Below are 57,390 nucleotides of genomic sequence, written 5' to 3'. Positions count from 1 at the left end.
GACATCATTCAAATTGCCGATCTGCTTCCAGTGCATCGGTTTTGCCGATGTTCTCGCTCGTCAGGGCGGTGGCGGCGAGCCGGACGGCGTCCGCGACGGCGCGTACCCGGGCGGTCGCCCGCACCGACCGGAGGGTGGCCACCACCAGGGGCAGACCGGGCACCTCGTCGGCGATCGGCCGGGTCACCACGGTCCGCCCGTCGTAGGTGGCGTCGTGCCGGGGGCGCTGGTTGAGGATGGAGTAGCCGTACCCCTTGGCGACCAGGGAGCGGACCGTCTCGTACCCGCGGGACCGGTGCCGCACCACCGGTTCGACGCCGGCGCCGCGCATCACGTTCAGGAAGTACTCCCGGCTGTACGGCAGGTCGAGCAGGATCAGTCGTTCCCCGGCGAGTTCGCGCAGCGGCACCCGGCTCCGGCCGGCCAGGGCGTGCCCGGCCGGGAGCACGACGTGCGGGGTGACCGTGGTGACGACTTCCCGCCGCATGTCGTCGCCGTACGCGAAGTCGTAGCTGACCGCCATCTCGGCCCGCCCGGAGCGCAGCGCCTCGCGGGCCTCGGCGGCGTCGACCTCGACCACGTCGACCTCCAGGTGTGGGTGACGTTCGGCCAGCAGGGCCATCATCTCGGCCAGCAGGAACGGGGCGAGGGTGACGAAGAAGGCGATCCGGATCGTCCCGCGGACCTGCTCGTCCATGCCCCGGGCGGCGTCCAGCGCCTCGTCGAGGGTGCCGAGGACCGACCGGGCGTCACCCAGCAGCTGCTGACCGGCCGGGGTCATCGCCAGGCCCTTGGAACGCATCCGGATGAACAGCTGGGCGCCGACCTGACCTTCCAGTTGCGCCACCGCGGTGGAGACCGCGGATTGGGCGACGAGCAGGTTGGCCGCCGCCTGGGTCATGCTCAGACAGGTGGCCGCCTCCACGAAGTAGCGCAGTTGTGTAAGCGTGATGTCAGCCTTGCGTGCCATCTGTCTCCCCAGGAATCCGCCGGCGTCGGCATCTCATTCTCCGATGCCATTCCCCCGGTGGAAGGGCGTCGTGTAACACGTGTGTGAACCGTTCCACCTGCGAGGAAGCGCTAGTGTATCGATGTTGTTACGCGCAGGTTTTCGGGTTTTGTTCATCAGAATTTCTGATGTGCTTCCCTGCGCGATCCATTTTTTACTCCACAAGAATCCGCTCCTAGGCTGACCTGGCCGGACCAAGGGCCCGCCCGGAACGGGACTTCCGGACCCCCATTCACGCCATTTCTCGTGCGGAGGACCCTTATGCGTTTCCCCCGACGTCGTACCGCCATCGCGGCGGGTGCCGCCTTCACCGCTCTCACACTGACCCTCGCCGGATGCGCCGACGCCGGCACCGAGGGCACCGGCTCCGGCTCGGCCGCCGCCGCTCCCACGCTGCCGGCCGCGTACCTCGAGGCCGCCAAGACCTTCGCGACCGGCCTCACCACCGGCGGCGCTGAGATCGGTGGCACGGTCACCGTCATCGGCACGCTGGCCGGCACCGAGAAGGAGCGGCTGCTCTCCACGTTCGCCCCCTTCGAGGAGGCGACCGGCGTAAAGATCAACTACACCGGCACCGAGGACTACACCACCGTGATCCAGGCGGGCGTCGACTCCGGCAACCCGCCGGACGTCATGACCGTCTCCAGCCTCGCCATGGTGCGGCACTACGCCGAGCAGGGCGCCCTCAAGGACCTGGACACCCTGGTCGGCACCAGCACACTGACCAAGAACTTCAACCAGGGCCTGGTCGACGCGACCACCGTCGGCGGCAAGCCGTACGCGCTCTACATGTCCCTGGACAACTTCATGGTCTGGTACAACCCGCAGAAGTACGACGGGCCCACCGACGGCACCTGGTCGGACCTGAGCGCCTGGACCGAGAAGAAGGCCGCCTCCGGCAGTTCGCCCTGGTGCCTGGGCCTGAGTGCGGGCGCCAGCACCGGCTGGCCGGGCGCGTTCATGGTGCTCAACCAGATCGTCAAGTCGGCCGGCCCGGATGTCGCCAACGGTCTCGCCACCGGCGCCACCAAGTGGAGCGACCCGCAGGTCAAGGCCGCCTTCCAGACCGTCGGCGACCTGATCCAGAAGGACGGGATGGTCTACGGCGGCGCATCCGGCGCGCTCTCCACCGAGCAGGGCTCGGCCGGCAACGGCATGTACACCGACCCGCAGCAGTGCTCGCTCTTCGAGTGGGGCACCTACGGCGCGGCCACGCTGATCTCCGGCAACGCCACGGTCAAGGCCGGGGAGAACCTCGACTTCATGCCGATCCCGGCGAGCAACCCGCAGTTCGCGAACACCGAGGCCTACACGGGTACGGTCGTCGCCGCGTTCAGCGACCGCCCCGAGGTCAAGGCGTTCCTGCAGTACATGGCCTCCACCGAGGAGCAGACCCTGATCGCCGCCACCGGCAACTACGTGGCCCCGGCGACCGGCGTGCCGGCCGACGCGTACCCCAACGACGTGCTGCGCAAGGTCTCCACCGAGATGCTCAGCAAGGACCTGACGCCGCTGCCCAGCGCGACGATCGACACCAGTGTCCGGTCGACCCTGTACACCGCGTTCGCGAACTTCGTCCAGGACCCGTCGACGCTCGACGCCGGCCTGAAGACGATCGACGACGCCCAGGCCGCTCTCGGCTGACGATCCGCCGGGCCGGTGCGGGTCACCGCACCGGCCCGCAGGACATCCCGTTCGCACCTCGATGCTGGAGCAGGTCCCTTGAACTCCTCACCGTTGCTCGCCCTCGTCGGGGGCGTGCTCGTCATCCCGGCTCTCGTGCTGCTCTGGCTGACCCTGGGCGAGCGGCTCCTGCGCCTGCTGCCGCCCCGCGCCCAGGAGCGGACCCGGCCGTGGATCTGGCTCGCGATCCCGCTGGTCCTCGGCGGCACCATCCTGGTGTACCCCCTGGTCCAGACGGTCCTGATGTCGTTCCAGGACCGTTCCGGCACCGGTTTCGTCGGACTGGCCAACTACGACTGGGTGCTCAGCGAGCAGGTACGCCCGGTCCTGGTCAACAACCTGATCTGGCTGATCGTCCTGCCGCTGGTCACCCTGGGGCTGGGCCTGGTGATCGCGGCGCTGGCCGACCGGGTCCGCTACGAGTGGCTGATCCGCACCGTGATGATCCTGCCGATCGCCATCTCGTTCTCGGCCGCCGCGATCATCTGGCGGCTGATGTACGCGTACCAGCCGGCCGGCGCGTCGCAGACCGGCACGCTCAACGGCATCCTCAACCAGCTCGGCCTGGAACCGGTGGCGTTCCTGTCCGACCCGGCGATCACCACCTGGGCCCTGATCGTCGTCGGCATCTGGATGTCCACCGGCACCGCCATGCTGATGCTGTCCGCCGCGATCAAGAACGTCGACGCCTCCACCCTGGAGGCCGCGCGCCTGGACGGGGCCGGCGAGCTGCGGGCGTTCTGGCACGTCGCCGTCCCGCAGATCACCCCGACGATCATCGTCGTCTACACCACCCAGGTGATCTTCTCGCTGAAGATCTTCGACATCGTCTACACGATGACCAACGGCGCCTTCGGCACCAACGTCATCGCCAACCGGATGTACGCCGAACTGTTCCAGGCCCGCAACTACGGCCACGCCTCGGCCATCGCCGTGGTGCTGCTGATCGTGGCCATCCCGATCATCGTCGTCAACGTCCGCCAGTTCCGTGAGGAGAACGCCCGATGACCGCCCCCACGGCCCGGCGGCCGCGCCTGTCGCCCTGGCGCGGTCTGATCCACCTGACCCTGCTCCTGGTCGGCGTCGCCTGGCTGGTGCCGCTGGTCGGGCTGGTGCTCTACTCGTTCCGCACCATCGCCGACTCGGCCGGCAGCGGCTGGTGGAACGCGGTGGTCAAGCCGTGGTTCACGGTCACCAACTACCGGGACGCCTGGGTCACCGGCGGCATCGGCAAGGCCGTCCTGAACAGCGTCCTGATCACCCTGCCGGCCACCGCGATCACCGTCGTGATCTGCGCGGTGTGCGCGTACGCCCTGGCCCGCATGACGTTCCGCGGCCGGATGACCCTGCTGGCGATCACCGTGAGCCTGCTGGTGGTCCCGCCGCAGCTGACCCTGGTGCCGCTGCTGCGCCTGTTCAACACCCTGGGCCTGACCGGTGAACTGCCCAGCGTCTGGCTGTTCCAGGCCGGGTTCGTCATCCCGTTCGGCACCTACCTGCTGTACGGCTTCTTCCGCGCCTTCCCGGAGGAGCTGCTGGAGGCGGCCTCGCTGGACGGGGCGAGCGTGCCCCGGACCTTCCTCAGCATCGTCCTGCCGACCAGTGTGCCGATCATCGTCGCGCTCTCGATCATCCAGTTCATGTGGTCGTGGAACGACCTGCTGGTGCCGCTGCTCTTCCTGGGCGGCGGGGCGGACGTCGCGCCGGCCACCGTGCAGATCGCCGGCCTGGTGCAGTCCACCGGCGGCGGCCTCAACGCGCTGTCCGCCGCCGCCCTGATCTCGATGATCCCGCCGGTCGTGGTGACGCTCGCCCTGCAGCGGTACTTCGTCCGCGGCATCCTCGGCGGCGCGGTCAAGGGCTAGACCCCCGTGCGGGGTTCACCGGGCCGCGTGCGGCCTCCTGCATCAGGAAAACAGATGCGCATCGTACGAAACATGAGGAGTGGAGATAAGCATGTCGGCCGAAGAGGTTGAGGTTCTCGTCGTCGGGGGTGGCCAGGCCGGCCTGGCGATGAGCGAGCACCTGGGCGCCGCCGGGGTGCGTCACCTGGTCCTGGAACGCCACCGGATCGCCGAACGCTGGCGCTCGGAACGCTGGGACTCACTCGTCGCCAACGGCCCCGCCTGGCACGACCGCTTCCCCGGCATGGAGTTCCCGGACGTCGCCCCGGACGCCTTCCCCGGCAAGGAACAGGTCGCCGCCTACTTCGAGGCGTACGCCGAGAAGATCGACGCCCCGATCCGGACCGGCGTCGAGGTCACCTCGGTGACCCGGCACACCGGCCGGCCCGGCTTCCGGGCGCAGACCTCGGCCGGCACCGTCGACGCCCGTTTCGTCGTCGCCGCCACCGGCCCGTTCCAGACCCCGGTCATCCCGCCGATCGTCCCGGACGGCGCGGTCGACCTGCAGCTGCACTCCAGCGGATACCGCAACCCCGCCCAGCTGCCCGACGGCGCGGTCGTCGTGGTCGGCGCCGGCTCGTCCGGCACGCAGATCGCCGACGAACTGCGGCGCGCCGGCCGCGAGGTCCACCTCTCGGTCGGCCCGCACGACCGGCCCCCGCGCCAGTACCGCGGCCGTGACTTCGTCTGGTGGCTCGGCGTCCTCGGCCTGTGGGACGCGGCCGCCCCGCCGCAGGGCGCCGAACACGTCACCATCGCGGTCAGCGGCGCCCGCGGCGGGCACACCGTCGACTTCCGCAACCTCGCCGCCGACGGCATCCACCTGGTCGGCCGCACCAGCGGCTTCGCTGACGGCGTCCTGAGCTTCGACGGCGACCTCGAGCGCAACATCGCCGGCGGCGACGCCAACTACCTCGCGCTGCTCGACGCGGCCGACGACTACGTCACGCGCAACGGCCTCGACCTGCCCGAGGAACCCGCGGCCCGCGACCTCGGCCCGGTGCCGCCGGCTGCCACCGCCGCCCTCGACCTGGCCACGGCCGGTGTCCGCACCATCATCTGGGCGACCGGCTTCGCCGCCGACTACCGCTGGCTGCAGGTGGGCGGGTTCGACGACAACGGCAGACCCCGGCAACGCCGTGGCGTCTCCACCGAGCCCGGCGTCTACTTCCTCGGCCTGCCCTGGCTGTCCCGCCGCGGCTCCAGCTTCATCTGGGGCGTCTGGCACGACGCCAAACACGTCGCCGACCAGATCCTCATCCAGCGCGGATATCACGCCTACTCGAAGGAAGACGCCTGATGAACCCACCCATCGTCGCCGGCGGCCACACCCGGATCCGGCCGTTCAACACCCGCGACACCTACCCCGAGCAGAACCTCGACAACGACCTCTGCCAGGCCGTCGTCGCCGGCAACACGGTCTACGTCCGCGGCCAGATCGGCCAGGACCTGGACACCAGCGAGTCCGTCGGGATCGGCGACGTCGAGGCGCAGACCGAACGCGCCATGGCCAACATCGCCATGCTCCTCGAGGAGGCCGGCGCGCAGATGCAACACCTGGTCAAGCTCACGATCTACATCGTCGACCCGCGGTACCGGGAGACCGTCTACCGCACCATCGGCCGCTGGACCCGCGGTGTGCACCCGATCTCCACCGGCCTGGTCGTCTCCGCTCTCGCCCGCCCGGAATGGCTCGTCGAGATCGACGCCATCGCGGTCCTGCCGTCATGACGTTCAGCATCGCCGCCACCGACGGCACCGGCGCGTTCGGCATCGCCATCGCCTCGTCCAGCCCCGCCGTCGCCGCCCGCTGCCTGCACCTGCGGGCCGGCGTCGGCGCCGCCTGCTCCCAGAACGTCACCGACCCCCGGCTGGGCCCGCTGCTGCTCGACGCCGCCGCCACGGGGCAGACAGCGGACGCGGCCCTGGCGTCGGTCATCGCCGGGCACCGCGACGTCGCCTTCCGTCAGCTCACCCTCGTCACGGGGTACGCGCAGAGCAGCGTCCACACCGGCACCGAGGCGCTCGGCGTCACCGGTTCGGCGCAGTCCCCGGCAGCGGTGGCGGCCGGCAACCTGCTCGCGTCACTCGACGTGCCGGAGGCGATGGTGACCGCGTTCGAGGAGTCCAGCGGCGACCTGGAGACCCGGCTGTTCGCCGCCCTGACCGCGGGACTCGCCGCCGGAGGCGAAGCCGGTCCGGTCCATTCGGCCGGGCTCGCCGTGGTCCGCGAGGTGCCGTGGCCGGAGACCGACCTGCGGGTGGACTGGGCCGACGACGATCCGATCGGGCGACTCGGCGCGCTCCTGCAACGATGGCTGCCCCAGCGCGACGACTACGTGACCCGCGCGCTGCGGCCTGCCACGGCACCTGCTTACGGCGTACCCGGCGATGAATGACGGCGGCAGGAAAGCCGCGGCCCGGACCGTCGCGGGTCGCGCACCGGAGCTGATCGGCCTCTCCGAACGGCTGCACGCGCACCCGGAGATCGCCTGGGAGGAGCACCGGGCGGCCGGCTGGGTCGGCACGGTGCTGGCCGAGCACGGGTTCCGTGTGACGCCGCGCTACCTCGGGCTGGACACCGCGCTGCTGGCCACCTACGGCTCGGGGCCGTTCCGGGTCGGGCTGTGCGCCGAGTACGACGCGCTGCCCGGCCTCGGCCACGCCTGCGGGCACAACCTGATCGCGGCGATCGCGGTCGGGGCGGCGCTGGCCCTGGCGCCGCTCGCCGACGAGGCCGGCCTGACGATCGAGGTGTACGGCACGCCCGCCGAGGAGGGCGGCGGCGGCAAGATCGAGATGCTGGAACGGGGCGCGTTCGCCGGGCTGGACCTGGCGATGATGGCCCACCCGGCACCGGTCGACGTGGCGGAGGCGGAACCGTTCGCGGTGTCGCACTCGCACGTGACCTACACCGGGACGGGGGCGCATGCGGCGGCGTACCCGGAACAGGGCGTCAACGCGGCGGACGCGTTCACGATCGCGCAGGTGGCGGTGGGGTTGTTGCGCCAGCAGCTGCCGCACACGGTCCGCGTGCACGGGATCATGACGAATGGGGGAGAGGCGCCGAACGCGATTCCGGCCCGCACCGAGGGCCGGTGGTACGTCCGGGCCGGCAGCCTCGCGCAGCTCGCCGAGACCGAGGAGAAGGTGTGGCGGTGTTTCGAGGCGGGGGCGGTGGCCACCGGGGCCGCGCTCGAGATCGTTCCGGAGAGCAAGCCGTACGCTGAGTTCCGGACGTTCGAGCCGGCCCTGGCGGCATATGTCCGGAACTCTCGTGATCTGGGGCGGACGTTCGACACGGGGTCCCCGGCCCGGCGGATGAACCGGGCCTCCACCGACATGGGCAACGTGTCCCAGGTCGTGCCGGCCATCCACCCCTACATCGGGATCGGCTCGCTGCCCGCCCTCAACCACCAGCCCGGGTTCGCCGCCCACTGCGTCGGCGGCGACGCGGAGAAGGCCCTGCTCGACGCGGCCACCGCCCTCGCCTGGACCGCCCTCGACGTGGCCGCGATGTAGCGGTCCGGGTTCCTCAAGAAAGCCGTCCGGGTGCCGACTACACCTGCTGGAGAACCGTGCGCACCGGGTGTCCTCCGGTGCCCGAACGAGCAGGACGGGAACCGGACGATGACACAGGATCCGGCGACACAGCACGCGCCCGCGCCGAGCACCACCGTGCCGGCGGGCTGGTACGCCGACCCGCACGGCCTGCCCGCCCAGCGCTGGTGGGACGGACAGGCCTGGACCGACCACCTGCACCCGGACGAGCCGCAGCCACCCGTCGCCCAGCCGCCCTTCCTGGCCGTCCCGTCCTCCGGCTCGTCCGCCATGATGTCCCCCGGTCAGGACGGCGCCGGTGGGCATCCGGCGTCCTACGGGAACGCGGAGGCGTATCACCAGGCGGGCTCCTACACGCCGGTGGCGTCGCACGGACAGGCCGGATCGTCGACGGTGTTCCACGGGCAGCCCGGCGCGGAGACGACGGTGATGCCGTCGGTGAAGTCCGCACCCCACAGCCGGCCGCAGTCGGGTCTTCCGCAGCCGGGACTTCCCGGTTCGGGGCTGTCCGCCGCCGGGCAGGCGTCCTACGCGCAGCCCGGGGCCGGTGCGCCCGCCTCCGCGGCTCCGGCAGCGGGGGCGCCCGCTTACGGGGCGCCCGGTAACGTGCCGGGACATCCCGCTTTCGGGACCGCGCAGGCGCAGCAGCCCGCGACGTTCGCGGGCCCGATCGAGAACAAGGAGGCCGGCAAGGCCCGCTTCTACGGCATCCTCTCCCTGTTCATCAACATCGCCTTCCTGCCCGGCATCGCGGCGCTGTGGTTCGGGTTCCAGGGCCTCAGCCAGGCCGCGAAGCTGGAGGCCGCGGGGCACGGACCGGTGGGTAAGGGCAAGGCGATCGCCGGTCTGGTCTGCGGAGGCCTGGGCACACTGTTCGCCGCCGTCATCCTCCTGATCCGGTTGCTCCTGCTGAGATGACAGGTGTGACCAGCGATACCCTGAGGAAGAATCCGGCACCGGGACGACTTGTCGCCTGTCGTGGCTGACACTTCTCCCGTAACCCCGCCCGACCAGCTCTCCCCCGGGGAGAGGCTTGCGCCGGGGCGCCGTTTCCGGATCGTTCTGGTGCTCGGCTTCCTCACCGCTCTCGGTCCGCTGACCATCGACATGTACCTTCCGGCGCTGCCCACCATCAGCGACGACTTCGGGGCGACGGCCGCCGCCGTGCAACTGACCCTGACCGGCACGCTCGTCGGCCTCGGCCTCGGTCAGCTGCTGGTCGGCCCGCTCTCCGACGCGATCGGCCGGCGGGTGCCGCTGCTCGCCGGAGTCGGCGTCCACCTGATCGCCTCCCTGCTGTGCGTGGTCGCCCCCGACCTGGCCGTCCTCGGCGCGCTGCGGGTGCTGCAGGGCCTCGGCGCCGCCGCCGCGTCGGTGGTGGCGATGGCGATCGTGCGGGACCTGTTCAGCGGACTCGCCGCCGCGAACCTGTTCTCCCGGCTGATGCTGGTCGTCGGCGTGGCGCCGATCCTCGCCCCGACCATCGGCGGCCAGACGCTGCGGTTCACCGACTGGCGTGGCGTGTTCGTGCTGCTCGCGATCGCCGCACTGGTGCTGATGGTGGTCACCGCGATCACCCTGCCGGAGACGCTGCCCCGGGAACGCCGGCGTGAGGGCGGCGTGATGGGGACGCTGCGTGACGGCGGCCGGCTGCTGACCGACCGGGTGTACGTGGGCCTGATCCTGGTGGCGGGGCTGGCGATGGCGGCGCTGTTCGCGTACGTGAGTGGTTCGTCGTACGTCTTCCAGGACGGGTACGGCATGAGCGAGCAGCAGTTCGCCCTGGTGTTCGCGGGTGGCGCGGTCGGCCTGATCGGTGCGACCCAGTGCAACGTGCGGTTGCTGCGCCGCTGGAGCCCGCAGCAGATCATGAGTGGTGCGCTGGTCGCCGGACTGGTGTTCGGTCTGACGCTGCTGGTGCTGGCGGCGACCGGGATCGGTGGACTGGTCGGGGTGCTGATCCCGCTGTGGCTGGTGCTGGCGATGGTCGGCCTGGTGATGCCGAACGCCCCGGCGCTGGCGCTGTCCCGGCACGGGGAGGCGGCCGGAACCGCGGCGGCGCTGCTGGGTGCGGTGCAGTCGGGTGTGGGGGCGGCCGCCGCGCCACTGGTCGGGGTGCTGGGTGTCGGCCCGGAGGCGATGGCCGTCGTGGTGTTCGGCAGCATGGTCGCGGCGACCGCGGTGTACTTCCTGGTGGTCCGGCCCAGCCGCCTGCCGGTGATGGCACACGGCGAGCCGGTCGTGGCGGTGGCGCACTGATCCGCACGTGATGTCCGTCGGGGGCCGGTCCGGCTGGACACCTTTCGCAGTCAGGGTCTGCCTCTGTGGTGATTTCGGGCGCTCAGCGCGCCCGTATTCACCACACCGCCACGGGTGTGGTGATTTGGGGCGTCCAGCGCGCCCGTATTCACCACACCACCAGGGGTGTGGTGAATTGGGGCGTCCAGGGCGCCTGAAATCACCACGCGGACGGGCTTCGCACCCTGACCACGAAACGTGTCTAGCGCCCACCGCTGTGTGGCCGGTGTCGAGACCGCCGTGGGTGCTGGCTGGACTCGCCGGGCCGAGCGTCGCATCCAGGGTCCGCACCCTGCTCCGGCCCTGACCCGATGCGTGCCGGCGACGCCGCTGGAGTAACGCCCAGCGGCGTCGCCCCCGGCTATCGGAAGGCCCACACGTTGGTCGGCCACTGCGGAGCGTTCGGGTAATCCAACGTCACGCCGGACCCGTTGGCGGTGGACGGCGCGTTCAAGGAGCCCAGGAAGGCTTGCCATTCGGCGTTCCGGAGGAACTGCCATCCGTCACCCTCAGGCCGGCCGTCGTTCCTCCACAGGGTGTACTTGCTGCCGTCACAGGCCCCGGTCACCACGGGACCCGGGAAGGTGCCGGCCGCACGCAGGCATCGGTCCGTCTTCGCGTTGCGAATGGCGAAGAAGCCGGAGGCGGTCCAGTCGAGATGCCAGTACTGGTTGGCGACCGACTGGCAGTCCCAGATGTAGGCGCCGTTCGGATTGTTGCCGTCCACGCAGTTGTTCTCGGTGTTGTAGATCTGGAAACTCGGCTCCGGGGGCTCTGCCGCCGACGCCTGCGGTGACGCGAGAAGGGCCGTCAGCGTGACGGCCGCCATCGCGGCAGGAAGATGCCACCGAACTCTCATGATTCTCCCCCATGGTCGTGTGGCCCCGGCGGTGTCGCCGGCCGCCTCGCCACACAGTGTGGAATCGGCGAACGCCGTCTCGGGGGAAGTTCGGACGACTTCGGACGGTGTCCGATCGACGACGGCCGGCGCCGGTGGCGGGCGGTAGCGTCACGGCACGCATCTCGATGTCGAGCTCTCTGTGGAGTGACGATGCCGGACAGGTCCGCGAGCGCGCCGGGAACACCGTTCACCGCGCTGCCCGACCCGGCGCGGGCCGGGTCGATCGACGGCATCGTCGAGCGGCTGCGGATGCTGAAACTCTGGGCCGGTGACCCGTCGTACGAGGCGATCAAGATCCGGGTGAACGCCGGCCGGCCCGCCGGCGAGCTGGTGTGCAAGTCGACCGTGGCCTATTGTTTCCGGCCCGGGCGGCGGCGGTTGGATACCGATCTGGTGCTCGCGGTGGTCGCGGCGCTGCACGGCGACGCCGGATATGTGACCCAGTGGCGTCAGGCGCTGCGGGTGGTCGGCGGTGAGGCCGAGGCGACGACGCAAGTCCGGGTGGTGGGCGGCCTGCCGCCGGAGCATGAGGGCTTCATCGCCCGCGACGACGAGGTGCGGCGCATCCGCGATGCGGCACGGCGACCCGGCGGGACAGCGGCGGTGTGCGCGATCGAGGGCATGGCGGGAGTGGGCAAGACCCACCTCGCCCTCCACACCGGACGTCTCCTGGCACGCGAGGGCATCGTCGAGCAGGTGTTGTACGTGGACCTGCGCGGATTCGACCCCGATCCGGGCCGGCCGCCGGTCGACCCCGCCGCGGTCCTCGACGGGTTTCTGCGCCGGCTCGGGATGTCCGGCCGGGGGATCCCGCACAGTCTGAAGGCCCGCGCCGGCGCCTACCGGAACCTTCTCGCCCGTACCCGGACACTGGTGATCCTGGACAACGCCGCCGGACCGGACCAGGTTCGACCGCTGCTGCCGCGCACGCCCGGCAGTCTCACCCTGGTGACCAGCCGTCGCCACCTGGGCCTTCGGCCGGCGCTGCTGCTTCCCCTCGCGGTCTTCACCCCGCAGGAGGCCGTCGCGTTCGTGAGACGGGCGACCGGTGGGGTCCCGGCGGGCGCCGACCCCGGGGCCACGAGCCGGATCGCTCACCGATGCGGCTGTCTGCCCCTGGCGTTGAGCCTGCTCGTCGGGCATATCCGAAACACACCGGACTGGACGCTGACCGACCATGCCGACCGGCTCGACGACCGTCATCGTGACCGCCGCCTGGACAGCGGAGTCGAGCTCGCCCTGTCCCTCTCGTACCGGCATCTGGCTCCGGACCACCGGCGGCTGCTGCGCCTGCTGGCACTCTCTCCGGGCCGGGACATCGATGCGTACGCCGCCGCGGCCCTGACCGGTTCCGGCCGGGACACGGCCGCGGCGATGCTGGCGGACCTGTGCCGTCATCACCTGCTCCAGGAGGAGCCGGCGGGACGCTTCACCTTCCATGACCTCGTCCGCACGTACGCCGTCACCAAGGCGCTCGACGAGGACCGCCCGGCGGACCGTCACGCCGCCCTGACCCGGCTGTTCGACCACTGCCTCGCCGTCGCCGGCACCGCGGTGAGCGTGCTGTACCCGGCCGACATCCACCCGATACCACCCGCGCCCCCGACCGGATTCCCGGCTCCCGACACGGGCAGCCCGGAGCTGGCGCGGGGATGGCTGGACGCCGAACGGCCCAATCTGCTGGCCATGGTCCGGTTCACCGCCCGTGACGGCTGGCCTGCTTACACTGTCCGGCTGGCCGGCGCCCTGCACCGCTATCTGCACAACCGTTGTGGCACGGAGGTGGTGACCATGCACCGCCAGGCGGTGCGTGCCGCCCGGCAGACCGGCGATGTGAGCGGGCATGCCCAGGCTCTGGCCGACCTGGGCGGTGCGTGTCACAAGCTGGGCAGGTACGGGACGGCCGTGAAGCATCTGCGGCAGGCGCTGGCACTGTTCCGCCAGACGGGTGACGTCTCGGGAGAGGCCCGCGTGCTGATCGGTCTCGGTGTGGTCGAGCACCGGTTGTGCCGTTACGACAAGGCAGCCGGCCGCTTCGCGCGCGCTCTGGACCTGCACCGGCAGCAGGGCAACCGCATCGGGGAGGCGCAGGCGCTGGCGAACCTGGCCGATGTCGACAACCGGCTGGGGCGGTGCGGATCCGCCGCCGATCGTTTCGCGCAGGCCCTGGTGCTGTGCCGGCAGGGCGGCAACCTGGACGGCGAGGCGGGCACCCTGGGCGGGCTCGGACTGGCCGAGCTGCGCCTGGGCCTGGTCGAGCAGGCCGGTGAGCACCTGAAGCAGTCGCTGTCGCTGTACCGGCGGCTCGGCCATCGCACCGGCGAGGTCATCGCGTGGGACAACCTCGGCGCGTACCACCGGCGTCTGGGCCGGTTCCCGCAGGCGGGCGAGCACCACCAGCGGTCCCTGAGCATCTGCCGCGACATCGGTTACCGGGAGGGCGAGCCGCGGGCCTTGAACGGCCTCGGTGAGACAGCCTCGGCGGCGAACCGGCCCGGCGAAGCCCTGCTGCATCACTCTTCGGCCGCCGTGCTCGCCGTCGAACTCGGCACGGCCGACCAGCAGGCCCGCGCCGAGGCCGGCCTCGGCCGCGCCCGTCTCGCCCTCGGTGAGGCGGGCCTCGCCGCCGGTCATTTCCGGGCTGCCGTTGCCCTCTACCGCCGTCTCGACATGCCCGAGGCCGACGAGGTCGGCTGCATGTTGTCGTCTTCCGCTCCGGCATCCACCTGATCGGATACGAGTTGCCTCACCGCCGCCACGTGGCGCACCCACTGCCAGGTGCGGGCGAGCACGGCGCGCAGGTCCAGGTCGTACCAGCGGTCTTCGGTGTACGCCGCGGAGCGCAACGACATCGAGCGGGCCGGGTCCGGGTCGTGCCCCGATCCGATGTCCTTCACGTCCTGTCTGCCGACCGTCGTCATCGCCGCTCGCCGACTCGCATGATCATCGTCAGCTCTTCACCGAACCCGCCATCAGCCCGCCGATGAACCAGCGGCCGAGCAGGACATAGACGAGCAGTGTCGGCAGCGAGGTGATCAGGGCACCGGCCATCGACGCCGCGTAGTCCGGGGACTGGGCGCCGGCCAGCGCGTTGAGGGCGATGGTGATCGGGCCGTTGCGGGTGTTGGACAGGAAGATCGCGAAGAGGTAGTCGTTCCAGGCCGAGGTGAACTGCCAGATGACGGTCACCACGAAGCCCGGTCCGGAGATCGGCAGGATGATCCGGGTGAAGGTCCGCAGCAGGCCCGCACCGTCCACCCGGGCCGCCTCGACCAGGTCCTCCGGCACGGTGGTCGCGTAGTAGTTGCGGAAGATCAGCGTGCAGATCGGGATGCCGTAGACGCAGTGCGCCAGCACCAGGGTGGGGATGCCGGGCGGCACGCCCAGGGTCAGCACGATGTCGCGCAGCGGGATCATCACCGCCTGGTACGGGATGAACATGCCGAACAGGATCAGCGTGAACACCACGTCCGCGCCGGGGAACCGCCAGCGTGACAGCACGAACCCGTTGGCCGCGCCGATCAGCGACGAGATGACCGCCACCGGGATGGCCAGTTGGAAGGTGCGCAGGAACGACGGGCGCAACGCGGTCCACGCCTTCTCCCAGGAGGCGGTGGTCCACGTGGACGGCAGGTTCCACTGGCTGGTGACACCGATGTCCGAGCCGGCCTTGAAACTGGTGACCACCAGGACGTACGCCGGCATCAGCACGACGATCAGGAAGAGGAGCAGGACCGTGTAGCGGGGGATGCGGGTCATCGGGTCTTCTCCGTGCGCTGGGTCCAGACCAGGTAGGGGACGATGACCACGGCGACGAGCAGCAGCAGGACCACCGAGATCGCGGCGGCCTTGGCGTAGTCGCTGGTGAGCAGGGCCTGCCAGACGTAGACGGCGGGCACCTCGGTGAGCCACTGCGGACCGGACACGCTCATGATCAGGTCGAACATCTTCATCGACATGTGCCCGAGAATGATCAGCGCGGACAGGGCGACCGGGGTGAGCTGCGGGAAGATGACGTTGCGGTACAGCCGGTAGGTGCTCGCCCCGTCCATCGCGGCGGCCTCCCGCAGCTCGGCGGAGATGCCCCGGAAGCCGGCGAGGAACAGCGCCATCACGTACCCGGACAGCTGCCAGACGGCCGGGACCGCCATCGCGGCCATGCCCCAGTCGGGGTCGGTCCACCAGGGGTTCTGCAGGAAGTCCAGGTGCAGGCCGCCGAACACGGCGTTCAGCCCGCCCGCGTTCTCGCCCTGGTTGGGGTTCATCAGCCAGCGCCAGACGACGCCGGAGGCGATGAAGGAGACCGCCATCGGGAACAGGTAGACGGTCCGGAACAGGCCCTCCCCGCGGACACCACGTTCCAGCAGGTACGCCCAGAGCAGGCCGAGCAGCATCGCCCCGGCGATGAACACCACCGTGAAGATCAGCAGGTTCTTCAGCGAGTGCAGGAAGCGGTCGTTGATGTCCTCGGTGAACAGGTACGTGTAGTTGTCCAGGCCGACGAACCCCTTCGAGCCCAGCGCGGTGTGCTCGTCGGAGACGGAGACCTTGATCGTCCAGGCGATCAGGCCGTAGACGAAGATCGCGAGCAGGATCAGTGAGGGGCCGAGCAGGATCAGGCCCGGCCCCCAGTGACGGAATCGTCTCACTTGCCGGCGAACTGCTTCGCCGCGGCGGCCAGGGCCTTCTGCAGTCCGGCCACGTCCTGGCCGGTGGAGAAGGCGCCGAGTGCCGAGTTCGCGGCGCCCTGCCAGCCCTGCGAGCAGGCCGAGCCGTGCGCGCACGACGGGACCTGGGTGGCGGACTTCCAGTCGGCCATCGCGGCCTGCTGGTATTCGGGGTAGTCGCCGGGGACGGCGTCGGTGCGGGCCGGGATCGAGCCCTTCGTGGTGTTGAACGCCTTCTGCCCCTCGGCCGAGCCGACCGTCTTGAGCCAGCACTTGGTGCCGTCCGGGTTCTTCGCGCCCTGGGGCAGCACGAACGAGTCGGCCAGCCACTGGAAGGTGGTGCCGTTGCCGGGGAAGGTGAACCAGCCGTAGTCCTTGAAGCCCTTGGCGTCCAGGTCGGCGGCCTCCCAGTCGCCCATCAGCTGGTACGCCGCCTTGCCGTCCATCACCAGCTTCTCGGCGTCGGTCCAGTCCAGGGCGTCACGGTCGGTGTTGGTGTACGTGAGCAGCCGCTTGAAGTCGTTGATCGCGGTGGTGACGCCCGGGTCGTTCCAGTCGGTGGCGCCGTTCCACAGTCCGGTGAACTTCTCCGGCCCGAGGTCGGTGATCAGCACCGACTCGAAGAGCATCAGCTGGGTCCAGTCCTTGCCGATCGCCAGGGGCGCGGCGATGCCCTCGGCCTTGACCTTGTCCAGGTCGGCGAAGAAGCCGGCCAGGTCGGCCGGGGTCGCGGTGATGCCCGCGTCGGCGAGGACCTTCTTGTTGGTCCAGACCACGTTGGCCCGGTGGATGTTGGCCGGGACCGAGTAGATCTTGCCGTCCACGGTCAGGTTGTCGATCAGGCCCGGCGGGAAGGCCTGCTTGAGGCCCCAGGAGTCGTAGTCGGCGCTGAGGTCCTCGACCTGGCCGGCGTTGATGTAGTCGATCAGTTCGGCACCGGCGTGCGCCTGGAAGGTGTCCGGTGGGTCGCCCTGCTGCAGCCGGGAGGCGAGCACCTGTTTGGCGTTCGCCCCGGCGCCGCCGGCGACCGCGCCGTTGACGAAGGTCTGTCCGGTGCAGGCCGTGGTGAACTGGCCGACCAGGCCGTCGAGTCCGGCCTTCTCACCGCCGTCGGCCCACCAGGTGAAGACCTCGACCTGGGTGGAACCGGCACCGCCGTCGTCGTCGCTGCCACAGGCCGAGGTGGCCAGCAGGGTCGCGACGCCGACGACAGCGAGTGCCGCCCGTCGTGTGAAACGCATGTCTACCCCCATCCGGATCCCTTTCCTGCACCATGCGCGGGTCTCCGGAGGGAGTCAACGAAAGTTTCCTTCCTGTTACCAGAGATCCATTGTCGACTATCCGATCGCGACCGGTGGGCGTAGGGTGCCAAGTAAGCAGACGTTTGACTTAAGGGGATGACGTGCTGGAATACCCGTTCACACCGCCGACCGCCGTGGACCCGCCGGCGGAATGGTCCCGGCTGCGCGCCCAGTGCCCGGTCGCCCACGTGCGCACCACCGACGGCCGCGACGCGGTGCTGCTCACCCGCTACGACGACGTCCGCACGATGATCACCGACCGGCGGTTCGTCCGGAACACCCCGGCCGGCGGCACCATGGGCGGACCCGCCTTCATGAACGACGAGGCCGCCCACCTGCGCTGGCGCCGCCTGCTCAGCCGCTCGTTCACCGCCAAACGGATGACCGCCCTGCACCCCGGCATCGAACGCATCACCCACGACCTGATCGACGACATGGTCACCCACGGCGCACCGGCCGACCTGCGCACCGCCCTGGGCTTCCCCCTCCCGGTGTACGTGATCTGCGACCTCCTCGGCGTCCCGGCATCCGACCGCGAACGGTTCGCCGGCTGGTCCGACCGGTTCCTCAACCTCACCCGGTTCACCGCCGACGACGTGGCACAGTCGGGACGCGAACTCTGGGCGTACATGACGAGGCATGTCGCCCGCAAACGCGCCGAACCCGGCGACGATCTGCTGTCCGAACTGGTCACCGTGGTGGACACCGAGGACGGCCGGCTCAGCGAGGACGAACTGATCTTCACCGGTCAGGCGCTGCTGGTCGCCGGCCACGAGACCACCGCCAACATGATCGGCAAGATGGTCGCCATGCTGCTGGCCCGCCGCGAACGCTGGGAACAGCTGCTCGCCGACCCCGGTCTGGTCCGCACCGCCGTCGAGGAGGTGCTGCGCTTCGACGCCAACCTCGGCTTCGGCACCCACCGGCTGGTCACCGAACCCGTCGAGATCGAGGGCACCCGCATCGAGGCCGGCACGACCGTCCTGTCGTCGATGCCGTCGGCCAACCGCGACGAACGGATCTTCACCGACCCGGACGAGATGGACCTGACCCGCAAACCCAACCCGCACCTGACCTTCGGCGCCGGCCCGCACTCCTGCCTCGGCCAGGCCCTGGCCCGCATCGAACTGCAGGCCGTCCTCGCCGTCCTGCTCCAGCGGGTGCCCACCCTGGAACTCGCGGTGCCCGTCGAGGAGCTACGCCGCCGCCAGGGCCTGCTCGTCGGCGGCCTGGAAGAGGTACCCGTGCGCTGGTAGATCATCATGGCTGTCATGAGCGCTGACACCAGACGGACCCGGGCCGGCGACACCCGCGCTCTGCTGCTACGCACGGCCGAGAGGTTGTACGCCGAACGCGGACTCGCCGCCGTCTCCCTGCGCCAGATCGTGGAAGCCGCCGGGGTCGGGAACAACTCGGCCCTGGCCTACCACTTCGGCGCCCGCCCCGACGTCGTGCACGCCATCGGCGAGGTGCACGCCCCCGGCATCGCCGCCCACGCCCGTACCCTGGTCGCGGCGTCCCGGGACGCCGGCGACCCGCGCGAGCACGTGGCGTGTCTCGTCCTGCCGTACGTGCGCCACCTCGCCGGGCTGGGCGTGCCCAGCTGGTTCGCCCGCTTCACCGCCCAGGTCGCCGCCGACCCGTCCTTCGGCGACGGCCTGCACTCGCACGCCGAACTGGCCCCGGTCCTCGAGGTCGCGAGCACCCGGGTATGGGCGCACATGCCGCGGCTGTCCCCCGCGGAGATCACGCTGCGCACCTCGATGCTGCGCCAGGGTCTGATCCACACCTGCGCCCAGCAGGAGGCCCTCGCCGCCGCAGGCACCCCGGTCGACTGGGACCGGGTCGGTTCCGCATTGACGGATGCCGCTACCGGACTGGTCCTGGCCTCTCGTGCGTAAATGCGTCGTATCAGCGTCCTCGCCGCGGTAGTGGTGCTCTTCGTTCTGGCCGGCGTCGTCCCGGCCCAGGCCGCGCAGACCGGCATCCGGGCCGCCGACCCCAGCGTCATCCGGGTCGGCAGCAGCACCTACGTCGGCGTCCAGTCCTACGACGGCGGCATCGGGGTGCGCACCGCCACCTCACCGGACGCGCTCGCGTCGTCGGCCGTCAGCAAGGTCTGGTCCGACACGGCCGGGTTCGGCGAGGTGTGGGCCCCCGAAGTCGTCTACGACGGCGGCCGCTACTACATCTACTTCGCCGCCGGCACCGGCGCCGCCCACCGGATGTACGTGATCAGCTCCACGGCGGCGACCAGCGGCTACACCGCCGCCACCAAACTGAACCTGCCCGACGACAAGTGGGCCATCGACGGCATCCTGGTCACCTTCAACAGCCAGCGCTGGTTCGTCTGGTCCGGATGGGCCGGCGACACCAACGTCGAACAGAACCTCTACATCGCCCGGATGTCCAGCCCCACCACGGCCACCGGCGCCCGGTACGCGATCGCCTGACCCGTGCCGGTCAGCCGCGCCCGTTGTAGACGACGGCGTCGGTGCGCTGCCCGTAAGCCCGGAACACGGCTGTCGCCTCCGCACGCAGCACACCCGACTGGACCTCGATGCCGCGCCGCTCGAACTGCTCCCGCCAGTCGTCGCGCATCGGTCCCTCGTCGAACCCGGTCAGTCTCTCCAGGTCGTCGCCCTCCCCGGCCACCACCAGGCGGGTCACCCCCGACCACATCGCCGCCCCGTAACACATCACGCACGGCCGCCAGTTCACCGCGAGTTCCAGCTCGTGCGGCCCCAGATTCCAGGTGCCCAGCCGCACCTGCGCCAGGGAGATCGCGACGACCTCGGCGTGCAGCGACGACAGGTCATAGGTGAGCACCAGGTTGACGCCGACCGACAGGACCTCCCCGCTGTCGCGCCGGCTGACCACCGCGGCGAACGGCCCGCCGGTGTCCTCCCGGTGGTTACGCTCGGCGAGCCGGTTCACCAGCCGCATCCGCTCCTCGACGCCGGGCAGCGCAGCCGGGTCCCCGGCGATCTCCTCGAGAACCCAGGGCGGCAGTTCGGCGCCGAACCGGGTGGGCATGCTGTTCACGGTCGCCTCCGTCGGTAGACCCCCCGATCGTGCCCCGGCGGGACAGTGCCGCGACTGCCATTCCCGGTATTACCACCTGTCCGGACGGCGCTTCCGCCTTGATCGCGGGCGCCCTCACGAGGGCCGCCGCGTAGAGTCACGGGGTGATCCTTCTCGGCGGCGCGCTGGGTTTCGGCATCGCGGCCGTGTTCGCCTGGCGCACCGGCCGGAGCAGCGTGTTGCGGTGGACGCTGACGGCTCTCGCCGTGCTCTGCGCGGCCGGGCTGCTGCTCGTCGTCCTGGACGCCAGGTTCGGCAGCAGCACCCTGATCACCTCGGTGGGCTGATGCGGCCTGCCTACCGGCTCGCGCAGACCTCGGTGGTGTTGACCAGAACGCCCGCGCCGCCGGTGACGTGCCGGATGATGCTGACCGCGAACACGCCGACCTGCAGGCCTAGATAGTTGAGCGGAACGAACAGCCCGATGACCGCCGCCGGGGCCAGGGCCAGAAGGTTTGTCGACCCGGTGTTGAGGCGAATCCAGCCACGAGCCTTGGCGAAGTAGACGAGCGACGCCACGATGGCCGGCGAGAACAACGGGATCAATTGGATCACGAGGCCCGCCGGGTTGCCCTCCTGAACGATCGAGCGGAGCAGCACCGTCTGATCGGTCAGGGTCAGGAGCAGGATGACGAAGGGGACGGGCAGCGTGGTCAGCGTTGCCGGCATGACGTCATCGGCGAAGGCCGGGCGATTGTCCGGTGAGTGGATCGTGGTGTTTCTGACCGAGGAGGAGGCGTCGTTGTAGATGACGGTGTGTGATGTCTGTTGAGCATGCCGCCGTCTCGACTGGTCGAGTAGGCGCCTGGGAATGTGCCCGGACATCGCGTGACGGTACAACAGGGCGCCGGTTGGTGGCGGTCCTCAAGGGCTGGTGGCTACCAGCAGGTGGCAGCCGGCGGCCGGGGCGGGCAGCGGGCGCAGCTCCACCGTGAAGCCGGCGGTGCGCAGGGCGTGCCGCAGCACGGGCAGCGGGCCGGTGCGGTAGTACATCACGAACGGCGGGTGCCACAGCGCGTTGCGGATCCGCATCGTCACGTCGAAGCCGAGGGTCAGCCAGTACCAGGGGGAGGCCGGTGACGGCGGGCCGACGATCGGGAAGGCCAGGATGCCGCCGGGGCGCAGCGCGCGGCGTACCCCGGAGAAGAGGTCCGGCAGTTCGCCGGGCAGGAAGTGGCCGAGCGCTCCGAACGTGACCGCCAGGTCGAAGCCGCCGGTGAACGGCAGGGCGCGGGCGTCGGCGCGGACCCAGCGGGCGTCCTGGTGGGCGGCCCGCGCCTGGTCGAGCATGCCGGCGCTGAAGTCCACACCGGTGATCGACTCGCGGCACAGGGGGCGGAGCACGTCCACGCCGGCGCCGGTGCCGCAACACACGTCGAGGCCCCGGTCGAACGGGCCCAGTGCGGCCAGTGCGGTGGTGGTGGCCTCGAGCAGGGCGGGCGGGGTGCGGAACGGCGTGTGGTCGAATTTCGGGGCCAGCAGGTCGTAGCCGCGTGGCACCGACGAGAGCGCCTGCACGCCCAGTTCACGCAGCGTCGGTCCCTGGGGCGAGAACATCAGCCGACGATACCGCCGCCGGCGCCCGGCCGCGGGTACCCCCTTCGGGGTGATGTCACCGGCTGTGTCCGATTCCGTGAGTCGCCCGGGGCGCTGGTAACGTCACCCGATCACATCCTCAACAGGGCAAATACCCCCATGCCCGTGAGCGCCTAGGAGAGCAGCAGTGCGGATCCTGACCGAGATCTCCCGCACCTTCGGTGAGTACCTCCTTCTGCCGAATCTCACCGACGAAGGGTGCACCCCGGATCGCGTCGATCTCTCCGCGCCGCTGGTCCGGCACCGGGTCGGGGAGCAGTCGCCGATCCAGATCTCGGTGCCGCTGGTCAGCGCGATCATGGGTGCGGTGTCGTCGCCGCAGCTGGCGGTGGCGCTGGCGCAGGTCGGCGGGCTGTCGTTCATCCACCAGAACCAGCCGGTGGCCGAGCAGGCGGCGATGGTGGCCGCGGTGAAGCGGCACAAGGCCGGGTTCCGGCACAACGACGTCAACATCAAACCGTCGGCCACCCTGGACGAGGCGGACGCGCTGCTGCAGGCCGGCGGCGAGTCGATCATGGTTACCGAGGACGGCAGCCCGTCCGGCACGTTCCTCGGGATGATCAGCGCGCAGGACTTCAACTTCCACCGGCACCACCGCGGCGACACCGTCGCATCGCGGATGCGCCCGGCCGCCGAACTGGTCACCGGCACCCCGGAGATCCGGCTGGCCGACGCGAACGCGCTGCTCTGGGACTCCCGCCAGACCGTGCTGCCGATCATCGACGCGGAGGGCCGGATCGCGTCGCTGGTGCACCGCCGCGACTACGAGCTGCACCAGCAGTTCCACACCGAGACGGTGGACGCGGACAAGCGGTTCCGGGTCGGCGCGGGCGTCAACACCCACGACTACCGGGAGCGGATCCCGGCCCTGGTCGAGGCGGGCGCCGACGTGCTCTGCCTGGACTCCTCCGACGGCTACTCGGTGTGGCAGCAGCAGGTCATCGGCTTCGTCCGGGAGCAGTACGGCGACACCGTCCGCATCGGCGCGGGCAACGTGGTGGACGCACGGGGCTTCCGGTATCTGGCGGACGCGGGCGCGGACTTCGTCAAGGTCGGCATCGGCGGCGGCTCGATCTGCATCACCCGCGACCAGAAGGGCATCGGCCGGGGCCAGGCCTCCGCGCTGGCCGAGATCGTGCAGGAGCGCGACGCGTACGCGAAGCAGACCGGTTTCTATGTCCCGCTCTGCTCCGACGGCGGCATCCTGCACGACTCGCACATGGCGATCGCGTTCGCGTTCGGCGCCGATTTCCTGATGCTGGGGCGCTATTTTGCCCGGTTCGACGAGAGCCCCGCGCCGCGGGTGAAGATCGGCGGCCAGTTCTTCAAGGAGTACTGGGGTGAGGGCAGCGCCCGCGCCCGCAACGCCGCCCGCTACGGCCAGGGCAAGGATCTGGCGTTCGAGGAGGGCGTGGACGGCTACGTCAACTACGCCGGCAGCCTGTACGACAACGTCAAGGTCACCCTGGCGAAGATCCGCTCCACGATGGTGAGCTGCGGTTCGACGACGTTGCGCCGGTTCCACGAGTCGGCGACGGTGGTGCAGGTGTCGCAGCAGACCTTCGTGCAGAACTCCGAGGACATCGATCGCAACGAGCGGCCCACGGTCGTCTGAGATTTCCGTCGCCGGCCTGCAACAGATCCGGGGCGGCGTGCGTCAGGGAAGACATGAGGCTTTCACGGGTACGGGCGTACGCCACCGTCGGTGTGCTGGCGGTGGCGGCCGGCGTCGTCGCGGGGGTCGCGGTGGCCGGCGACTCCCAGGGGACCGCGGCGACCGCCTGCCCGGACAGTGCGCCGCGGGTGAATCTCACCCTGCCGGAGGAGGAGTCCCAGGTCACGATCCGGGTGCTCAACGGTTCCGGGGTGGCCGGGACGGCCGGCCGGGTCACCGAGGATTTCAAGAACCGGGGCTTCAAGACGGAGAAGCCCAAGGAGAAGACGAAGAAGTCCGCCGAGGTCGCCGTGATCCGGTACGGCCCGAGCAGTGTCAGCGCCGCGCACTGGCTACGTGCCTACTTCCTGGGCGCGGCGGTCCAGGAGTACAGCGCGGAGCGGACCTCCGGCACCGTCGAGATCGTGATCGGCGAGAAGTACCAGCAGCTCGCCACGAAGACCGAGGTCAACCAGTCGCTGGCGCAGCTCAGCGCCCCGACGTTGCCGCCGGGCGCCTGCGCGGTCGCGGCGGGACGGTGACTATCGGTAACCGGTGACGTCGGCCGGTTTACCGGCGTCCTGCACCTCGACGAGATAGCGCCACGCGTCCGGCCGGCTGCCGTCGACGTCGGTGAAGCCGTACTCCGCGGCCAGCCCGCCGCTCGACAGCGACCGGCCGTTCCAGCGGGCCCGGTCCGGGTCGGCGGCGAGCGCGACGACCGCCCGACCGGTGAACGCGGGCGTCTCGGAGATCGCGAAATGCGGCTCCGCCGTCAGGGCGTCACGCCAGGTCGCCTCGGTGACACCGTGGTGCTCCAGCATGATCTCGGAGCGCATCCAGCCCGGGGTCAGCGCCACCGCGGTCGCCCCGAGCGGACCCACCTCCTTCGCCTGGGCCCACGCCATCCGCAGCACCGACGTCTTGGCCAGGTCGTAGAAGAACGACACCCGGTAGTTGTCCCGGTTGTACTCCTCGGTCCCGTCGGTCACCTCCACGACCAGCCCACCCGGCGTGGCCAGCAGCAGCGGCAACGCGTGATGACTGGTGACGATGTGGGTGTCCACGGCCAGCCGCAGGATCCGCAGGCCGTCGTCAAGCGAGTGCTCCCACAGCCGGTCCGTCCAGCTGAACATCAGCTCGCCGCCCCAGATGTCGTTGACCAGCACATCCAGGCGGCCCTGCTCGGCGGAGATCCGCGCGACGAGCGTCTTCACCTCGGACGCCACCAGATGGTCCACCCGGACCGCGATGCCGGTCCCGCCGGCCGCGGTCACCAGCTCGGCGGTCTCCTCGATCGTCTCCGGGCGGTCCATCTCCGAGCGGCGTTCCCGGGTGCTGCGGCCGGTGACGTACACCGTCGCCCCGGCCGCACCCAGCTCCACCGCGATGCCGCGCCCGGCGCCCCGTGTCGCGCCGGCCACCAGCGCGACCTTTCCTGCCAACGAACGTGTCATGTCCCGATCGCAGCACACCGGGACGGCCGCTGTCAGGACGGTTCGCGCCGGGCCCGGTCGGCGCGCCAGGTCCGCAGCATCCACGTGCCGAGCACCGCGGCGACGATCACGATCGCGGCCATCAGCAGGGCGAACATGCCGTCGCCGTGCTTGTCGCGGACGCTCAGGGCGCCGCTGACCAGGAAGTAGAGGCCGATCACGCCACCGCCGACCGGGAAGATCCAGCTGGCGTTCAAAGGCGCTTTCGGGGCCGGTTCCGGCGGGGTCTCGGTGCGGCCGTCGGACGGCGGGGGCTGCTCAGTCACGTGAGCAGTATCGGTCATGGCACCCGGCACGCAAGGAGTGGCACCGGTGAGGGAGGTTGCGGTTCGCTGCATAGACGACGCTCAGCGGGGGCACAGACTGGCCGTGGAGACGATACGAACCGGGGAGCCCCCGCAGGCCGAGGAGGTGTGCCGGTGGACCCTCGACGGCACCCGGCAACTGACCGACCTTCGTGCCCGCCTGCTGGCGGAGCTGGACGAGGACGCCGCCGACTTCGTGGACCAGGTCGTGCTGGTGGCCACCGAACTGGCCACCAACGCCCTGCGGCACGGCGAGCCGCCGACCACGGTCCGGCTGCTGCGCGACAGCGAACAGCTCGTGGTGGACGTCGCCGACCACGACCCGGAGGCGATCCCGGAACTGGCGCCGGACCGGCCGCTGAACGGCGGCGGCCGCGGGCTGCTGCTGGCGCGCTGGTTCTCCCAGGAGGTCGGCTGGTACGCCGTCGGCGACGTGAAGCACGTCTGGGCGGCGTTCGCCCGGACCGGCGCCGGACGGGCACGCCCCGAGGGTCAGCGGGGCAGCACCGCCACGTCGCTGTAGAACCGGTTGATCAGCTGTACGACCGCCTCGAACGACTCCAGATCCATCGGCTTGGTGATGAACGCGTTGGCGTGCGACCCGTAACTGGACACGATGTCCTGGGCGGCGCTGGAGGTGGTCAGCACGACGATCGGGATGTGCTTGAGATCCTCGTCCTGTTTCACCTCGGCCAGCACCTGCTGCCCGCCGACCCGCGGCATGTTGAGGTCGAGCAGCACCAGATCCGGCCGGACCGCGTCACCGAAGGGACCCCGGCGGCGCAGATAGTCCAGCGCCTCCCGCCCGTCGGCGACCCGGTTCACGATCGGCGGCGTGGCCGAGGCCTCCAGCGCTTCCTCGATCATCATGGTGTCCGCGTCGTCGTCGTCGACGACGAGCACGTTCAACGGTCGTACGCCCGTCATCGAACCCTCTTCCCCGGCAGTGATCTTTGCAGGAGGACAACCATAGCCGTACGGCTGGAATCCGCAGTCCGGCCCGCCGAGTGACACATCACCCGTTCTACCGGTCCAGGCGGACCGTCACGCCGCCGGACAGCAGCGAGTCGTGCAACTCCAGCGAGGTCAGCGCGACCTGCTCCGGCACGTCGAAGACGAGTTTCCCGGCGACCCGGTCACCCGGTGCGAGTCTCTGCAGGAACGTCGCGGCGTCCCGGTTGGCGTAGAGGCCGGCCAGCCCGTCGGTCTCGTACGCCGTGCCGTCGTCACCGAACGCCCGCTGCGCCCGGCCCACCAGGAACCGGGAGTCGTCGCCGACGTTGCGCACCGTCAGGCTGACGACGCAGAACCGCCCGTCCGCCGTGCGTTTCAGGTGCTCCACGCCGATGGTGGTGCGCGAGCAGTCCACCCCGGACACCACGAACTCGAACCTCCCGTCGCGGGCCTTGTCACCGATCCGCTCACCGGGGGCGGTGGTGGCGGCGGTGACGGTCACCGCGGCGGCCGGCGAGCGGTTGCCGTTGTTGTACTGCTCGGCGGCGATCCCGGCGAGGAACAGGGCGATCACCGTGCACCCGGCGATGATGATCGCGAGCATGGTCTTGATCGGCGAGGCCCGGCGGACCTGGCGGACCGGGCGGGACTGCGGACGACGGTCGTACGACATCGGACCACTCCTGGGACCGGCCTGTTTTCCTCACTGTGGAGCACCACGGCACACCGAGTCACCGATTTCGCCTGATCGGCACGATTCTTCGCCTGATCGGACATCACGCCAGTCTGCGCCGAGGCCTCAATCCCCGCGCGTACGGGCCGAACCGGTAGATGTGGAAGAGGTGCTGCACGACAGCGACCGCACCCATGTAGTCCGCCTACGGCTCGCCGACGGCACCCGGGTGGTCCGCAAACGGCCCCTCGGCCCGCGGGCACCGGAACGGCTGCGCACCGAACTGGCGGCGCTGCGGCGGCTGCAGGACCTCCCCGGCGTACCCGTCCTGGCCCCGGCCGGGCACCCGGGCACGCTGACCGTGCTCGACGCGGACGCCCGGACCCTCGCCGACATGCCCGTGCCCTGGCCGGCCGGGCCGCTCGTCGACCTGGCGCTGCACCTCGCCGAAGTGCTGGCCGGCGTCCACCGGCGCGGCGTGGTGCACCGCGACGTCAGCCCGGCGAACATCCTGATCGGCGCGGACGGCCGGCCCACCCTGATCGACTTCGAGCTGGCGGTGCTGCCGGCCCGGGACCGCGATGAACCGGTGGCACCCGGCGAACCGGCCGGCACCCTGCCGTATCTCGCCCCGGAACAGACCGGCCGCACCGGACAGGCGGTCGACCACCGCGCCGACCTGTACGCCCTCGGCGCCACCCTCTACGAACTGGCCACCGGCGCCCCGCCGTTCGGCCGCGACCGGGAACCGCTCGACCTGATCCACGACCACCTGGCCCGGGTACCCACCCCGCCGGCCGAGACCGTCCCCGGCCTGCCGGCGGCGCTGTCGGGCATCCTGCTGCGGCTGCTGCACAAGGAACCGGGCCGGCGCTACCAGAGCGGCGAGGGCCTGGCCCACGACCTGGAGACGCTGCGCCGCCACCGCCGGGCCGGCGACACGGCCGGCTTCCCGCTCGGCGACCGCGACTTCCCGCTGCGGCTGGCCCCGCCGCAGCGCCTGATCGGCCGCGAAACCCAGCTGGGTGCCCTGCACGGGCTGCTCCGCGAGGTGACCGGCGGGCACAGCGTGCTGGCCCTGCTCACCGGACCGCCCGGCAGCGGCAAGACCGCCCTCGTCGAACGGCTGCGCCCGGCGGTGACCGCGGCCGGCGGCTGGTTCACCGCCGGCAAGTTCGACCAGTTCCGGGCCGGTGACCCGGTGCGGGAGGCCTTCGACCGGCTCGGCGACCTGCTGCTCGCCGAACCGGACGACGTGCTGGCCGGCCTGCGGACCCGGCTGCTGGACGCGCTCAGCCCCGAACAACTGCGGGCCGCGCTGGTGCTGCTGCCGTCGATGCGCGGCCTGCTCGGGGCCGAACCGGACCGCGGCGAGGAGATCGCTTTCAGTCACGTGCTCGCCGCCGCCTCGACCGTCCTGCGCACCGTGGCGAGCGCCGCCCGCCCGGTGGTGTTCGTCGTCGACGACCTGCAATGGGCCACCACCGGAGCGCTGGCCTTCCTCGACGAGGTCCTGGACCGGCGCGACCTCGCCGGGGTGCTGGTGCTGGGCGCGTACCGGACCGAGGACGTCGACGAGGCGCACCCGCTGAGCGCGCTGCGGGCCCGCCTGCGCCGCGACCGCGGCACCTCCGCCGAGATCGTCCTCGCCGACCTCGGACCGGACGACCTGACCACACTGGTGGCGGAGATGCTGCGACTGCCCGCGGACCGGGCGGCACCGCTGGCCGCCCTGCTGGCGGAACGGACCGGCGGCAACCCGTTCGACACCGTGGAACTGCTCGACGCCCTGCGCCGCGACGGCGAACTGCTGCCCCGCGGCGGCGGCTGGGAATGGGACACCACGGCGGTTCGCCGGTTCGTCGGCCACGGCGACGTGGTCGACCTGCTCGGCACGCGGATCGAGGCGCTGCCCGTACCGGCCCGGGAACTCCTGGAGATCATGTCCTGCCTCGGAGCGGCACCGGACACCGCGACCCTCGCCGTCGCGAGCGGCCGGGACCCGGCACGGATCACGGCGACGCTGCTGCCGGCGATCACCGACGGGCTGCTGGCCACCCACGCCGACGGTGTCGCCTTCCGGCACGACCGGGTGCAACAGGCCGCCCACGAGCGCATCGCACCGGACGAGCGGGCCGAACTGAACCTGACACTGGCACGCCGGTTCGCCGCGCAACCGGGCTACGCACCGGCCGCGGCGGCACACTATCTGGCGGCGGTGCCGGCTCTGCGCGTACCGGAAAACGCTGTGATGGGAGAGAAACCCGCCGCAGCCGATCTGCTGCGCCGGGCCGCGTCCGCCGCCCGGCTGATCGCCAACCACGCCGGGGCGCAGGCCTGTCTGGCCGGTGCGCTCAGCCTCCTGGAGAAGACCGATGCGGGGTACGCGGAAACGCGCGCCGAGTGGCACGCGGCCCTCTGCGCGCTGAGCCGGTTCGCCGAAGCCGACCGGGTGTACGCCGAGATCGCCGCCGGCACCGCCCCGGAGATGCTCGCCGCGTCCACCGCCCACCAGATCGACACCCTGTTCCGTCGCGGCCTCGCCGACCGGGCCGTCGCCCTCGGGCTGGACCTGCTCGCCGCACTCGGCGCCGCGGTGCCCGGACCGGACCGGATCGGGCCGGCCACCGCCGACGGCCTGACCGCCTTCCACCAGTGGCTGGCCGCCCGCGACGACGACGCGCCGATCCCCGAGCTGGCCGACCCGCGCCTGCTCGCCATCGCCGAGATCAACGGCCGGCTGGTCCTGGCCACCGCCTTCGGCCACCACGTCACCGCCGCCTGGCTGGTAGCCGACTCCGCCCGGATGTGGTCGACCGCGGGTGCGTGCGCGGCTCTGGCCCGGGCCCTCGCCTACGTCGGCTGGGTGACGATCGGCGGAGGCGGCACTTACCGCAGCGCGTACACCGGGGTGCGGCACATCCTGACCGTCGCCGGCTCCCGCGGATACGAACCGGAGACCTCCCTGGTCAAACTGTTGCACGCGACCTCCACCGCGCCCTGGTTCGAACCGTTCGACGCCACCGTGCGCCTGGTCCACGAAGCCCGCGACGGTCTGCTGCGCGGCGGCGACCCGCACACCGCCCTCTACACCCACTACCCGGCCCTGACCCAGACCGCGGACAGCGCCACCCTGGACACCCTCGACCAGGAGGTCCGCGCCGCCCTGGCGATGGCCGACCGGGTCGGCGCGGACAAGGACCGAACCGTCTTCACCGCATTCGCCCGGCTCGGGCAGGCCGTCCGCGACGGCACCGACAACCCGCCGGACGACTTCGACGAGGACACCTTCCTGACCACCCTGACCGGCGACGGCCTGACCGCCGCCGTCTACCTGACTTACCGGGCGCTGGCCGCCGCGGTCCTCGGCGACGACACCGCCCTCACCGCGCACACCGCCGCGCTCCCCGAGGCGATGACCCGCGCACCCGGCACGTCCATGTTCGCCACCAGCCACCTGCTGGTCGCCCTCGGCGTGCAGGCCGGCACCGGAACCCTCCACGACCTAGACACCGGCCTGGACTTCCTCGCCGCCCGCGCCGACGACCAGCCCGGCAACTACCGGCACCTGCACCTGCTCGCCACGGCGACCCGGGCCGCCCTCACCGGTGACGTCCCGGCCGCCGAACAGGCCTACGACGCGGCGATGGCCGCCACCGACGGCACCGGAGCCGGTTGGCACCGGCCGCTGATCTACGAACGGGCCGCCCGGTTCTACCGCGGCCGCGGCCTGCACCAGGTCGCCCACGGACTTCTCGACCAGGCCCGCGACGGGTACGCCCGGTGGGGCGCGACCGGCAAGGTCCGCCTCCTCGACCGCGAATGCCCGGAACTGGCCGGCACCGGACCCGCGCCGACCCGGACCACCACCGTGCACAGCGGAAGCCTCTCCAGCGAGGACATCGACCTGATGGCGGTCCTCGAAGCGGCCCGCGCCCTCAGCTCGGAGACCGCCCTGGACCAGCTCCAGACCCGCGTGCAGCACATCCTCAGCCGGATGACCGGCGCCACCGCCGTCCACCTGATCGTGCGCGACGACCGCGACGACGGCTGGATCCTGCCCGGCTCGTCTTCGCCCGGCGACGGTATCGCCCCCACCGCCGAGCAGCTCCCGCTGACCGCGATCCGCTACGCCGAACGCACCGGCGAACCACTGCTGGTCGACGACGCCGCCCGCGACGACCGGGTGGCCCGCGACCCCTACCTGGCCGGGCTGGACCACTGCTCGCTGCTGGTGGTACCGATCCCGCAGCAGGGCCGGGCCGGCGCGATGCTGCTGCTGGAGAACCGGCTGAGCCGCCGCGCGTTCTCCACCGGCCGGCTCGACGCGGTACGCCTGATCGCCGGCCAGCTGACCGTCTCCCTGGAGAACACCCGCCTCTACACGTGGCTGGAACGCAAGGTCGCCGAACGGACCGAGGAACTGGCCGAGGCCAACCACCGCCTCGAACTGCTGACCGTCACCGACCCGCTGACCGGCCTGCCCAACCGCCGCCGCCTCGATGCGTTCCTGGCCGCCGAATGCGCCCGCGCCGCCCGCACCGGCGACCCGATCGGCGTCCTCATGATCGATATCGACCATTTCAAGACGTACAACGACCACTACGGCCACCAGGCGGGTGACGCCTGCCTGCGGCGGGTCGCGGAGACGCTGCTCTCGTGCGTCCGCGACAGCGATCTGGTGGCCCGGTACGGTGGCGAGGAGTTCTGCGTGGTCCTGCCCGGCATCCCGGTGATCGCCGTGCTGAACACCGCGGAACGCCTCTGCCACGCGGTCGCCGAACTCACCGAACCGCACGCCTTGGCGGCCACCGGCATCGTCACGGTCAGCGTCGGTGCGACCACCGGGACCACGGCCGGGCCCGGTCAGCTCACCAAACTCGCCGACGAAGCCTTGTACGAGGCGAAACGTACCGGCCGCAACCGGGTGGCGGTCCGTTCCGAGGAGCTGCCGTTCTGACCCTTCTCCACTCCGGGGAGCTGTCGTTCTGGCACGTGTCCCATCCGGGGAGTTGGACGCGTTCCGCGGTCAGGGCGCGAAGCCCGTCCGCGTGGTGACTTCAGGCGCGCTGGGCGGCCGAACTCACCACGCTCGTGGTGGGGTGTGGTGACTTCGGGCGCGCTGGGCGGCCGAACTCACCACGGTCGTGGTGGGGTGTGGTGACTTCGGGCGCGCTGGGCGCCCGAACTCACCACGGTCGTGGTGAGTGTGGTGAGTTCGGGCGTGCTGGGCGGCCGAACTCACCACGGTCGTGGTGAGTGTGGTGAGTTCGGGCGTGCTGGGCGGCCGAAGTCCGGTTGGCCCGCCGGCCGGCGGTTGACTCGCTCTCGCGGTCCAGTTGTCGGCCGCTTTCGCTGCCCTCCGGCCCGTCGACCCGGCCCGTAGTTACCGATTCCGGCAGGACAACCCGGGGAGTGTCGGGGATTCCCTCTCGCGCCGGCGGCTGAGCGGGCCTCGGCCGTCGCTGGTGGTTGACTTGCGGCTCTTGGACAGCTGTGGGTGACGGCTCGGTCAGCTCGGCCGTCGCCCGTGGTCCACCCGCGGGGCCGAAGCCGACCGTGGGCGACGGCTGACGGTTCCCCGCCGTCGCTGGTGGCTGAGTTGCGGTGTCGGAACAGCCGTGAGCGACGGCTCGGCTTGCGGAGCCGTCAGCCTCAGCCGCCGAGCCGCCGAGCCGCCGAGCCGCCGAGCCGCCGAGCCGCCGAGTCGCCGAGCCGCCGAGCCGCCGAGTCGCCGAGCCGCCGAGCCGCCGAGCCGCCGAGTCGCCGAGTCGCCGAGTCGCCGAGTCGCCGAGTCGCCGAGTCGCCGAGTCGCCGAGCCGTCAGCCTCACTCGCCGAGTCGTCAGCCTCACTCGCCGAGCCGTCAGTCACGGTTGTCGAGAAGCCGAAGGCGGCCCTGAACGACGGCCGGCGATTCCGAGCCGACGACACCGCGGGACTTCATGACCATCGAGACCCGGCTACCTGCTCTCGGTGGACGTTTTCGACAATGAGGGCCTTTTCCGCGTACGCTGAAAAAAGCTCTCATGTCCCTATAAGCGTAGCCAGAGCGGCCGTCATCAACAGGCCCAGTCCGTTGGTGGCCCAGTGCAGCGCCGCCGCCGCGATCAGGCTGCCGCTGCGACGGCGCAGTTCGCACAGGAGCAGCCCGGCGACCGCGGTGAAGGCGACCGCCGCCACCACCGCCAGGACCTGACCGGTCGTGTCGGTGCCCAGCGCACCCCCGATCGCCTGGTTGGCCTCGGCCAAACGCAGCGACGGCAGGATGTGCCAGAGACCGAACAGCACCGACGACACGATGCTCGCCCACGCGGCTCCCCGGTGCCGGTTGACCAGGCCGAGCAGCACGCCGCGGAAGGCCACCTCCTCCAGCAGGACCGTGCCCAACGGGACCACCACCAGCGCGGTCAGCAGCGCCGCGCCCAGGTGCAGATGGTGGCGGACGTCCTGGAACGCCGGCCTGGTCAGCGGGATCGCCGCGCCGATCGCGTAGACCACGGCCACCACCGCGACGGCGCCGAGCGCGTACCTCAGGCCGGGTATCAGAGTGCGCCGGGACAGTCCGAGGTCGTGCCAGCTCAGGCCGGCCCGGCGGGCGAGCACGATCAGCAGCAGGGCGACCAGAGGGCCGGCGACCAGGCCGGTGCCGGGCGGTCCGAACTTGTTGGCGACGTTGACGGCCACCAGGATGGTGAGGACCGCGCCGAGGACGAGGAGCAGTCGTCGGCGGGACAGAAGTGGATTACGGTCGGACACGAGGACAAAAGAGTACGCGATCCCGGCGGGCCAGAACCGGGAACGTCGCCCGTCACCCGTCCCGGTGGGCCGAGAATGGGGGCGTGCCGGGTAAATCAGGGCTGGGCCAGTGGTTCCGCGATCGTAAGGTCGCCACGAAGGTGCTGATCGTCGCCGGTGTCGCCATCGCGGGCACCGCGGTGACGGGCGTGATGAGCGTGGTCGGCATCGCCGAGTTGCAGGGCAGCCGCGACACCGAGGTGGCCGAGGTTCTGCCGTACAGCACGAACCTGAACACGGCGGCGCTGACCGCCAAGGCCGCCGCCAACGATGAGCGCGGTTTCCTGCTCAAGGGGGAGGCCTCGTTCAGCAAGGAGGCGCTGGCCCGGCAGGACAAGGTCAACGCCTCGCTTGCCGCCGCCCGCGCGGTCGCCGACTCGACCGACTCCGCGGCCCGGATCGACGCCATCAAGGCGGCCACCGACACGTGGTTCACCGCGCTGGACGCCGAGTTCACGCTCTACACGACGCAGCCGCAGGCGGCGATCACCCTGGCGCTGGGTGACAACCGTGATCTGCGCAAGACCTACGAGACGCTGATCAACGCCGAGATCGAGTACGCCGACACCGCTCTGCTCCAGGGGCACGAGTTCGACGCGGCAGCCACCCGGACCCGCTGGACGCTGGTGGCGGTGGCCGCCGTCTCGCTGGCCTTGGCGGTGGCCGCCGCCCTGTACGTGTCGACCCTGCTGGTCCGCCCGCTGCGCCGGGTCGCCGGAGTGCTCGACCAGGTGGCCGAGGGCGATCTGTCCGGTGACCCGCAGGTGTGGCAGCGTGACGAGCTGGGGGCGATGGCCGACTCGCTGCGCCGGGCGACCGGCACGCTGCGGCAGACCATCACGGACCTGTCCGCGCACGCGACCACGCTGTCCGGGGCGGCCGAGGGGCTGTCCGAGACCAGCCGGCGTAGTTCGGCGAGCGCCGACCAGGGCGCCCAGCAGGCCGCGACGGTCGCCGACTCGGCGGCGATCATGTCGTCGACGGTGCAGACGGTGGCGGCCGGCGCGGAGGAGATGGGCGCGTCGATCCGGGAGATCAGCGAGAGCGCCACCCAGGCGGTGCACGTGGCGTCGCGGGCGGTGGAGGTCACCGCCACCACCAGTCAGGTGATGGCGAAGCTGGGCGACTCGTCCGCCGAGATCGGCAACGTGATCAAGACGATCACCGCGATCGCCGAGCAGACGAACCTGCTGGCACTGAACGCGACGATCGAGGCGGCCCGGGCCGGCGAGCAGGGCAAGGGGTTCGCGGTGGTCGCGTCCGAGGTCAAGGACCTGGCCCAGGAGACCGCCCGGGCGACCGAGGACATCGGGCAGCGGGTGGCTACGATCCAGGCGGACACCGCGGGGGCGGTCGCGGCGATCGAGGAGATCAGCGAGATCATCCGGCAGATCAACGACTTCCAGACCACGATCGCCTCGGCGGTCGAGGAGCAGACCGTCACCACGAACGAGATGAGCCGCAACGTCAGCGAGGCGGCCGGCGCCGGGTCGACCGTCGCGGACACCATCGGGTCGGTGGCCACGGCCGTCCAGGCGACCACCACCGGGGTGGCCGAGGTGGACCGGGCCGCGGAACAGCTGGCCGGGATGTCCCGGGACCTGCAGCTGCTCGTCGAGCGTTTCCGCTTGTAGACCGGGGCAGGACGCCGGTGGGCGACGGCAACCGGGCCGCACCGGCACGGGCACCGGGGGAACACCCGCCGGTTCGCACGATGGAACTCCCCAACCGAGGAGCTCATTACATGCGAATCCGCCGCATCGTCACCACCGTCGCCCTGGCCACCGCGTTCACCGTCCCGGTTCTCGCGACGAGCGCGGCGGCGTACGCGCACAGCGGCTCCTCGGTGACCGCGAAGCAGGACGGCGGCAAGACCTGCCCGGCGAAGTCGGGTCTGACGTTCGCGGCGTCCGGCACGGTCACCGCGGTCGACACGGCGAAGGGCATCGTGACGGTGGCGGCGCGCAGCGGTTCGTCGGACGTCCGCGACAAGACGGTGACGATCGTGGTGCCGACCGGGGCGGCGATCGTGCTGAACGGCAAGGCGGTGCCGCTGAGCTCGTTGACGGCGGGGCAGCGGCTGACGGTGGTCGGCACCCGGTCGGATTCCGTGTACACCGCGGTGAAGTTGCAGGTGGCGGGCCCGTGCAAGGCGCAGCCGAAGCCGAGCAACTCCGCGACCGTCACCCCGACGACCGCCCCGACTGCCGCTCCGACGACGGCTCCTTCGGCCGCGGCTCCCACGGCCGCGCCGACGACGGCCGCTCCCACGGTGGCTCCTACGACGGCGGCCCCGGTGGCGACGGCTGCTCCGGTGGCGACGGCTGCTCCGGTCGCGACGGCTGCTCCGGTGGCGAGCCCGTCCCGGCCGTCGAACCAGGACGAGGAGTAGGGGCGGCGAGCCCGGCGAACACCGACCGGACCAGCCCCCGCAACCACGTGTGCGCGGCATCCGAGTCGTAGCGCTGATGCCACGCGCAGACGATCGGCACCGGCGGCAACGTGACCGGCGGCGCCGCCGTGACCAGTCCGAACGCGTCGATCAGCGGACGACACACGGTCGACGGCAGGGTCAGCAGGCTGTCGCCGCGGCTGACCACGTGGGCCGCGGTCGCGGCACTGCCGACCGCGGCGAGCACCCGCCGGTGCAGCCCGTGACCGGCGAGGATGTCGTCGACCGGATCAGCGAGACGCCCCCGCCGGGAGACCAGGACGTGGGTGCCGTCCGCGTACCCCGCAAGGGTCAGATCGCCGGCATGCGGATGACCGGAACGCATCACCACCACGAAACCGTCGTGCCCGACGGTCGCGGAACGGAACTCCGGCGGTTCCGGCGGCCCGGCGCCGATCTCCAGGTCGACGCGGCCGTGCCGCAGGTCGTCGGTGTCGTCGGGCGTCTCGGCCAGCAGCCGGATGCGGACCCCGGGTGCGTCCCGGGCCACCACCCGCAGCAGGTCCGGCGCGAGAGCCGTGGCGAGGGCGTCGTGGCAGCGCAGCGTGAAGGTGCGGTCCAGGGTGCCGAGGTCGAGGTCGCGGCTCGGCGTCAGCACCTGGTTGGCCTGCCGGACCAGGTCGCTGACCTGTGCCTGCACCGACAGCGCGTAGGGCGTGGGGATCATCGTGCGCCCGGCCCGGACCAGGATGTCGTCGCCGGTCAGCCGCCGGATCCGGCCGAGGGTCCGGCTGACGGCGGGTGCCGACAGCCGCAGCCGGGCGGCGGCCCCGGCCACGCTGCCCTCCTCGAGCAACGCGTCGAGCGCGGTCAGCAGGTTCAGGTCCAAGTGCATGGCGGTAAATCGTAACGTAGCAAGAGTGCACTGGACTCAACCATATGGTGACGCCGAGACTGAAGTCGGTCCCCGATCATCCGATTTCAGGAGATTCCGATGTCCGCACTGCTGCTCGAAGCCGTCGCCGCCGCCGTCCGCGAAGCCGGTGCGGTGATGCTGAAACGCGCCGCCGCGGCGACCCCGCCCGCCGACGGCCCCGAACTGATCGCCGCCGTGCGCGCCAACGACGCCGCGGTGCTCCACGTGCTGCGCCCCGCACTGACCCGGGCACTCCCGGAAGCGGGCTGGGAGGACGACGAACACGCCACCGGGCCGATCGCGGGCGGTGACCGGTGGATCACCGATCCGGTGGGCGGCAACGTCAACGCGGTGCACGGCATCCCCGAGTGGAACATCGGCGTCAGTCTGGTTCGCGACAAACAGCCGTGCCTCGCCGTGATCTACATGCCGGTGACCGGCGAGCTGTACACCGCCGTCGCGGGGGAGGGTGCGCTGCTCAACGGCGTACCCCTCACCGTCTCCGCGAAGAGTGACCTGACCGCGGCGCTGGCCGGAACCGGTCAGGCCCTCCCGAGCCGCGAGGCCGCACCCGCCCGCCGTGCCGGAGCGGCGATCGCCGCGATGATGCAGGCCGCGCTGCTGGTCAGGGCCGCGGTGCCGGTCACCCAGCAGCTCGTCCAGGTGGCCGCCGGGCACCTCGACCTGCACTGGCAGTTCGACAACGTGCGCTCGCACATCGGCCCGCTCCTGATCATCAAGGAGGCCGGCGGCGTGGTCACCCATCTGGACGGCACGCCCTGGGACCTGGCCGGCGGACCCTACCTGGCGGCCGCTCCGGGCCTGCACACACCGGCATTGCAGGTCCTCCGGGACCTCTGATCAGTCCCGGCCATCGGCGCGAACGGCCGCGGCGCCGCGTCGCCCCGGGCCGGCTGCCGCGGTCACTCCCGCCGCCCCTCGCGCCGCTTCGTGGGTACGCGCAAAGCCGACCTTCCGCCCGTGCGGAAGCCTGCTAGATTCTGCGCGACCACGACCGTCCACATAGAGCGGGGCTCCGTCCGTGCCGACCAAGCCGCTGCGTCCGCAAGATCCGCGTGTGCTGGGCGACTACACGATGCTCGGCGTGCTCGGTGAGGGCGGGATGGGCGCCGTCTACCTGGGCCGCGGACCATCCGAACGGCTTGTCGCGGTCAAAATCATCCGGCCGGAGTTCGCCGCGCAGGCCGAGTTCCGCGGCCGGTTCCGCAGCGAGGTCAACCGGGCCCGGCAGGTGCCGTCGTTCTGCACCGCGGCGGTCCTCGACGCCGACCCGGACCACGAGACGCCCTACCTGGTCGTCGAATATGTGGACGGCCCCGACCTGGCCGACGTGGTCGCCGAGGGTCTGCTCACCGACGGCAACCTGCACAGCGTGGCGGTCGGGGTGGCCACCGCCCTGGTCGCGATCCACGGCGCGGGCGTCATCCACCGCGACCTCAAACCGCGCAACGTGCTGTTCTCGCTCGGCACCCCGAAGGTGATCGACTTCGGGATCGCGCGGGCCCTCGAGTCGACCAGCAACCACACCCGCACCGACCACATGGTGGGCACGCTGTCCTACATGGCGCCGGAACGCCTGGACGGGCTGAAGGTGACCCCGGCGGTGGACGTGTTCGCGTGGGGGGTGCTCATCACGTACGCGGCCACCGGGCGGACGCCGTTCGCGGCGGACACCCCGACAGCCACGGCGATGCGGATCCTGACCGGGAAACCGGAGCTGGGCCGGTTGGACGGTGATCTGCGGGCGCTGGTCGAGCACGCGCTCGCCAAGGACCCGGAGGACCGGCCTACGGCGCAGGAGGTGCTGGACCGGTTGCTGGCGGCGGGACCGGCGGCGCTCACGGTGAACCTGCCCCGCTCCGCTCTCGCCCGTCCGACAGGGCCCCGTCCCGCGGACTCCGGGTCCGGCTCGACGGGCGGCCGGTACGGTCAGCGCCGGCCCTCCGGTTCAGGAGGCTTCCGGTCCGGCGGTGTCCGGTCCGGTGGTGTTCAGCCTGGAGGTGTTCAGCCCGGCGGCTTTCGGCCGGACGATGCCTTGGCGGTCGATCTCCGGTCCTACGATCCGCGGTCGCTCGACGGCGGGGCCGGCGAATCCGACGACCGGCGGTGGGAGATGCTGCCGCGGTCCGCCCGGCGACGGCAGCGGCGGAAGGGCTGGGTCGCGGTTCTCGGTGGGCGCCTCACGGAACTGCTCTCCGGCGGCCTTCCCCGCGGTCTTCCCGGCGCCTTCTCCGGCGCTTTTCCCGGCGCCCTTCCCGGCGCCCTTCCCAGGAGGAGACAGGGGCGGGCGGGCCCCGTCCGCGATCGGAGAGTCTGGATGGCGATCGTCGGCGGCGTCACCGCGGTGATCGCGGCCGTGGCACTCGGGCTGGCCGCGCGGAACGCCACCGACGACCAGGAAGCCGCCCCGCCGGCGTCGGTGACCACGCTGCCGTCCCCGCGCAAAGCCATCGACGGACCGGACGTCGTCGTCTCCGCCGTCGACCCCCTCGACGGGAGCGGGAACTGGCGCAAGACCACCACCGACGAGTACGCATGCACGCCCGGACCGGCCGGCCTCCGGATCACCGCGAAGCCGAACAGCGACGGGATCGCCTGCCCCGGGCCGCAGACCGTCTTCAGCGGTGACCAGACCATCGTGGTCGAGATGGACGACGTGAGTGTGGACGCGTGCGCGGTGATCGGATTCCTGCGCTCCGCGGACTCCGGGTACCGCCTGGGAGTGTGCCGGGACGTCATCCGGCTGGCTCAGATCTCCGCGTCGAACCGCTTCGACACGATCAGCGGCACCGTCCGGCCGACGAAGTTCCCGAGCAGCCACCGGGTGGTGATCGAGATCGTCGACCAGGTCGTCACCGTCCGCGTCGACGGCGACAAGGCGCTGGCCCAGATCCTCAACCGGGACATCACGAAGGGCTGGGTCGAGTTGGGGATCGCCCAGCTCAGCGACGAGAGCGACGGTCAGGTCCGCTTCAACGGCATCGAGATCCGCCCGAACTGACGCCGTTCTCCGGGGCTGCTGTTCTCGTCGTTCACGGTTGCCGTGCCGGCGGTTGTTGACGGTTGTCACGTCGGCCGTCGTCCACGGTTCTCTCTCGAAGCCGGGCCGATCATCACCAACGGGATGGAGCTGTCCGTCGTCATGGAGCTGTCGATCGTCGTCCAGGAACGCTGTCGGCCTGCGGACGGACCCGTGACCGTGACTGACGGCTGGCCCGGCCATGCCTTTCCTGTCGGCATGCCGGGCCACTTCGGCGGGCCGCACCACGTTTCCGGTCGGCGGCGCCGGATGCCGTAGCCCGCCCATCCACGGCCCGAGCCTGTCGTGCCCTTGCCGGGGGTTGCTCAGGTCTCGTCGTCCGGGGTTGCTCACGGTCTTGGGCGGACCACGACCGGCGGCTGGGCTGACCGAGCCGTTGGCCACGGCTCTTCGGCAGGCGAATCTCAGCCGTCGACGACGGCTCGTGGGTGCTCGGCCGTCGTCGACGGTCGGTTTCGGCTCGTGGATGGACCGTGGGTGACGGCTGAGTCGGCTGTGCCGTCGTTCATGGTTGTTCGGGGGAGGGGAGTCAGCCGTCGTCGACGGCTTGGGGTTGCCCGGCCGTCGTCGACGGTTCGATTCGGCTTGCGGACGGGCCGTGGACGACGGCTGAGTCTGTAGGGCCGTCGTCCACGGCTGTTCGGAGGGGCATGGCTGAGAAGAGAGGTGCAGCTGAGAAGAGGGCGTGGCTGAGAAGAGAGGTGCAGCTGAGAGGAGGGGCGTGGCCGAGACGAGGGGTAAGGCCGAGAGGAGAGGTGTGGCTGGGCGGAAGGGGCGTGGTCAGGCGGAGGGGCGCTGCTGGGCGAAGGTGAGGGTCAGCCGCCGAGGACCGTGATGGAACCCCGCCAGGCGTCGTCGTCGAGGAGGGCGATGTCGCTGCTCGACGGCCGGTCCGGGATGCTGCCCCGCCCGGACGACCCGCTGAAACTGCTGCCCCGCCCCGGGTTGAGACCGAGCGGATCCGACTCCTGCAACGGGTTGTCCACGTACCGGACCGGGCTCGGCGCCGGCCGCAACCCCAACGGGTCGTGGCTGACGTACCGGCCGGTGGCCGGATCGTAGTAGCGGTGCACGTTGTAGTGCAGGCCGGTCTCCGGATCGTGGTACTGGCCGGCGAAGCGCAGCGGGCTCGACGCCGCCGTCGTCACACCCCACAGGGTGCGGCGGGCCGGGGCGTGCCCTTCGACCGCGGTCACCGCGCCCGCCGGGTCGGTCAGCACGAGACGGGCCCAGCCGCTGTCGATCTGTACCAGCGGGTCGCGACGGTCCGCGTCGTACTCCCAGGTCGTCACCGTGCCGTCGAGGGTGGTCTGTTCGGTGAGCCGCGGGCCGTCCCAGGTGAAGTCGACGCGGTCGGTGACGGTTCCCGCGACCTCGTGTTCCTTCGCGATCCGCCGGCCGCACGGGTCGTACCGGTAGCGCCACCGGTCGCCGCCGGGGCAGTCCACCGCGGTCAGCCGGCTGTCGGCGTTCCAGTGGAAGTGCCACGTGCCGTCGAGTGAGGTGCGGGTGGCCAGCCGGCCTTCGGCGTCGTAGGTGTACAGCGTCTCGCCGGCGCTCACCAGGTCGGTGTCGTGATACACCAGGTCCGGGCCGGTGAGGGCGCCGGACGCGTCGTACCGGTGGTGTTCGTCGTCGACGGCGATGATCCGCCCGTCCGGGTCGTAGCTGATGGCGACGCGCGCGCCGTCCTGGACGACGCCGGTGAGCCGCCCGTCCGCGGTGTATTCGAAGCGGCGTTCCCGCCCGTCCATCCGCTGGCCGGTGAGACGGCCGTCCTGGTCGTAGGAGAGGCTGATGCCGCCTGCCCCGGTCCAGTGTTGTTCCACGACGAGCCCGTCGCTGCGGTAGGTGAAGGCGAGGGACCGTCCGGCGATCCGCAGCACCGTGGGCCGGCCTTCGGCCCCGACGGTCCAGGAGCTTTCCACCCCGGAGGGGGTACGCCGGAGCACCGTGGACCCCGCGTCGTCGTAGGTGTAGGTCAGTGCCCGGCCGTTGACGGTCTCCGCCGTGACCCGTCCGTGCGGGTCCCGGTCCACGGTCAGGTGCGCGTCCGGTCCGGTGGCGGCCACCACCCGGCCCAGCGCGTCGTGCGCGAACGTGGTGACGACCTGGTCGGACCGCCGTTCGATCAGGTTGCCGAGCAGGTCGTAACGCAGGTCGGCGGCCTGGTCGGCATTGTTGACGACGCGGACGAGGTGGCCGGCGGCGTCGTAGGTGTAGCGCCGGGTCCGGCCGTCGAAGTCGGTCTCCGTGGTGAGGCGGCCGGCCGGGTCGTACCGGTAGTGCCAGGTACGCCCGCCCGGTTCGGTGACCGCGGTGAGCTGGAGTTCGGTGTCGTAGGTGTAGGTGGTACGCGCCCCGGACGGGCTGATCGTGGCGACGACCATGTCGAACGCGCCGTACTCGGTGCGGCTGACCCGCCCGGCCGCGTCGGTGGCGGCGATCTCGTTGCCTTCGGCGTCGTGGTCGCGCCGGATCCGGCCGGGGATCGGGGTGCCGCGGTAGGCGGCGGCGGGCCGGGCGCCGAATCCGGTGTAGGGGTTCACCGGCTCGTCCGGGGTGAAGGCCCGGATCAGTCCGTCCGCGGCGATGGCGGTGACCCGGCTGCCGTCGTGGTAGACCTCGACGTGGCTGCCGTCCGGCCGGAGCACCGCGTCCAGGCGGCCGTCCGGGCCGTAGCCGTAGCGGGTGACCCGGCCCAGCTGGTCGGTCCGGGCCAGCAGGTGGTGCTCGCTGTCCCACTCGGTGCGGACGACGCCGCCGAGCGGGTCGGTCTCCGCGATCACCTGCAGGTCGTCGTTGAGGTCGAAGACCGTGGTGTGCCCCAGCGAATTGGTGGCCAGGGTGCGGGCCGGTTCATAGCGGAAGGTGTACGACTGGAAGCCGTCGCGTCCTTCGGTGCGCACGCAGCGGCCGGTCGTGTCGTAGTGGTAGCGGTACCACATGCCGTTGCGGTCCTCCCACGACGTCATCCGGCCCTCGGTGTCGTACCCGAACCGCAGGGGCAGCCCGGACGGGTTGATCACCGCGGTGAGCAGCCGTTCCCGGTACCCGAATCCGGCCACGAACCGCGGTGTGGCGCCCGGGGTGTCCACCAGGTGCAGCGCGGTCACCAGCCCGGCGTCCGTGGTGACCAGCACGGTCCGCCCGTCGCTGTGCCGGACCTCGACCGGGGTGCCGTCGTCGTCGCGGGCGATCTCCACGCGGTTCCCGGCGGCGTCCATGAGCACGGCGAGTTCCGCCCACACCCGCGGTGCCGGAGCGGGCAGCAGTTCGGCGGGCACGTCGGCGGCGGCCAGTTCGGCGTCGTCGGTGCGGGGCGCGGCGAACACGTACGTCCACCCGTCCCGCGGGTCGGTGACCAGCAGGCCCGATCCGGCCCGGCGCAGCGGCAGTGCCCGCCCGTGCTCGGGGATCACCACGTCGTCGCCCTCCGGCAGGGGATAACTCAGCTGGGTGCCGTCGGCGAGCACCAGGTCCGCCCGCTGCCCGTCGAGCCGGATCCGGACGTCGAGGGTGGAGGCCCAGTTCGCCCCGAAGTGCCGGCCGAGCCGGTGGTCGGAGCGGTGGGTGCGTTCCAGGCGCAGCCCGGGCACGTCGATCTGTTCCACGAACACCCGCCCGGTGCTGACGTCGACCGGGTCGCCGACCGCGGGCATCTCGTCGTTGGCCTTCGAGCCGGCGAACTTGTTCCTGATGAAGTTCGCGGTGCCGGTGAACGGCAGTTTGATCAGGCCCCACCAGCGTTCGCTGCGCCAGGTCAGCTTGACGGCGTCGATGCCGTCGCGGACGAACGCCTTCATCGACGTCTTCATCGCCGCGCCGATGACGCCGAAGGCCGCGGCGGCGCCGTCCTGTTTCCATACGCCGCTGAACTTCGTCCACGTGGTCAGGCCCTTGGTGCCCGGTATCAGCCCGACGAGGTTCTTGACCAGGGTGAACCAGTTCCCCTTGCCCTTGGCCAGTTTCCCGATCGAGTCGAGCACACCGATCAGGGCGGCGCCGAACGCGACCCAGGCGAGCGGTCCGCCGAAGATGAACGCGATGCCGCCGGCGATCATGCCGATCCAGGACGCGGCGTCGGCGATCACGCTCCACACCTTGCCGAGACCGTCCTTGAGTTTGGTCCAGAACGAGCGCGGCTGGATGCCGGCGTCGGAGGCCTCCCGGATCTGCCGTACACACTCCTTGGAGGCGGTCGCGCGCATCTGGCGGGCCTGCTCGGCGAGGGTCTTCGCGCCGCTCATCCGGGCTTCCGCCGCGCCGGTCTGCCCTTGCAACGTGACCAGGGCGGCCTGGCGGCTCTCCAGGTCGCGCAGGGCGGCCTGGATCGCGGCGGGGTCCGGGTCGACGTGCTGCTGGGCCTCCTGCACCTTCCGTGACAGCGCGTCGTGCTCGGACTGGGCGATGCTGAGCTGGTTGCCGTATCGGGCCAGTTCGGCCTCCGCCTCCTGGCCGTCGCGCAGCGCCCGGTCGGCCTGGCTCTGGGCCTCCTCCAGTTCGGTCGTGAACCGGCTGAGCGCCGTACCGACCATCCGGTGTGACCGCTCCACCTTCTCGACCTGGCCGGGGAACGCACCGAACTGTTCCCGGAACGCGTCACCCGACTTCCCGGTCCATTCCAGCAGATCGTCGTTGTTCTGCATCGACGAGATGCTTTCCTTGGCGGCCAGGGCATCGTCGGCGAATGCGTCGAACCGGTTGCTCAGGGTCCGGAGATTGGCGGGCGAACCCGGGGTCGGATCGCTCTTCAGGCCGAGGGCCGACCAGTCGCTGGGACGCGTCATTCGCGCTTTCCCCCTTCGTTGTGCCGAGATGTTCCGCGTGTACGCTGTGGCGCGCCACAGAGGTCATTCCATGGAGATAGGAGTCAATAACTTGTCCGACCAACTGAAGGTCGACCCGGACGGACTGGATGAATTCGCGTCCGGTCTGGAACGGATCAGTGATCGTCTGAACGGGACGGACGGCTGGATGCTCGAGTTCGAGAACGAATTGGGCGGGGCCGATGTCGACGATGCGCTCGACGAGTTCGAATCGCATTGGAACGACGGCCGTAAACAGGTCGACAAGAACTGCAAGAGCCTCGCGGAAGCGGCCCGGAAAGGCGCGGAGAAATTCCGTGAGACCGACCGGGGGCTGGCGGGCATGCTGACGGAGGAACAGCAGTGACGAGTGCTGTGCAGACCGGTTTCGGCATCAACATCCCGGAGTCCTGGTTCGAGATCGACGTCCACCCGGACACCCGGAACACCGCGATCAGCGCGATGGTGAGCGAGCGGACCCGGGCGGTTCCCGAACTGGTGCCGCACCGGGCGACCCTGACCCGGCTGCTGCGGGGCCTGGCGCGGACCGCGCACGCCAACGGCGCCGCCTTCTGCGGGGTGATGGCCGAGGGGTTCGACGGCGCGGTCCTCACCGGCAGCATCACCGTGACCATCGTCCGGCCGCCCGGCAACGAGGTGGACGCCGCGGAGATCCGCCACCACCTGAGCGCCAAGGCCCGGACCGGGGATCCCGAGGCGCCCTGGCGGGACGTGGTGCAGGCCGCGATGCCGTACATCGCCGGTACGGTGCCCCGCACCCAGGGCATCGAGGACGTGGCGCTGCCCGACGCCGAGGGCTGGGTGCGGTCCGTGGTGATGCAGACGTATGTGCCGTTCCCCGGGCCGAACCCGGAGTGGGTCGCCCTGATCACCGGGTCGTCGACGATGCTGCCGCTCGCCGACGACCTGCTCGAACTGTTCGACGCGATCACCGGGTCGTTCCGTTTCGTCGACGCGGAATAGCCCCGGGAACGCTGTGGTGGCCGGCCCGTCCACCCGGCCGGCCACCACAGCGGATCAGCACGGCACCTGCACCACTACCGGATCCGGCGAGTCGCCCAGGTAGAGCAGGCCCCGGCCGGGATGGACGGGCTGGCCGATCACGGTCCGCGGCAACCGGGCGCCGACCAGTTCGCCGTCGTTGCGGTTCTGCGGCGAGAGCATCAGCCCGCGCCGTGACTTGCGGGCGTCGACCAACCAGCCGCTGAACCCGGCACACAGCTCCTCCGGGGTGCCGCCGAAGACGACGGCCAGGCCGCGCGGGTCGCCGCCGCGCAGCACCACCCGCAGGTCGGAACCCGCGTCCACGTCGCGCAGCGCCTCGGCGTCGTCGATCACGATCAGCCCGCCGGGGCCGAGCCGGCCGAGCGCCTCGGTGAACGCGGCGGACGTCACGTCCGGGCCGGTGAACAGGGCGGCCACCCCCGGATGCGCGGCGGCCTCCCGCAGCGGCGAGGTCCGCGGCGCGAGGACGATGGCCTGACGGCCGGCGTCCAGCGTGTACCGCAGCATCGCGGCGAGCGCCGTGCTGCGGCCGGACTTCGGCGGGCCGCCCACCGCGAACGCCGGGACGCCGTCGGTCAGGGTCGGCCCGAGCGGCTCCAACTGGTCGCCGCCGACGCCCACCAGCAGCCAGCCGGGTCTCGCCGCGGGCGACGGGAGCGTGATTTCCGCGTACCGGATGGTGGTGGGCATTTCACCGAGCCGGAACGGGCGCAGCGAAGCCGGCACCGACGCGTCCCGCTCCTGCGCGGCTTGACCGATTCGGGTCAGTGCCGCGGCCTGACCGGAACCACTCGCCTCGCCGTCGAGGAGCGCCACCTGCATCTCGATGCCGGAACCGGAGCGCAGCGCCCGGCCCGGCGGCATGTCCTGCGGTACGTGCCGGGACGGGATGCCGATCAGCGACATGTCACCGGGGTCGGGCATCCGGAACGCCAGCTTGTCCTCGGTCAGCGTGGCGATCCGGCCGGTCAGCACCGACCGGTCCCCGGAGACGACCAGGTGGACGCCGACGCTGGCGCCCTCGCGCAGGAACCGGAAGATGCTGTCGGTGAGGACACCGGCGTCGAGTTCGCCGAGCGTGGCCAGGAAACCCTCCCAGCCGTCCAGGAACAGGAACAGGTGGGGGAGACGGCTCTCCGGTGCGGACGCGGCGCGCTGCTCGGCGATGTCGGCGAACCGTCCGGTGGCCAGTACCTCCTGGCGGCGGCGGATCTCCTCCTCGAAGCGGCGGATCAGCCGCACCGACCGTTCCACCTGGGTACGCGTCACGACCGCCCCGCAGTGCGGCAGTTCGCTCAGCGGCAACAGGGCGCCGCTTCCGCAGTCCAGTCCGTAGACGTGCACGTCGGCCGTGGAATGCGTGGCGGCCAGTGAACCGGCCATCGTGCGCAGCAACTGGGAGCGGCCGGTCCGCGGCGCACCCGCCGCGACCAGGTGACCGAAGACGTCCAGTTCGACGGTGGCGACGCGCTGGGCCTGCTCGGACGGGACGTCCTCGACGGCGTACCCCGAAGGGAGGGTGAGGTGCGTGCCCAGCGCGGGCAACCAGGGGCTGTGCTGCGGCCCGATCCCCGCCGCGGCCGCCGCCGCACTGATCGCCCGGACGAGTTCCTGCAGGTCGGTGACGTCGTCGCGGTCCTCGCGCACCGGCGCCGTGGTGATCTCCACGGCCCGGCCCAGCCGGTTCCAGGTCAGCGGCTGTACGTCCGGCGGGGGCAGGTCGACGGCCTTCTGCCCGGGGCGGCGGCCACCGACCCGGGCGCTCTGGAACGGCACGAGCGACGCGTGCCCGAGCCGGACGTAGGCGCGACCCGGGGTGTTCTGCCCGATCCGGGACGCCTCCGGCGACTCGATGACGTCCTGGCTCTCGGCCGCGTCGGTGACCCGCAGCGCGATCCGCAGGTTGGTGTTGGCGCGGATCTCGGGGGAGACCACGCCGCCGGGGCGCTGGGTGGCGAGCAGCAGGTGGATACCGAGGGAGCGCCCGCGCTGGGCGATGTTGACCAGGCCGGTGACGAAGTCCGGCAGGTCACGCACCATCGAGGCGAACTCGTCGATGACGATCAGCAGCCGGGGCAGGGTCTGCCCGGTCCGCACGTAGTCGTCGATGTCCTTGGCGCCGGCGTCGGCGAGGATGTGCTCGCGGCGGCGCAGTTCGGCGCCGAGCGACTCCAGGGCGCGGCGGACCAGGTGTTCGTCCAGGTCGGTGACCATGCCGACGGTGTGCGGCAACCGGACGCAGTCGCCGAACGCGCTGCCACCCTTGTAGTCGACGAGTACGAAGGTCATCGCGTCCGGCCGGTTCGCCACCGCCAGGGTGGCCACCATGGTCTGCAGCAGCTCGGACTTGCCGGAACCGGTGGTGCCGGCGATCAGGCCGTGCGGACCGTCGCGCCGCAGGTCGATGGCGAACGGCCCGTCGTAGGACTCGCCGATCACCGCCGAGGTGCTGCGCCCGCCGAGTTGCCAGCCCGCCAGGATCCCCTCCGGGGCCGGCGGTTCCAGGCCGAGCACGTCGAGCAGTCGGCTCGACGACGGCAGCACCGAGTCGTCGTCCTCGTCGCTGATGTCGCGCAGCGGGGCCAGGATCCGGGCCACCCGGGCGCACCAGTCCGGGGCCAGGTACTCCGGGCGTACCGCGGTGAGTTCGTCGGCGCCGGTCCGGGTCACCCGCAGTCCGGCGCCGGTCACCTCGACCACCGCCTGGCACTCGGCCGGGAGCCGCCGGTGGTCGTCGTCGAGGCAGATCGCGTGGACGCCGACGGTCGGGCCGGCCTTGAGCAGCTGCACCACACCGGGCAGCGACCGCAGCCGCCGGGCGCCGTCGAGCACCACCACGATCGCCGGCTCGTCCTCGTGCGAGCCGCTGCGGCCGTTCGACCGGCGGACGATGGTCTCCAGAAGCTCGGCCACCCGGCGGCTGACCGAGTCGGCGTCGGTGCCGATCGTCACGGCCGGGCCGTCCGCGGTGGACGCTCGGGTGTGCGGCAGCCAGCGGACCCAGTCCCAGCTGCTCTCGCCGGTCGGGTCGGTCAGGATCACCAGTTGTACGTCGGTGGGGCTGTGCAGCACCGCGGTCTGCGCCACCGCCCACCGGCCGAGGGCGCGGGCGGTGTCGTCGGCTCCGGCGATGCCGACCACGCCGTGTTCGCGCAGCGGGATCGTCACCGGGACCTCTCCGGCGCTGGACCGGGTGGCCCGCCGGTGTTCGTCGCGCTGCGGATCCTCGACCGTCACGTCCGAGGGCAGCACCGCGCTGCCGACCCGCAGCTGCAGGAAGTCGCCGTCGCGGCGGCGCCGTTCCCAGAGCCGGTGCCGTGGCCCGGACGCGATGCTCCAGGCCGCGGCCGGATCGGGGTTGCGGTAGCGGCGTTCGCGGCGTTCGGCGAGTACCGCCTCCCGGACGTCGGCCTCGACGCGGTCGCGGTGGTCGCGGTACTCGCGGACCTTCTCGGCGTACGACTCCTTGCCGTGCCGCTGGTGGAAGAGGTGGTTGCCGATCAGGCTGACCGGGCTCAGGATCGCGATCACCAGCATGATCCAGTGCCCGGTGACGACGGCCAGGGCGATCGATCCGACCAGTGGCAGCAGGGCCACGATCCAGGGCAGCGGGGTCTTCGCCGGGGCGGGCGGCGGCGTGGGCAGCCGGAACGTGGTCTGCCGCGCCGGTGGCAGGATCCGGGGCGGCCGGTTGTAGGCCACGTCCAGACCGTCCTCGTCGTGGTGCAGCACCGCGTCCGGCATCGTGTACTCGGCCAGTTCCAGCACCGATGCGCCGACGGTGACCTGTTCGCCGACCCGCCAGCGGGCCCGGCCCTCGACCGGTTCGCCCTCGTGTTCCACGGTGGCGCCGGGCACCGGCTCGATCCGGGCGCGTCCACTGACGTCCACGGTCAGCCGGGCGGCGACCGCCGGGATCGCCGGGTCGGTGACGGCGATCCAGCAGCCGGCGCTGGATCCGAGGTCTCCGGCACCGGACGTCAGGCGGTGCAGCGACCCGATCGCGGGCCCGGCGGTGACCCGGATCTCCAGCAGGCCGGGCACCTCCGCGGGCCGGCCGGTGACCGGCGCGCCGAGGCCGACGATCGACCCCGCCCGCAGCGACGACGCGACGAGTGTCGATCCCGGGTCGAGTGGCGCGCCGTCGACGAACAGCCGATCGATGTCACTTTCCGTGAAATCTCGGAGTCTTCGCGTCAGGTCGCTGACGGTACTTCGTCCGTCCGCAGTGATCACGAGGTCGGTCCACTGGTCGGTGAACGGGTCCACCACGGTCACGCAGAATCGCACGTACTCTCCGGTTCTCACAGGTCAGGAGCTTTTCCGACCCGCTGGGCGTCGGGGTGGCACGGCCATCCATGATGGATGACCGATGAGGCGGTGGCCCGTTTGGGCCGCGGTAATGCGTACCATATTCACATTCTTGTGACCGTCTGTGAGGACTCTTCCATGCCCTTGATCGACTCGCCGCTGGCCGCGGCGGCCAGCGTCCCGGACGGCTGGCGGATCGTCCTGATCGCCGCGATCGTGCTCGGCGTGGTCGTCCTGCCGCTGGTGGCGGCGCTGGACATCGCCCGCTCGCGGCGCCGTCGCCCGGCCGCGCCGCTGCCCGACGACATGACCGGCCCCCTCCTTCTCCGGGCACCCGCAGCGACCCGCGGTGTCGGACAACCGACAGTCGGACCGCTCGATCCGATGGGTGCCTGGGCCGTCGACCGGGTGTTGCGCGTCCTCGCCACCGCGTGCCGGCAGACCGGCCGGCCGTTCCCCGCCCTCGCCGTCGCCGAGGTCGACCCCGCCCGCGTGGTGCTGCGCCTGGCCGTGCCGGACGACCGGCCCGCGGAACCCTGGACCGCCAGCGAGAACGGCCGGGTCTGGACCGCGGCCTTCCTCGCGCTGCAGGCCGCGCCGGTCGACCTGGCCGTCCCGGTGCCGGACCGGCGGCTGGTCAGCCTGGGGGCGGTCGACGACACCCGCATCCTGCTCGACCTCGGGCAGTGCCACGGCATCGTGGCGGTCACCGGTCCCGGACCGGCCCTGCGGACGCTGGCCCGCACCTGGCTCGCCGAGCTGTCCGCCAACGCCTGGTCGGCCAAGGTTCCGCTGGTCGCGGCCGGGTTCGGTGCGGACGGCCCCGGCGGTGCGGTCGCGGTCCGGGACGCTGCCGCGGCCCTCGATTCCTTGGGTACGCCGGAAGCCGGCACCCCGTCCGGAGTGGTCATCCTGGCCGAGCCGCCGCAGGCCCGTGTCGCCGCGGCCCTGGCCGAGGTGGTCGCCGCGCCGGGACGCGACGGATGGTCCGTGGTCGCGTTCGGCGGGGCGGCCGGTGCGCGCTGGGAATTCACCCTGCACCCGGACGGCCGGCTGGACACCGGCGTGCTGGGAATCGTCACCCGGGCGCCGCTGGCCGCCGCTTCCTGACGCCGATCCGGCTTGTTCAGCGGATTTGACAAGAAGGTTTCCAGAACTGCTTAATGCGATTCCCCTCAGGACGGAAAGGCTCTTTCGTGTCTCAGCAATTGGAATCGACCGGTCGGGGGCGAATGTGGATCTGGCCGTTGGTGGCGGGTTTCGCGATTGCTGCCGCCGCCGCCGTTGTTCTGGTGGCGACGGACGGAAGTGAGTCCGCCGCCCCTGCCGCTCCCGCCGCCCCCGCCGCGCCCACTTCGGTGGCGCCCGCGCCTGCTGAGAAGCCGGCGGGAGGGCTCGAGCCGCAGGCGCTCACCATCGGCACCCCGTTCGTGCTGCGCAACAAGCTGACCGGGCTCGCCGTCGAGACGTACCAGGGCCGCGTCTACCAGCACAACCTGACCGGTGCGCCGGAGCAGCAGTGGGTGGCGGTCGACATCGACGGCGCCGGCAGCCAGATCCAGCTCGCCGGCACCGAGCGCTGCCTCGAACTGCCCGCGAAGACCGCCCTGGACCAGGAGGCCGAGCTGCAGGTGAAACCGTGCGAGGTGGCCGATCGCCAGCGCTTCTACGTCGACCAGCCGTACTCCGAGAAGGACACCGAGGCGACGCTGCGGGTGTACTACAGCGACATGTGCCTGACCGTGGAGGGCGAGTCGTCGCGGACCGAGGCGCCGGTCGTGCAGAACTCCTGCACCTGGAAGGAAGCCACCGCCTGGGACGTGCTGACGGTGCCCGGGGCCTGAGGTTTTTGGCCCCCGGATACCCCCTGGGGTATGTTGTGCCGACCGTGGCGGACGGTCGGCACACCTGAGGAGCAGCGCACGTGGGGATGGATCCGAGCCGGCTCAAGGACGCGATGGTCCGTCTGAAGCGGGCGCACGGTCAGCTCGGCGCGGTCATCGCCATGATGGAGGACGGCGAGGACTGCAAGCAGGTCCTGACCCAGCTGGCGGCGGTCTCCAGCGCGATCGACCGGGCCGGTTTCAAAATCATCGCCACCGGCATGCGGCACTGCACCGCGGCCCGCGAGCGCGGCGAGGAGCCCCCACTCACCGAGGACGAGCTGGAGAAGCTGTTCCTCGCACTGTCCTGACTATTCCTTCGCGGTTTCCGGACTGTCGGTCAGGCCCGCCGCCTTTGCCTCCGCATACCATTCTCCGGACAGGTCGACCAGCTCGCTGAGGCTGCCGGCCAGCGACGCCAGCGTCACATAGGCGTGATCCACACCGGCCTCGCCCAGCGCCGCGACGTCCTCGACCACCTGGCGGAGACTCCCGGTGTACGGCTCGCGTCCGGCCGACGGGACCTCGGCCAGCCCGCGCGGCGTGACCTGGAAGATGCAGCCGATCTCCGACGGGTCACGGCCGGCCTCGACCGCCTCCGCGCGCAGCGCGTCCAGACGCTTGCTGACCTGCTCGGGGGAGTCGCTGAACGGCAGCCAGCCGTCCGCGCGCCGGGCCAGCCGGCTCCACGAGCGGCGGTTGCCCGCGGCCAGGAAGACCGGCACCCGGCGAGCCGGTTTCGGGTTCACCGCGCTCGGCACCAGCTGGTAACGCTCGGTCGTGTAGGACACCGGGTCGGGACCCCACACCTCACCGGCGATGTCCAGGAACTCGTCGAGGGCGGCGCCGCGCTCGGCGATCGGGCGGGGCGCGGTCGCGGCGAACTCGTCGATCGACCAGCCGCTGCCCAAGCCTGCGATCACCCGGCCGCCGGACGCGGCGTCCAGCGCGGCGATGCTGCGGGCCAGGCGCATCGGCAGGTGCAGGCCGGGGATGAGCACCCCGGTGCCCAGCTCGACCCGGTCGGTCACGGCCGCCGCCAGGGTCAGGGTGACCAGCGCGTCGGTGGTGTGCGCGTAGGCGTCCGGCCACGGCACGTCCGGGATCCCGTAGAGGCCGTGCTCGCCGCTGGAGTCGACCGGGGCGAGGATCCGCTCATAGGCCCACAGGCTGTCGAAGCCGATCTCCTCGGCGGCGCGGGCGAACGCGGTGACGTCCTTCGCCAGGTCGTAACGGTGACTGGTCTGGGGGAGTGTCACACCGAGCCGCATGACCGCAGCCTAGTCCGGAGATCCATATTGGAGAAGGGGAACGACCGCGACCGTACAGGTCGCATGGCGCATCAGATGCTGACTGACCGAGTCCAGCAGCAGGCCGCGCCGGGCGTCCCGGCTGCCGCCCACCACCAGCAGTTGCGCCGACCGCCCGGCAGCGGTCAGCGCAGCGGCCGGGTCGCCGTCCACGATCTCCGCCTCGATCGGCAGCTCCGGGAACTCCCGGTGCGTCGACCGCACCAGATGATCCAGTGGCGTGTCCTCCCAGGCACCCGGCCGGACGTGCAGCACCCGCAACGGCACCCCGTGCGCGACGGCCTGGGCCGCGGCGAACCGCACCACCCGCGCCGACCGCCGGGAGCCGTCGATGCCGGCGACGACCGGGGCGAACCGGGCCGAGTCGCCGCGGACCGCCACCACCGGGCAGCGGGCGCTCGCGCTGACCGCCGACCCGACCGACCCGAGCAGGCCGGCGACCGCGCCGTGCCCGCGACCACCGAGCACCACCAGCCCCGCATCACCGGAGACCCCGATCAGGGCGGTCGTCGGATGTGCCCGCACGGTGGTGACGGTCACCGGCACACCGGGATGCGTCCGCCGGGCGGTGAGCACCGCGTCGTCGGACAGATGCTCCATCGGCGACGGTCCGGCCGCCTGTAACGGCCACTGATCCGCCTGGACCAGCTCGGCCGGCGCACCGGCGCGTTCCGCCTCGTCGAGGGCCCAGCCGAACGCGGCGCGGGCCCCGGGTGAGCCGTCGTACCCGATCACAATCTTCCTGCGCACGACTCCATGACACGTCGGCGGCCCGGCTAGCGACAGGGTCTTTCGGACCTGGTCAACCGAAGGTAAGCACTGGTTTGATCACCCGGCCGGCCGCCGCGTCCCGGGCCGCCGTCTCGATCTCCGCGAAGGGGTACTCCGTGACCAGCCGCTGCACCGGCAACAGCCCCCGCCGGTGCAGATCGATCAGTTTCGGCAGGAAGTCCGACGGCACCGCGTCGCCCTCGACCACCCCGCGCACCCGGATCCCGTTGGTCAGCACCGTCATGATGTCGACCTCGGCCCGCCCGCCCATCCCGACCAGCGCCAGCGTGCCGCGCCGCCGCACCGTGCCGACGGCCTGCCCGATCACCTCGCCCCGCCCGGTGGTGTCGATCGCGTGGTGCGCCCCGCCACCGGTCAGCCGCCGCAGCTCCCGCACCAGGCCGGGCGTCGCCGGGTCCAGCGCGTCGGCCGCCCCCAGCTCGCACGCCAGGGTCCGGCGGGCCGGCACCGGATCCACCACGATCACCGCACAGCCGACCGCGACCGCCGCCATCACCGCGCTCAGCCCGACACCACCCGCACCGAAGACGATCAGCGACATGCCCGGCTCGGCGTCCAGCGTGTTCAGCACGGTCCCCGCGCCGGTCTGCACCCCACACCCCAGCGGTGCGGCCAGGACCGGGGAGACCCCGGCGGTCAGGGGCACGGTGTTCCTCTCGTACGCGAGAGCGAACGTCGCGAAACTGGACTGCCCGAAGAAGTTGCCGAACACCGTGGACCCGTCCCGGGACAGCGGGCTGCTGCCGTCCGCCCGGACCCCGCGCATGTTCAGATCACTGCGCAGGCAGTACGCCGGATGCCCGCCCCGGCACTGCGGACACGTTCCGCAGCTGCGGAACGTCAGGCACACCGGATCGCCGGGCGCCACCGTGGTCACCCCGGAACCGACCGCCTCCACCACGCCCGCGCCCTCGTGCCCGAACACCATCGGCAGGAGCTCCGGGCGCCACGACCGCCGCATCGTCAGGTCGGTGTGGCAGATCCCGGCCGCGGCGAGCCGCACCAGCACCTCGTCGGAACGCGGCGCCTCGATCTCCACCTCGCGCGGGGTGAACGGTCCGCCGGGCGACTCCACCAGCGCTGCCTCGATGAGCACGTCAGTCGCGCTCGAGGACGAAGTAGTAGTGGCGGCCGGCGTCCTGGACACCCTTGCCGTTCATGACGCCCAGCAGCGTACCCTCGTCGACTCTCTTGAAATGGTCGAGAACCGGCTGACCGTCGTAGATCATGGTGGCCGTCGACTCGCCCCGGAATTCGACCGTCCACAGACTGGCGCCGCCCTTGGCCAGTTCGGTGTCGGCGAACAGTTCACCGTCGTCGCGGCGGCAGACGATCGGCGCCACGTCGGTCAGTGAGGTGAACGTCTTGCCGTGCCAGCGGGCCCGGGCCAGGCGCCCCTCGAAGGAGTGTCCACTGACGAATTCGCTGCCGCGCCACGCCCCGAGGATGTCCTCGGGGCGAACCGTCGCGCAGGCGGCCCACCACTCGTCCAGCTCGTCCGGGGCCACCGTTCCGCCGGCGGCACGCACCTCGGCGAAACGCGTACGCATGACATCGATGTCCATCGTCACAGGGTGCCAGGGAAACGGGGTGACGGCCATCGCAGGTGAAACGCGAGACTTCGTCCAGTAGGCTCGCGCGGAGTCGCTTGCGACTCGCTGTTGTCACTGGGGATCGAAGTAGGGGCTGAACATGGGTGACGAGACGGAGTTCCACCCGGAACGCACACAGGAGTTCCGCATTTCGGCCATTGTCCCTTCGGTGCCACCGCAGCACGGTGGCGCCGGGGTGATCGAGGTCGCGGCTTACCGCGGAGAGACCAAATTCGAGCGTGAGGTGGTCGAGAAACTGGCCGTCGCCGCGGCTCTGTCGGTGCCCGGTGTCGCCGAGCTCGGCGGTGACGTCGCCCGCTTCTTCAACGCGGTCCTCGACCGGATCGGCCTGGACAAGGTCGGTGACGCCACCCGTGGGGTGTCGGCGCGGGTCGACGGCACCGATGTGGACCTCAAGGTGGTCCTGGTGATCGAGGCCGGCAAGGTGGTCGAGGAGATCACCGCCACCGTCCGCAAGCGGATCATCGAGGCGGTCGAGGGGTACGGGCTGCACGTCAACAACTGCGACGTGCGCGTCGACGACATCAAGCTGCCGGACGCCGTCTGACCGGCTCCCACCGCCGGCCTTGGCCGTTTCTGACCATGTGGTGTCGTGGGCGTCCCGAACGGGACGCCTCTGATCGTGTGGCCGCCGCCGGTCGGCGGTCCCCGCTGCCGCGCTGAGGTTCCTGTGCCGGTCTGGTCTGCACGACTGGACGTGGCGTCCCGGGTCGGTTAGCGTACGGCCAACGCCGTTGCGAGTTCTCCCCCCGTGGAATTCGCAGCGGCGCCCTAATTTCCGGCGCGGCTTCATCAAAGGCTCCCCTCCGGTTTCATTCGGGCTTCATCCTGGCGAGTGACGGCTGTCAGCGATGCGTGTGATCACGGCGACAATCCGGTGATGTCTTTCCGACTGCCCGTCCCGCGGCAGCGCGCCATTCCGTCCGCCGAGCGCTACGACGCCTTCATCTCCTACAGCCACCGGGCCGACACCGCCGTCGCCCGGGCGCTGCAGTCCGAGTTGGAGCGGTTCGCCGGTCCGTGGTACCGCGGCCGGGTGCTGCGGGTCTTCCGTGACGCCACCGACCTGGCCGCCTCCCCGGGACTCTGGTCGACGATCGAGCAGGCGCTGGGCCGATCCGACTGGCTGATCCTGATGGCCTCACCGGAATCCGCCGGGTCACCCTGGGTGCGGCGCGAGATCGACTGGTGGACCGCGAACCGGCCGGTGGAGCGGATCCTGATCGCGGTGACCGGCGGCGACCTGCACTGGGACGGCGGCGGATTCGCCCAGCCGCTGAGCACCGCCGTGCCCGCGTCGCTGGCCGGCGCCTTCGCCGAGGAGCCGCACTGGATCGACCTGCGGCGGCTGCGGGCCACCGGGCCGGATGCCCAGCCCGCCGGGCTCAGCCTGGGT

At 71.3% G+C, this 57,390-nt stretch carries 50 protein-coding genes (1 of these 50 cut by a window edge); 29 read left to right on the top strand and 21 right to left on the bottom strand.

Annotated features, from left to right (window positions below; translation table 11 throughout):
* Nucleotides 1–4 precede the first annotated feature (4 nt).
* Nucleotides 5–970, bottom strand: a complete 966-nt coding sequence (locus WH85_RS08000; protein ID WP_045741070.1) for a LysR substrate-binding domain-containing protein — start codon at nt 968–970, stop codon at nt 5–7.
* Between the two features lie 300 nt (nt 971–1,270).
* Between WH85_RS08000 and WH85_RS07995 the strand changes: the two genes are divergently transcribed.
* From WH85_RS07995 to WH85_RS07955, 9 genes are all read left to right on the top strand, one after another.
* A complete protein-coding gene (locus WH85_RS07995; RefSeq protein WP_045741069.1) occupies nt 1,271–2,653 on the top strand; it encodes an ABC transporter substrate-binding protein in 1,383 nt (460 codons plus the stop codon).
* Between the two features lie 78 nt (nt 2,654–2,731).
* Nucleotides 2,732–3,700, top strand: coding sequence for a carbohydrate ABC transporter permease (locus WH85_RS07990; RefSeq protein ID WP_045741068.1), 969 nt, complete (start codon nt 2,732–2,734; stop codon nt 3,698–3,700).
* Nucleotides 3,697–4,557: a carbohydrate ABC transporter permease gene (locus tag WH85_RS50200; RefSeq protein WP_045741067.1), complete on the top strand. Its 861-nt coding sequence runs from the start codon at nt 3,697–3,699 to the stop codon at nt 4,555–4,557. The genes WH85_RS07990 and WH85_RS50200 overlap by 4 nt, the downstream gene beginning before the upstream one ends.
* A gap of 91 nt (nt 4,558–4,648) precedes the next feature.
* Nucleotides 4,649–5,896 carry a flavin-containing monooxygenase gene (locus WH85_RS07980; RefSeq protein WP_045741066.1) on the top strand — a complete coding sequence of 416 codons (1,248 nt, stop codon included), beginning with the start codon at nt 4,649–4,651 and terminating at the stop codon, nt 5,894–5,896.
* Nucleotides 5,896–6,327 carry a RidA family protein gene (locus WH85_RS07975; protein WP_045741065.1) on the top strand — a complete coding sequence of 144 codons (432 nt, stop codon included), beginning with the start codon at nt 5,896–5,898 and terminating at the stop codon, nt 6,325–6,327. The genes WH85_RS07980 and WH85_RS07975 overlap by 1 nt, the downstream gene beginning before the upstream one ends.
* Entirely contained in the window at nt 6,324–6,995 is a 672-nt protein-coding gene (locus WH85_RS07970) for a DUF1028 domain-containing protein (RefSeq protein ID WP_045741064.1), read from the top strand. The genes WH85_RS07975 and WH85_RS07970 overlap by 4 nt, the downstream gene beginning before the upstream one ends.
* Nucleotides 6,988–8,118 (top strand): M20 family metallopeptidase, encoded by a 1,131-nt coding sequence (locus WH85_RS07965; protein ID WP_045741063.1) that lies wholly within the window; start codon nt 6,988–6,990, stop codon nt 8,116–8,118. The genes WH85_RS07970 and WH85_RS07965 overlap by 8 nt, the downstream gene beginning before the upstream one ends.
* 108 nt (nt 8,119–8,226) lie before the next feature.
* On the top strand, nt 8,227–9,075 hold the full coding sequence (locus WH85_RS51535; protein WP_045741062.1) for a DUF2510 domain-containing protein: 849 nt from the start codon (nt 8,227–8,229) through the stop codon (nt 9,073–9,075).
* 60 nt (nt 9,076–9,135) lie between these two features.
* Nucleotides 9,136–10,416 (top strand): multidrug effflux MFS transporter, encoded by a 1,281-nt coding sequence (locus WH85_RS07955; RefSeq protein WP_045741061.1) that lies wholly within the window; start codon nt 9,136–9,138, stop codon nt 10,414–10,416.
* 400 nt (nt 10,417–10,816) lie between these two features.
* Here the strand turns inward: WH85_RS07955 and WH85_RS07950 are convergent, their stop codons facing one another.
* Complete coding sequence (locus WH85_RS07950; RefSeq protein ID WP_157410884.1) at nt 10,817–11,314, bottom strand: RICIN domain-containing protein; 498 nt, start codon at nt 11,312–11,314, stop codon at nt 10,817–10,819.
* A 192-nt stretch (nt 11,315–11,506) separates the two neighbouring features.
* On the opposite strand from WH85_RS07950, the gene WH85_RS07945 reads away from it, so the two are divergent.
* The gene (locus WH85_RS07945) at nt 11,507–14,086 is read left to right on the top strand and encodes a tetratricopeptide repeat protein (protein WP_045741183.1); all 2,580 of its coding nucleotides are present in this window, start codon (nt 11,507–11,509) and stop codon (nt 14,084–14,086) included.
* On the opposite strand, the gene WH85_RS07940 is transcribed toward WH85_RS07945, so the two are convergent.
* The 4 genes from WH85_RS07940 to WH85_RS07925 all read right to left on the bottom strand — a co-directional run bounded on the left by WH85_RS07940 (nt 14,011) and on the right by WH85_RS07925 (nt 17,264).
* The gene (locus tag WH85_RS07940; protein WP_045741059.1) at nt 14,011–14,277 is read right to left on the bottom strand and encodes a hypothetical protein; all 267 of its coding nucleotides are present in this window, start codon (nt 14,275–14,277) and stop codon (nt 14,011–14,013) included. The genes WH85_RS07945 and WH85_RS07940 overlap by 76 nt on opposite strands.
* Nucleotides 14,278–14,305: 28 nt before the next feature.
* Nucleotides 14,306–15,115 (bottom strand): carbohydrate ABC transporter permease, encoded by an 810-nt coding sequence (locus tag WH85_RS07935; protein ID WP_083448855.1) that lies wholly within the window; start codon nt 15,113–15,115, stop codon nt 14,306–14,308.
* Nucleotides 15,112–15,939: a carbohydrate ABC transporter permease gene (locus tag WH85_RS07930; RefSeq protein ID WP_425394620.1), complete on the bottom strand. Its 828-nt coding sequence runs from the start codon at nt 15,937–15,939 to the stop codon at nt 15,112–15,114. The genes WH85_RS07935 and WH85_RS07930 overlap by 4 nt, the downstream gene beginning before the upstream one ends.
* 62 nt (nt 15,940–16,001) lie before the next feature.
* Entirely contained in the window at nt 16,002–17,264 is a 1,263-nt protein-coding gene (locus WH85_RS07925) for an ABC transporter substrate-binding protein (protein WP_045741058.1), read from the bottom strand.
* Nucleotides 17,265–17,425: 161 nt separating this feature from the next.
* On the opposite strand from WH85_RS07925, the gene WH85_RS07920 reads away from it, so the two are divergent.
* Genes WH85_RS07920 through WH85_RS07910 form a run of 3 tightly spaced genes read left to right on the top strand, consistent with a single transcriptional unit; the run spans nt 17,426 to nt 19,777 of the window.
* On the top strand, nt 17,426–18,580 hold the full coding sequence (locus tag WH85_RS07920; RefSeq protein WP_245673854.1) for a cytochrome P450: 1,155 nt from the start codon (nt 17,426–17,428) through the stop codon (nt 18,578–18,580).
* A 15-nt stretch (nt 18,581–18,595) separates the two neighbouring features.
* Entirely contained in the window at nt 18,596–19,225 is a 630-nt protein-coding gene (locus WH85_RS07915) for a TetR/AcrR family transcriptional regulator (RefSeq protein WP_045741057.1), read from the top strand.
* Nucleotides 19,226–19,777, top strand: a complete 552-nt coding sequence (locus WH85_RS07910) for a family 43 glycosylhydrolase (protein ID WP_045741179.1) — start codon at nt 19,226–19,228, stop codon at nt 19,775–19,777.
* Between the two features lie 10 nt (nt 19,778–19,787).
* Here the strand turns inward: WH85_RS07910 and WH85_RS07905 are convergent, their stop codons facing one another.
* Nucleotides 19,788–20,360 carry a nucleoside deaminase gene (locus WH85_RS07905; protein ID WP_045741178.1) on the bottom strand — a complete coding sequence of 191 codons (573 nt, stop codon included), beginning with the start codon at nt 20,358–20,360 and terminating at the stop codon, nt 19,788–19,790.
* Between the two features lie 152 nt (nt 20,361–20,512).
* Here WH85_RS07905 and WH85_RS07900 point away from each other — a divergent pair, with 152 nt between their 5' ends.
* A complete protein-coding gene (locus tag WH85_RS07900) occupies nt 20,513–20,695 on the top strand; it encodes a hypothetical protein (protein ID WP_045741056.1) in 183 nt (60 codons plus the stop codon).
* Between the two features lie 10 nt (nt 20,696–20,705).
* On the opposite strand, the gene WH85_RS07895 is transcribed toward WH85_RS07900, so the two are convergent.
* Nucleotides 20,706–21,077 (bottom strand): hypothetical protein, encoded by a 372-nt coding sequence (locus WH85_RS07895; RefSeq protein ID WP_045741055.1) that lies wholly within the window; start codon nt 21,075–21,077, stop codon nt 20,706–20,708.
* Between the two features lie 195 nt (nt 21,078–21,272).
* A complete protein-coding gene (locus WH85_RS07890) occupies nt 21,273–21,965 on the bottom strand; it encodes a class I SAM-dependent DNA methyltransferase (protein WP_045741054.1) in 693 nt (230 codons plus the stop codon).
* Nucleotides 21,966–22,131: 166 nt separating this feature from the next.
* On the opposite strand from WH85_RS07890, the gene WH85_RS07885 reads away from it, so the two are divergent.
* Both WH85_RS07885 and WH85_RS07880 read left to right on the top strand, forming a co-directional pair.
* Nucleotides 22,132–23,619 (top strand): IMP dehydrogenase, encoded by a 1,488-nt coding sequence (locus WH85_RS07885; protein ID WP_045741053.1) that lies wholly within the window; start codon nt 22,132–22,134, stop codon nt 23,617–23,619.
* Nucleotides 23,620–23,672: 53 nt separating this feature from the next.
* The gene (locus WH85_RS07880) at nt 23,673–24,200 is read left to right on the top strand and encodes a LytR C-terminal domain-containing protein (RefSeq protein ID WP_045741052.1); all 528 of its coding nucleotides are present in this window, start codon (nt 23,673–23,675) and stop codon (nt 24,198–24,200) included.
* Here WH85_RS07880 and WH85_RS07875 read toward each other — a convergent pair whose 3' ends face one another.
* Together WH85_RS07875 and WH85_RS07870 are read right to left on the bottom strand one after the other, a co-directional pair.
* Nucleotides 24,201–25,115, bottom strand: coding sequence for an SDR family oxidoreductase (locus tag WH85_RS07875; protein ID WP_045741051.1), 915 nt, complete (start codon nt 25,113–25,115; stop codon nt 24,201–24,203).
* 32 nt (nt 25,116–25,147) lie between these two features.
* Nucleotides 25,148–25,420 (bottom strand): hypothetical protein, encoded by a 273-nt coding sequence (locus WH85_RS07870; RefSeq protein WP_045741050.1) that lies wholly within the window; start codon nt 25,418–25,420, stop codon nt 25,148–25,150.
* Nucleotides 25,421–25,523: 103 nt separating this feature from the next.
* Between WH85_RS07870 and WH85_RS07865 the strand changes: the two genes are divergently transcribed.
* The gene (locus WH85_RS07865; protein WP_045741049.1) at nt 25,524–25,982 is read left to right on the top strand and encodes an ATP-binding protein; all 459 of its coding nucleotides are present in this window, start codon (nt 25,524–25,526) and stop codon (nt 25,980–25,982) included.
* Here WH85_RS07865 and WH85_RS07860 read toward each other — a convergent pair.
* Together WH85_RS07860 and WH85_RS07855 are read right to left on the bottom strand one after the other, a co-directional pair.
* Entirely contained in the window at nt 25,952–26,386 is a 435-nt protein-coding gene (locus tag WH85_RS07860) for a response regulator (RefSeq protein WP_045741048.1), read from the bottom strand. The genes WH85_RS07865 and WH85_RS07860 overlap by 31 nt on opposite strands.
* 97 nt (nt 26,387–26,483) lie before the next feature.
* Nucleotides 26,484–27,086, bottom strand: a complete 603-nt coding sequence (locus tag WH85_RS07855) for a DUF4352 domain-containing protein (RefSeq protein WP_245673853.1) — start codon at nt 27,084–27,086, stop codon at nt 26,484–26,486.
* Between the two features lie 169 nt (nt 27,087–27,255).
* Between WH85_RS07855 and WH85_RS07850 the strand changes: the two genes are divergently transcribed.
* Nucleotides 27,256–32,046, top strand: a complete 4,791-nt coding sequence (locus WH85_RS07850) for a diguanylate cyclase (protein WP_169792422.1) — start codon at nt 27,256–27,258, stop codon at nt 32,044–32,046.
* Nucleotides 32,047–33,111: 1,065 nt separating this feature from the next.
* On the opposite strand, the gene WH85_RS07845 is transcribed toward WH85_RS07850, so the two are convergent.
* Entirely contained in the window at nt 33,112–33,843 is a 732-nt protein-coding gene (locus WH85_RS07845; protein ID WP_045741046.1) for a CPBP family intramembrane glutamic endopeptidase, read from the bottom strand.
* 83 nt (nt 33,844–33,926) lie between these two features.
* On the opposite strand from WH85_RS07845, the gene WH85_RS07840 reads away from it, so the two are divergent.
* Both WH85_RS07840 and WH85_RS50195 read left to right on the top strand, forming a co-directional pair.
* Nucleotides 33,927–35,516 (top strand): methyl-accepting chemotaxis protein, encoded by a 1,590-nt coding sequence (locus WH85_RS07840; protein WP_045741045.1) that lies wholly within the window; start codon nt 33,927–33,929, stop codon nt 35,514–35,516.
* Nucleotides 35,517–35,626: 110 nt separating this feature from the next.
* On the top strand, nt 35,627–36,274 hold the full coding sequence (locus WH85_RS50195) for a hypothetical protein (RefSeq protein ID WP_157410882.1): 648 nt from the start codon (nt 35,627–35,629) through the stop codon (nt 36,272–36,274).
* On the opposite strand, the gene WH85_RS07830 is transcribed toward WH85_RS50195, so the two are convergent.
* Entirely contained in the window at nt 36,162–37,169 is a 1,008-nt protein-coding gene (locus WH85_RS07830) for a LysR family transcriptional regulator (RefSeq protein ID WP_083448850.1), read from the bottom strand. The genes WH85_RS50195 and WH85_RS07830 overlap by 113 nt on opposite strands.
* Before the next feature lie 99 nt (nt 37,170–37,268).
* Here WH85_RS07830 and WH85_RS07825 point away from each other — a divergent pair, with 99 nt between their 5' ends.
* Together WH85_RS07825 and WH85_RS50190 are read left to right on the top strand one after the other, a co-directional pair.
* Nucleotides 37,269–38,051, top strand: coding sequence for an inositol monophosphatase family protein (locus WH85_RS07825; protein WP_045741043.1), 783 nt, complete (start codon nt 37,269–37,271; stop codon nt 38,049–38,051).
* A 181-nt stretch (nt 38,052–38,232) separates the two neighbouring features.
* A complete protein-coding gene (locus tag WH85_RS50190) occupies nt 38,233–40,212 on the top strand; it encodes a serine/threonine protein kinase (RefSeq protein ID WP_245673852.1) in 1,980 nt (659 codons plus the stop codon).
* 854 nt (nt 40,213–41,066) lie between these two features.
* On the opposite strand, the gene WH85_RS07815 is transcribed toward WH85_RS50190, so the two are convergent.
* Nucleotides 41,067–45,041 (bottom strand): RHS repeat-associated core domain-containing protein, encoded by a 3,975-nt coding sequence (locus tag WH85_RS07815; protein ID WP_052720242.1) that lies wholly within the window; start codon nt 45,039–45,041, stop codon nt 41,067–41,069.
* Nucleotides 45,042–45,132: 91 nt separating this feature from the next.
* Here WH85_RS07815 and WH85_RS07810 point away from each other — a divergent pair, with 91 nt between their 5' ends.
* Nucleotides 45,133–45,426, top strand: a complete 294-nt coding sequence (locus WH85_RS07810) for a type VII secretion target (RefSeq protein ID WP_245673851.1) — start codon at nt 45,133–45,135, stop codon at nt 45,424–45,426.
* The gene (locus WH85_RS07805; protein WP_045741041.1) at nt 45,423–46,043 is read left to right on the top strand and encodes a hypothetical protein; all 621 of its coding nucleotides are present in this window, start codon (nt 45,423–45,425) and stop codon (nt 46,041–46,043) included. The genes WH85_RS07810 and WH85_RS07805 overlap by 4 nt, the downstream gene beginning before the upstream one ends.
* A 54-nt stretch (nt 46,044–46,097) precedes the next feature.
* On the opposite strand, the gene WH85_RS07800 is transcribed toward WH85_RS07805, so the two are convergent.
* Nucleotides 46,098–50,375 carry a type VII secretion EssC family protein gene (locus WH85_RS07800; protein WP_045741040.1) on the bottom strand — a complete coding sequence of 1,426 codons (4,278 nt, stop codon included), beginning with the start codon at nt 50,373–50,375 and terminating at the stop codon, nt 46,098–46,100.
* A gap of 159 nt (nt 50,376–50,534) precedes the next feature.
* Between WH85_RS07800 and WH85_RS07795 the strand changes: the two genes are divergently transcribed.
* The 3 genes from WH85_RS07795 to WH85_RS07785 all read left to right on the top strand — a co-directional run bounded on the left by WH85_RS07795 (nt 50,535) and on the right by WH85_RS07785 (nt 52,590).
* Nucleotides 50,535–51,506 (top strand): hypothetical protein, encoded by a 972-nt coding sequence (locus WH85_RS07795; protein WP_052720240.1) that lies wholly within the window; start codon nt 50,535–50,537, stop codon nt 51,504–51,506.
* Between the two features lie 182 nt (nt 51,507–51,688).
* Complete coding sequence (locus tag WH85_RS52180; protein ID WP_211275306.1) at nt 51,689–52,240, top strand: RICIN domain-containing protein; 552 nt, start codon at nt 51,689–51,691, stop codon at nt 52,238–52,240.
* 86 nt (nt 52,241–52,326) lie between these two features.
* The gene (locus tag WH85_RS07785; protein ID WP_157410895.1) at nt 52,327–52,590 is read left to right on the top strand and encodes a metal-sensitive transcriptional regulator; all 264 of its coding nucleotides are present in this window, start codon (nt 52,327–52,329) and stop codon (nt 52,588–52,590) included.
* Here WH85_RS07785 and WH85_RS07780 read toward each other — a convergent pair whose 3' ends face one another.
* Genes WH85_RS07780 through WH85_RS07765 form a run of 4 tightly spaced genes read right to left on the bottom strand, consistent with a single transcriptional unit; the run spans nt 52,591 to nt 55,946 of the window.
* Nucleotides 52,591–53,550, bottom strand: coding sequence for a TIGR03619 family F420-dependent LLM class oxidoreductase (locus WH85_RS07780; RefSeq protein ID WP_045741037.1), 960 nt, complete (start codon nt 53,548–53,550; stop codon nt 52,591–52,593).
* Nucleotides 53,551–53,559: 9 nt separating this feature from the next.
* Nucleotides 53,560–54,339: a universal stress protein gene (locus WH85_RS07775; RefSeq protein ID WP_045741036.1), complete on the bottom strand. Its 780-nt coding sequence runs from the start codon at nt 54,337–54,339 to the stop codon at nt 53,560–53,562.
* Nucleotides 54,340–54,391: 52 nt separating this feature from the next.
* Complete coding sequence (locus WH85_RS07770; protein WP_045741035.1) at nt 54,392–55,477, bottom strand: NAD(P)-dependent alcohol dehydrogenase; 1,086 nt, start codon at nt 55,475–55,477, stop codon at nt 54,392–54,394.
* Nucleotide 55,478: 1 nt separating this feature from the next.
* The gene (locus tag WH85_RS07765; RefSeq protein ID WP_045741172.1) at nt 55,479–55,946 is read right to left on the bottom strand and encodes a DUF4334 domain-containing protein; all 468 of its coding nucleotides are present in this window, start codon (nt 55,944–55,946) and stop codon (nt 55,479–55,481) included.
* A gap of 127 nt (nt 55,947–56,073) precedes the next feature.
* On the opposite strand from WH85_RS07765, the gene WH85_RS07760 reads away from it, so the two are divergent.
* On the top strand, nt 56,074–56,541 hold the full coding sequence (locus WH85_RS07760; RefSeq protein ID WP_052720238.1) for an Asp23/Gls24 family envelope stress response protein: 468 nt from the start codon (nt 56,074–56,076) through the stop codon (nt 56,539–56,541).
* A gap of 333 nt (nt 56,542–56,874) precedes the next feature.
* Nucleotides 56,875–57,390 carry the start of a toll/interleukin-1 receptor domain-containing protein gene (locus WH85_RS07755; RefSeq protein WP_045741034.1) on the top strand. It continues 2,517 nt past the right edge of the window, so the window shows 516 of its 3,033 coding nt (coding positions 1–516); it begins with the start codon at nt 56,875–56,877; its stop codon lies beyond the right edge, outside the window.

Source organism: Actinoplanes rectilineatus, from assembly GCF_000962825.1.
Classification (GTDB): Bacteria; Actinomycetota; Actinomycetes; order Mycobacteriales; family Micromonosporaceae; genus Actinoplanes; species Actinoplanes rectilineatus.
Note: the sequence above shows the minus strand (reverse complement) of the source record. Positions and strands in the feature narration are given on the sequence as shown.

What these genes read in the sequence shown, in the direction of transcription:
- WH85_RS07795 (WP_052720240.1), top strand. Translation starts at nt 50,535, where the DNA reads ATGCCCTTGATCGACTCGCCGCTGGCCGCGGCGGCCAGCGTCCCGGAC.
- WH85_RS50200 (WP_045741067.1), top strand. Translation starts at nt 3,697, where the DNA reads ATGACCGCCCCCACGGCCCGGCGGCCGCGCCTGTCGCCCTGGCGCGGT.
- WH85_RS07875 (WP_045741051.1), bottom strand. Translation starts at nt 25,115, where the DNA reads ATGACACGTTCGTTGGCAGGAAAGGTCGCGCTGGTGGCCGGCGCGACA.
- WH85_RS07780 (WP_045741037.1), bottom strand. Translation starts at nt 53,550, where the DNA reads ATGCGGCTCGGTGTGACACTCCCCCAGACCAGTCACCGTTACGACCTG.
- WH85_RS07925 (WP_045741058.1), bottom strand. Translation starts at nt 17,264, where the DNA reads ATGCGTTTCACACGACGGGCGGCACTCGCTGTCGTCGGCGTCGCGACC.
- WH85_RS07760 (WP_052720238.1), top strand. Translation starts at nt 56,074, where the DNA reads ATGGGTGACGAGACGGAGTTCCACCCGGAACGCACACAGGAGTTCCGC.
- WH85_RS07895 (WP_045741055.1), bottom strand. Translation starts at nt 21,077, where the DNA reads ATGCCGGCAACGCTGACCACGCTGCCCGTCCCCTTCGTCATCCTGCTC.
- WH85_RS07905 (WP_045741178.1), bottom strand. Translation starts at nt 20,360, where the DNA reads ATGCCCACCCGGTTCGGCGCCGAACTGCCGCCCTGGGTTCTCGAGGAG.
- WH85_RS07975 (WP_045741065.1), top strand. Translation starts at nt 5,896, where the DNA reads ATGAACCCACCCATCGTCGCCGGCGGCCACACCCGGATCCGGCCGTTC.
- WH85_RS07995 (WP_045741069.1), top strand. Translation starts at nt 1,271, where the DNA reads ATGCGTTTCCCCCGACGTCGTACCGCCATCGCGGCGGGTGCCGCCTTC.
- WH85_RS07765 (WP_045741172.1), bottom strand. Translation starts at nt 55,946, where the DNA reads ATGGACATCGATGTCATGCGTACGCGTTTCGCCGAGGTGCGTGCCGCC.
- WH85_RS07855 (WP_245673853.1), bottom strand. Translation starts at nt 27,086, where the DNA reads ATGTCGTACGACCGTCGTCCGCAGTCCCGCCCGGTCCGCCAGGTCCGC.
- WH85_RS08000 (WP_045741070.1), bottom strand. Translation starts at nt 970, where the DNA reads ATGGCACGCAAGGCTGACATCACGCTTACACAACTGCGCTACTTCGTG.
- WH85_RS07910 (WP_045741179.1), top strand. Translation starts at nt 19,226, where the DNA reads ATGCGTCGTATCAGCGTCCTCGCCGCGGTAGTGGTGCTCTTCGTTCTG.
- WH85_RS07830 (WP_083448850.1), bottom strand. Translation starts at nt 37,169, where the DNA reads ATGCACTTGGACCTGAACCTGCTGACCGCGCTCGACGCGTTGCTCGAG.
- WH85_RS07860 (WP_045741048.1), bottom strand. Translation starts at nt 26,386, where the DNA reads ATGACGGGCGTACGACCGTTGAACGTGCTCGTCGTCGACGACGACGAC.
- WH85_RS07880 (WP_045741052.1), top strand. Translation starts at nt 23,673, where the DNA reads ATGAGGCTTTCACGGGTACGGGCGTACGCCACCGTCGGTGTGCTGGCG.
- WH85_RS07950 (WP_157410884.1), bottom strand. Translation starts at nt 11,314, where the DNA reads ATGAGAGTTCGGTGGCATCTTCCTGCCGCGATGGCGGCCGTCACGCTG.
- WH85_RS07825 (WP_045741043.1), top strand. Translation starts at nt 37,269, where the DNA reads ATGTCCGCACTGCTGCTCGAAGCCGTCGCCGCCGCCGTCCGCGAAGCC.
- WH85_RS07945 (WP_045741183.1), top strand. Translation starts at nt 11,507, where the DNA reads ATGCCGGACAGGTCCGCGAGCGCGCCGGGAACACCGTTCACCGCGCTG.
- WH85_RS07915 (WP_045741057.1), top strand. Translation starts at nt 18,596, where the DNA reads ATGAGCGCTGACACCAGACGGACCCGGGCCGGCGACACCCGCGCTCTG.
- WH85_RS07940 (WP_045741059.1), bottom strand. Translation starts at nt 14,277, where the DNA reads ATGACGACGGTCGGCAGACAGGACGTGAAGGACATCGGATCGGGGCAC.
- WH85_RS07935 (WP_083448855.1), bottom strand. Translation starts at nt 15,115, where the DNA reads ATGACCCGCATCCCCCGCTACACGGTCCTGCTCCTCTTCCTGATCGTC.
- WH85_RS07970 (WP_045741064.1), top strand. Translation starts at nt 6,324, where the DNA reads ATGACGTTCAGCATCGCCGCCACCGACGGCACCGGCGCGTTCGGCATC.
- WH85_RS50195 (WP_157410882.1), top strand. Translation starts at nt 35,627, where the DNA reads ATGCGAATCCGCCGCATCGTCACCACCGTCGCCCTGGCCACCGCGTTC.
- WH85_RS07785 (WP_157410895.1), top strand. Translation starts at nt 52,327, where the DNA reads ATGGATCCGAGCCGGCTCAAGGACGCGATGGTCCGTCTGAAGCGGGCG.
- WH85_RS07815 (WP_052720242.1), bottom strand. Translation starts at nt 45,041, where the DNA reads ATGACGCGTCCCAGCGACTGGTCGGCCCTCGGCCTGAAGAGCGATCCG.
- WH85_RS07890 (WP_045741054.1), bottom strand. Translation starts at nt 21,965, where the DNA reads ATGTTCTCGCCCCAGGGACCGACGCTGCGTGAACTGGGCGTGCAGGCG.
- WH85_RS07980 (WP_045741066.1), top strand. Translation starts at nt 4,649, where the DNA reads ATGTCGGCCGAAGAGGTTGAGGTTCTCGTCGTCGGGGGTGGCCAGGCC.
- WH85_RS07965 (WP_045741063.1), top strand. Translation starts at nt 6,988, where the DNA reads ATGAATGACGGCGGCAGGAAAGCCGCGGCCCGGACCGTCGCGGGTCGC.
- WH85_RS51535 (WP_045741062.1), top strand. Translation starts at nt 8,227, where the DNA reads ATGACACAGGATCCGGCGACACAGCACGCGCCCGCGCCGAGCACCACC.